The 56,048-nt window shown below is 67.1% G+C and carries 56 protein-coding genes, 2 tRNA genes and 4 pseudogenes (1 of these 62 running past the window's edge); 25 read left to right on the top strand and 37 right to left on the bottom strand.

The annotated features are described in order from the left end of the window. Positions 1-14: the start of a hypothetical protein gene (locus tag ABZW11_RS14525; protein WP_355416402.1), read on the bottom strand. Its footprint begins 427 nt before the window's first position; 14 of the gene's 441 nt are visible here — the first part of the coding sequence; the start codon lies at positions 12-14; its stop codon lies beyond the left edge, outside the window. Between the two features lie 197 nt (positions 15-211). Between ABZW11_RS14525 and ABZW11_RS14520 the strand changes: the two genes are divergently transcribed. Next, positions 212-1,165 (top strand): DUF6461 domain-containing protein, encoded by a 954-nt coding sequence (locus ABZW11_RS14520; RefSeq protein WP_355416399.1) that lies wholly within the window; start codon positions 212-214, stop codon positions 1,163-1,165. 185 nt (positions 1,166-1,350) lie between these two features. Here the strand turns inward: ABZW11_RS14520 and ABZW11_RS14515 are convergent. After that, positions 1,351-1,545, bottom strand: a pseudogene (locus ABZW11_RS14515) (RNA 2'-phosphotransferase); the annotation flags it as partial. Positions 1,546-1,621: 76 nt separating this feature from the next. Here ABZW11_RS14515 and ABZW11_RS14510 point away from each other — a divergent pair. Further along, positions 1,622-1,813 carry a hypothetical protein gene (locus ABZW11_RS14510; RefSeq protein WP_355416396.1) on the top strand — a complete coding sequence of 64 codons (192 nt, stop codon included), beginning with the start codon at positions 1,622-1,624 and terminating at the stop codon, positions 1,811-1,813. Here ABZW11_RS14510 and ABZW11_RS14505 read toward each other — a convergent pair. The 4 genes from ABZW11_RS14505 to ABZW11_RS14490 all read right to left on the bottom strand — a co-directional run bounded on the left by ABZW11_RS14505 (position 1,791) and on the right by ABZW11_RS14490 (position 3,699). Then, positions 1,791-2,159 (bottom strand): nuclear transport factor 2 family protein, encoded by a 369-nt coding sequence (locus ABZW11_RS14505; protein WP_355416393.1) that lies wholly within the window; start codon positions 2,157-2,159, stop codon positions 1,791-1,793. The two genes, ABZW11_RS14510 and ABZW11_RS14505, sit on opposite strands and share 23 nt — an antisense overlap. 58 nt (positions 2,160-2,217) lie before the next feature. After that, positions 2,218-2,547: a DoxX family protein gene (locus ABZW11_RS14500; protein WP_355416390.1), complete on the bottom strand. Its 330-nt coding sequence runs from the start codon at positions 2,545-2,547 to the stop codon at positions 2,218-2,220. 109 nt (positions 2,548-2,656) lie between these two features. Further along, positions 2,657-3,535, bottom strand: coding sequence for a sigma-70 family RNA polymerase sigma factor (locus tag ABZW11_RS14495; RefSeq protein ID WP_355416387.1), 879 nt, complete (start codon positions 3,533-3,535; stop codon positions 2,657-2,659). Between the two features lie 29 nt (positions 3,536-3,564). Next, on the bottom strand, positions 3,565-3,699 hold the full coding sequence (locus ABZW11_RS14490; RefSeq protein ID WP_355416384.1) for a DUF664 domain-containing protein: 135 nt from the start codon (positions 3,697-3,699) through the stop codon (positions 3,565-3,567). Positions 3,700-4,071: 372 nt separating this feature from the next. Here ABZW11_RS14490 and ABZW11_RS14485 point away from each other — a divergent pair, with 372 nt between their 5' ends. Beyond that, positions 4,072-4,569: a SigE family RNA polymerase sigma factor gene (locus tag ABZW11_RS14485; protein WP_355416381.1), complete on the top strand. Its 498-nt coding sequence runs from the start codon at positions 4,072-4,074 to the stop codon at positions 4,567-4,569. Positions 4,570-4,573: 4 nt separating this feature from the next. Beyond that, positions 4,574-5,563 (top strand): hypothetical protein, encoded by a 990-nt coding sequence (locus ABZW11_RS14480; RefSeq protein ID WP_355416378.1) that lies wholly within the window; start codon positions 4,574-4,576, stop codon positions 5,561-5,563. On the opposite strand, the gene ABZW11_RS14475 is transcribed toward ABZW11_RS14480, so the two are convergent. After that, positions 5,545-5,994 carry a hypothetical protein gene (locus ABZW11_RS14475; RefSeq protein ID WP_355416375.1) on the bottom strand — a complete coding sequence of 150 codons (450 nt, stop codon included), beginning with the start codon at positions 5,992-5,994 and terminating at the stop codon, positions 5,545-5,547. The two genes, ABZW11_RS14480 and ABZW11_RS14475, sit on opposite strands and share 19 nt — an antisense overlap. A 13-nt stretch (positions 5,995-6,007) precedes the next feature. Continuing rightward, positions 6,008-7,132 (bottom strand): hypothetical protein, encoded by a 1,125-nt coding sequence (locus tag ABZW11_RS14470; protein ID WP_355416372.1) that lies wholly within the window; start codon positions 7,130-7,132, stop codon positions 6,008-6,010. 139 nt (positions 7,133-7,271) lie between these two features. Between ABZW11_RS14470 and ABZW11_RS14465 the strand changes: the two genes are divergently transcribed. Further along, a complete protein-coding gene (locus ABZW11_RS14465) occupies positions 7,272-8,372 on the top strand; it encodes a histidine kinase (RefSeq protein ID WP_355416684.1) in 1,101 nt (366 codons plus the stop codon). After that, positions 8,312-8,941 carry a response regulator transcription factor gene (locus ABZW11_RS14460; RefSeq protein ID WP_355416369.1) on the top strand — a complete coding sequence of 210 codons (630 nt, stop codon included), beginning with the start codon at positions 8,312-8,314 and terminating at the stop codon, positions 8,939-8,941. Before ABZW11_RS14465 ends, ABZW11_RS14460 begins: the two co-directional genes overlap by 61 nt. Positions 8,942-9,086: 145 nt before the next feature. On the opposite strand, the gene ABZW11_RS14455 is transcribed toward ABZW11_RS14460, so the two are convergent. The 3 genes from ABZW11_RS14455 to ABZW11_RS14445 all read right to left on the bottom strand — a co-directional run bounded on the left by ABZW11_RS14455 (position 9,087) and on the right by ABZW11_RS14445 (position 10,845). Beyond that, the gene (locus ABZW11_RS14455) at positions 9,087-9,302 is read right to left on the bottom strand and encodes a transcriptional regulator (protein ID WP_355416681.1); all 216 of its coding nucleotides are present in this window, start codon (positions 9,300-9,302) and stop codon (positions 9,087-9,089) included. Between the two features lie 124 nt (positions 9,303-9,426). After that, positions 9,427-9,933: a MarR family transcriptional regulator gene (locus ABZW11_RS14450; RefSeq protein ID WP_355416366.1), complete on the bottom strand. Its 507-nt coding sequence runs from the start codon at positions 9,931-9,933 to the stop codon at positions 9,427-9,429. An 18-nt stretch (positions 9,934-9,951) separates the two neighbouring features. After that, positions 9,952-10,845, bottom strand: coding sequence for an N-acyl homoserine lactonase family protein (locus ABZW11_RS14445; protein ID WP_355416363.1), 894 nt, complete (start codon positions 10,843-10,845; stop codon positions 9,952-9,954). Between the two features lie 96 nt (positions 10,846-10,941). Between ABZW11_RS14445 and ABZW11_RS14440 the strand changes: the two are divergent. Beyond that, positions 10,942-11,490, top strand: a pseudogene (locus tag ABZW11_RS14440) (VOC family protein); the annotation flags it as partial. An 81-nt stretch (positions 11,491-11,571) separates the two neighbouring features. On the opposite strand, the pseudogene ABZW11_RS14435 reads toward ABZW11_RS14440, so the two are convergent. After that, positions 11,572-11,772 (bottom strand): annotated as a pseudogene (locus ABZW11_RS14435) (transposase); the annotation flags it as partial. Positions 11,773-11,936: 164 nt separating this feature from the next. After that, positions 11,937-12,557, bottom strand: a complete 621-nt coding sequence (locus tag ABZW11_RS14430; RefSeq protein ID WP_355416360.1) for a TetR/AcrR family transcriptional regulator — start codon at positions 12,555-12,557, stop codon at positions 11,937-11,939. A gap of 114 nt (positions 12,558-12,671) precedes the next feature. On the opposite strand from ABZW11_RS14430, the gene ABZW11_RS14425 reads away from it, so the two are divergent. Further along, complete coding sequence (locus ABZW11_RS14425) at positions 12,672-13,232, top strand: NADPH-dependent FMN reductase (protein WP_355416358.1); 561 nt, start codon at positions 12,672-12,674, stop codon at positions 13,230-13,232. Positions 13,233-13,246: 14 nt separating this feature from the next. Beyond that, positions 13,247-14,365, top strand: a complete 1,119-nt coding sequence (locus tag ABZW11_RS14420) for a serine hydrolase domain-containing protein (RefSeq protein ID WP_355416355.1) — start codon at positions 13,247-13,249, stop codon at positions 14,363-14,365. Positions 14,366-14,726: 361 nt separating this feature from the next. Here the strand turns inward: ABZW11_RS14420 and ABZW11_RS14415 are convergent, their stop codons facing one another. After that, complete coding sequence (locus tag ABZW11_RS14415) at positions 14,727-15,539, bottom strand: alpha/beta hydrolase (RefSeq protein WP_355416352.1); 813 nt, start codon at positions 15,537-15,539, stop codon at positions 14,727-14,729. Between the two features lie 437 nt (positions 15,540-15,976). Continuing rightward, complete coding sequence (locus tag ABZW11_RS14410; protein ID WP_355416349.1) at positions 15,977-17,719, bottom strand: SDR family oxidoreductase; 1,743 nt, start codon at positions 17,717-17,719, stop codon at positions 15,977-15,979. A 170-nt stretch (positions 17,720-17,889) separates the two neighbouring features. On the opposite strand from ABZW11_RS14410, the gene ABZW11_RS14405 reads away from it, so the two are divergent. Next, complete coding sequence (locus ABZW11_RS14405; RefSeq protein WP_355416346.1) at positions 17,890-18,777, top strand: LysR family transcriptional regulator; 888 nt, start codon at positions 17,890-17,892, stop codon at positions 18,775-18,777. A gap of 438 nt (positions 18,778-19,215) precedes the next feature. Here the strand turns inward: ABZW11_RS14405 and ABZW11_RS14400 are convergent. The 7 genes from ABZW11_RS14400 to galU all read right to left on the bottom strand — a co-directional run bounded on the left by ABZW11_RS14400 (position 19,216) and on the right by galU (position 23,781). After that, a tRNA-Ala gene (locus ABZW11_RS14400) sits at positions 19,216-19,289 on the bottom strand. A 49-nt stretch (positions 19,290-19,338) separates the two neighbouring features. Next, on the bottom strand, positions 19,339-19,923 hold the full coding sequence (locus ABZW11_RS14395; RefSeq protein WP_355416343.1) for a hypothetical protein: 585 nt from the start codon (positions 19,921-19,923) through the stop codon (positions 19,339-19,341). Positions 19,924-20,050: 127 nt separating this feature from the next. Next, positions 20,051-20,704 carry a GNAT family protein gene (locus ABZW11_RS14390; protein ID WP_355416678.1) on the bottom strand — a complete coding sequence of 218 codons (654 nt, stop codon included), beginning with the start codon at positions 20,702-20,704 and terminating at the stop codon, positions 20,051-20,053. 51 nt (positions 20,705-20,755) lie between these two features. After that, positions 20,756-21,235, bottom strand: a complete 480-nt coding sequence (locus tag ABZW11_RS14385; RefSeq protein ID WP_355416340.1) for a MogA/MoaB family molybdenum cofactor biosynthesis protein — start codon at positions 21,233-21,235, stop codon at positions 20,756-20,758. After that, a complete protein-coding gene (gene moaC / locus ABZW11_RS14380; RefSeq protein ID WP_355416337.1) occupies positions 21,232-21,708 on the bottom strand; it encodes a cyclic pyranopterin monophosphate synthase MoaC in 477 nt (158 codons plus the stop codon). The genes ABZW11_RS14385 and moaC overlap by 4 nt, the downstream gene beginning before the upstream one ends. Beyond that, positions 21,705-22,892: a gephyrin-like molybdotransferase Glp gene (glp, locus tag ABZW11_RS14375; RefSeq protein ID WP_355416334.1), complete on the bottom strand. Its 1,188-nt coding sequence runs from the start codon at positions 22,890-22,892 to the stop codon at positions 21,705-21,707. The genes moaC and glp overlap by 4 nt, the downstream gene beginning before the upstream one ends. Continuing rightward, the gene (gene galU / locus ABZW11_RS14370) at positions 22,879-23,781 is read right to left on the bottom strand and encodes a UTP--glucose-1-phosphate uridylyltransferase GalU (protein WP_355416331.1); all 903 of its coding nucleotides are present in this window, start codon (positions 23,779-23,781) and stop codon (positions 22,879-22,881) included. The genes glp and galU overlap by 14 nt, the downstream gene beginning before the upstream one ends. 25 nt (positions 23,782-23,806) lie before the next feature. Here galU and ABZW11_RS14365 point away from each other — a divergent pair, with 25 nt between their 5' ends. The 3 genes and pseudogenes from ABZW11_RS14365 to ABZW11_RS14355 all read left to right on the top strand — a co-directional run. Next, positions 23,807-24,376, top strand: a complete 570-nt coding sequence (locus ABZW11_RS14365; RefSeq protein ID WP_355416328.1) for a 5-formyltetrahydrofolate cyclo-ligase — start codon at positions 23,807-23,809, stop codon at positions 24,374-24,376. 24 nt (positions 24,377-24,400) lie between these two features. Then, on the top strand, positions 24,401-25,906 hold the full coding sequence (locus tag ABZW11_RS14360; protein ID WP_355416325.1) for a potassium/proton antiporter: 1,506 nt from the start codon (positions 24,401-24,403) through the stop codon (positions 25,904-25,906). A gap of 69 nt (positions 25,907-25,975) precedes the next feature. Next, positions 25,976-26,116 (top strand): annotated as a pseudogene (locus ABZW11_RS14355) (FmdB family zinc ribbon protein); the annotation flags it as partial. Between the two features lie 14 nt (positions 26,117-26,130). On the opposite strand, the gene ABZW11_RS14350 reads toward ABZW11_RS14355, so the two are convergent. Then, entirely contained in the window at positions 26,131-26,265 is a 135-nt protein-coding gene (locus tag ABZW11_RS14350) for a hypothetical protein (RefSeq protein WP_355416696.1), read from the bottom strand. A gap of 438 nt (positions 26,266-26,703) precedes the next feature. Here ABZW11_RS14350 and ABZW11_RS14345 point away from each other — a divergent pair, with 438 nt between their 5' ends. From ABZW11_RS14345 to mscL, 3 genes are read left to right on the top strand one after another with little or no spacing between them, the layout of a single operon-like run. After that, positions 26,704-27,510 carry an S-methyl-5'-thioadenosine phosphorylase gene (locus ABZW11_RS14345; protein WP_355416322.1) on the top strand — a complete coding sequence of 269 codons (807 nt, stop codon included), beginning with the start codon at positions 26,704-26,706 and terminating at the stop codon, positions 27,508-27,510. Continuing rightward, positions 27,507-28,097, top strand: coding sequence for a flagellar biosynthesis protein FlgA (locus ABZW11_RS14340; RefSeq protein WP_355416319.1), 591 nt, complete (start codon positions 27,507-27,509; stop codon positions 28,095-28,097). Before ABZW11_RS14345 ends, ABZW11_RS14340 begins: the two co-directional genes overlap by 4 nt. 23 nt (positions 28,098-28,120) lie before the next feature. Continuing rightward, positions 28,121-28,519 (top strand): large conductance mechanosensitive channel protein MscL, encoded by a 399-nt coding sequence (gene mscL, locus ABZW11_RS14335; protein WP_355416316.1) that lies wholly within the window; start codon positions 28,121-28,123, stop codon positions 28,517-28,519. 2 nt (positions 28,520-28,521) lie between these two features. On the opposite strand, the gene ABZW11_RS14330 is transcribed toward mscL, so the two are convergent. After that, entirely contained in the window at positions 28,522-29,580 is a 1,059-nt protein-coding gene (locus ABZW11_RS14330) for a D-alanyl-D-alanine carboxypeptidase family protein (protein ID WP_355416313.1), read from the bottom strand. An 897-nt stretch (positions 29,581-30,477) separates the two neighbouring features. Between ABZW11_RS14330 and ABZW11_RS14325 the strand changes: the two genes are divergently transcribed. The 5 genes from ABZW11_RS14325 (at position 30,478) to ABZW11_RS14305 (ending at position 38,425) form a co-directional block, all read left to right on the top strand. Continuing rightward, a tRNA-Arg gene (locus ABZW11_RS14325) sits at positions 30,478-30,550 on the top strand. Positions 30,551-31,085: 535 nt separating this feature from the next. After that, positions 31,086-31,379, top strand: a complete 294-nt coding sequence (locus ABZW11_RS14320) for a hypothetical protein (RefSeq protein WP_355416310.1) — start codon at positions 31,086-31,088, stop codon at positions 31,377-31,379. Continuing rightward, positions 31,376-33,427, top strand: coding sequence for a hypothetical protein (locus tag ABZW11_RS14315; RefSeq protein ID WP_355416307.1), 2,052 nt, complete (start codon positions 31,376-31,378; stop codon positions 33,425-33,427). The genes ABZW11_RS14320 and ABZW11_RS14315 overlap by 4 nt, the downstream gene beginning before the upstream one ends. A 785-nt stretch (positions 33,428-34,212) precedes the next feature. Continuing rightward, positions 34,213-37,650, top strand: coding sequence for an ADP-ribosylglycohydrolase family protein (locus ABZW11_RS14310; protein WP_355416304.1), 3,438 nt, complete (start codon positions 34,213-34,215; stop codon positions 37,648-37,650). Continuing rightward, on the top strand, positions 37,643-38,425 hold the full coding sequence (locus tag ABZW11_RS14305; protein ID WP_355416301.1) for a PfkB family carbohydrate kinase: 783 nt from the start codon (positions 37,643-37,645) through the stop codon (positions 38,423-38,425). The genes ABZW11_RS14310 and ABZW11_RS14305 overlap by 8 nt, the downstream gene beginning before the upstream one ends. A gap of 774 nt (positions 38,426-39,199) precedes the next feature. Here the strand turns inward: ABZW11_RS14305 and ABZW11_RS14300 are convergent. The 8 genes from ABZW11_RS14300 to ABZW11_RS14265 all read right to left on the bottom strand — a co-directional run bounded on the left by ABZW11_RS14300 (position 39,200) and on the right by ABZW11_RS14265 (position 45,175). After that, entirely contained in the window at positions 39,200-40,552 is a 1,353-nt protein-coding gene (locus ABZW11_RS14300; RefSeq protein WP_355416298.1) for a tyrosine-type recombinase/integrase, read from the bottom strand. Then, entirely contained in the window at positions 40,549-40,719 is a 171-nt protein-coding gene (locus tag ABZW11_RS14295) for a helix-turn-helix domain-containing protein (RefSeq protein ID WP_355416295.1), read from the bottom strand. Before ABZW11_RS14295 ends, ABZW11_RS14300 begins: the two co-directional genes overlap by 4 nt. Positions 40,720-40,736: 17 nt before the next feature. Further along, entirely contained in the window at positions 40,737-42,068 is a 1,332-nt protein-coding gene (locus ABZW11_RS14290) for a replication initiator (RefSeq protein WP_355416292.1), read from the bottom strand. Between the two features lie 235 nt (positions 42,069-42,303). Beyond that, positions 42,304-42,465, bottom strand: coding sequence for a hypothetical protein (locus ABZW11_RS14285; RefSeq protein WP_345390576.1), 162 nt, complete (start codon positions 42,463-42,465; stop codon positions 42,304-42,306). Between the two features lie 12 nt (positions 42,466-42,477). Then, the gene (locus tag ABZW11_RS14280) at positions 42,478-42,810 is read right to left on the bottom strand and encodes a hypothetical protein (protein WP_355416289.1); all 333 of its coding nucleotides are present in this window, start codon (positions 42,808-42,810) and stop codon (positions 42,478-42,480) included. 13 nt (positions 42,811-42,823) lie between these two features. After that, positions 42,824-43,471, bottom strand: a complete 648-nt coding sequence (locus ABZW11_RS14275) for a DUF2637 domain-containing protein (RefSeq protein WP_355416675.1) — start codon at positions 43,469-43,471, stop codon at positions 42,824-42,826. A gap of 5 nt (positions 43,472-43,476) precedes the next feature. Then, positions 43,477-44,847, bottom strand: a complete 1,371-nt coding sequence (locus tag ABZW11_RS14270) for an FtsK/SpoIIIE domain-containing protein (RefSeq protein ID WP_355416286.1) — start codon at positions 44,845-44,847, stop codon at positions 43,477-43,479. Continuing rightward, complete coding sequence (locus tag ABZW11_RS14265; RefSeq protein ID WP_355416284.1) at positions 44,840-45,175, bottom strand: hypothetical protein; 336 nt, start codon at positions 45,173-45,175, stop codon at positions 44,840-44,842. The genes ABZW11_RS14270 and ABZW11_RS14265 overlap by 8 nt, the downstream gene beginning before the upstream one ends. A 146-nt stretch (positions 45,176-45,321) precedes the next feature. On the opposite strand from ABZW11_RS14265, the gene ABZW11_RS14260 reads away from it, so the two are divergent. Continuing rightward, the gene (locus tag ABZW11_RS14260; protein WP_355416282.1) at positions 45,322-45,708 is read left to right on the top strand and encodes a GntR family transcriptional regulator; all 387 of its coding nucleotides are present in this window, start codon (positions 45,322-45,324) and stop codon (positions 45,706-45,708) included. Between the two features lie 349 nt (positions 45,709-46,057). On the opposite strand, the gene ABZW11_RS14255 is transcribed toward ABZW11_RS14260, so the two are convergent. Then, the gene (locus ABZW11_RS14255) at positions 46,058-46,363 is read right to left on the bottom strand and encodes a hypothetical protein (RefSeq protein ID WP_355416280.1); all 306 of its coding nucleotides are present in this window, start codon (positions 46,361-46,363) and stop codon (positions 46,058-46,060) included. 950 nt (positions 46,364-47,313) lie between these two features. On the opposite strand from ABZW11_RS14255, the gene ABZW11_RS14250 reads away from it, so the two are divergent. Next, positions 47,314-47,541, top strand: a complete 228-nt coding sequence (locus tag ABZW11_RS14250; RefSeq protein ID WP_355416278.1) for a winged helix-turn-helix domain-containing protein — start codon at positions 47,314-47,316, stop codon at positions 47,539-47,541. Positions 47,542-48,094: 553 nt separating this feature from the next. Beyond that, entirely contained in the window at positions 48,095-49,081 is a 987-nt protein-coding gene (locus ABZW11_RS14245) for a hypothetical protein (RefSeq protein ID WP_355416276.1), read from the top strand. A 38-nt stretch (positions 49,082-49,119) separates the two neighbouring features. Here the strand turns inward: ABZW11_RS14245 and ABZW11_RS14240 are convergent, their stop codons facing one another. Genes ABZW11_RS14240 through ABZW11_RS14230 form a run of 3 tightly spaced genes read right to left on the bottom strand, consistent with a single transcriptional unit; the run spans position 49,120 to position 53,872 of the window. Next, a complete protein-coding gene (locus tag ABZW11_RS14240; RefSeq protein ID WP_355416274.1) occupies positions 49,120-51,150 on the bottom strand; it encodes a hypothetical protein in 2,031 nt (676 codons plus the stop codon). Between the two features lie 22 nt (positions 51,151-51,172). Beyond that, entirely contained in the window at positions 51,173-53,038 is a 1,866-nt protein-coding gene (locus ABZW11_RS14235) for an AAA family ATPase (RefSeq protein ID WP_355416272.1), read from the bottom strand. An 18-nt stretch (positions 53,039-53,056) separates the two neighbouring features. Next, positions 53,057-53,872, bottom strand: a complete 816-nt coding sequence (locus ABZW11_RS14230) for a site-specific DNA-methyltransferase (RefSeq protein WP_355416270.1) — start codon at positions 53,870-53,872, stop codon at positions 53,057-53,059. A 227-nt stretch (positions 53,873-54,099) separates the two neighbouring features. Between ABZW11_RS14230 and ABZW11_RS14225 the strand changes: the two genes are divergently transcribed. Beyond that, positions 54,100-54,339, top strand: coding sequence for a hypothetical protein (locus ABZW11_RS14225; protein ID WP_355416268.1), 240 nt, complete (start codon positions 54,100-54,102; stop codon positions 54,337-54,339). A gap of 964 nt (positions 54,340-55,303) precedes the next feature. Here the strand turns inward: ABZW11_RS14225 and ABZW11_RS14220 are convergent. After that, on the bottom strand, positions 55,304-55,522 hold the full coding sequence (locus ABZW11_RS14220; protein WP_355416267.1) for a hypothetical protein: 219 nt from the start codon (positions 55,520-55,522) through the stop codon (positions 55,304-55,306). Positions 55,523-56,048: the final 526 nt, after the last annotated feature.

Genomic DNA, 56,048 nt, shown 5'->3' with positions numbered 1-56,048 from the left:
GATAAGCCGTCCATTTCCGCATGGTGACATGTCGCGATGTGCGACGACCATGACGGAGATCAGCTTGATGCGAAGCCGTCACCCAGCTCGTCCCGCGTCAAGGAGCCCACCCAGGCGTCGACCCGCCTCCCCTTTCCCGTCGTCGGTTCTGTCGGTCCCGTACGCCATGATCGCTCTCCTGCGACGTCCGTACACCCCCCCAAGGAGCACCATGGCCCCCATCGGCGCGTCAGACTGGTCCGGCATCACCTACGACAGCTGGACGAACCTCCACGCCATCCGCGCCCGCCTCGACGCGGGCGCCGACCCCGACGCGGGCGTGTTCCCCTTCGGCTGCCCCCTCCACGAGGCGGCCGAGCACGGCTCGCCCGAGGTGGTGGCCGAGCTGGCCCGCCGGGTCACCGACGTCGACGCGCTGCACGAGGGCCGCACGGCCTTATGGACGGCCGTCTTCCACCACCGTCCCGACAACGCCCGCGCCCTGGTCGCCGCCGGAGCCGACCCGTGGCGGCCGATGATGAACGGCTGGTCACCCGGCCGCCTCAGCCTGGCCACCCCCACCCCTGACCTGTTCGCGCCGCGCGACGGCGAGGCCGGCCTGACCGACGCCGAGCAGGCCGCGGTCGCGGCGTCGCGGCAGCTGATCGACACGGTCGAGTGCTTCGACGACGACGGCTACAGCGTCGCCTGCGTGGCCGGCGTCACCGCCGCCGAGGCGGCCAGGCGGCTCGGCGCGGTGCCGGCCGACGACGTCGACATCGAGGAGGTCATGGAGGACATGTGGTCGGAGGAGTACGACGGCCTCATCGGCATCACCGACGTGCCCGGCGGCTGCGTCGTCGTCCAGCCGTGGGGCTACCGCGCCGCCGACCCGCACGTCCTGAGGCCCCTGTCGGCCGGCACGGTCTGCTACAGCCTGTTCGCCAACCCCAAGAGCGGCAACCAGGGCATCGTCATCCGCGACGGCGAGACCGTCGGCTGGGACACCCACCCGGGCGGCGGCAGCGTCTCGCAGGACGACTCCGCCGAGGAGATCCTCAGGGCCTGCCTCTACCAGGGCGCGGCCGTGGCGTACTGCTACGCGGGAGCGGGCCTGCTGCCGTCCGACGCCCGCTCGCTGACCGAGGAGGCCGGCACGTGGGTGACGCTCCCCGACGAGGAATAGTTCAGGAGGGATATCCGAGATAGGACGGCGGCACGTGGTCCACCAGCCACACCCCGTTGGCGCTGCGCATGAAGGTGTGCCCATCGGCGTGCATCGCCCCCGACGCCACCACCAGCACCACCGAGCTCCACCGGCACCGAGTGGCCCTGGCTGGCCCTGATCCTGTCGCCTTCGATCGTATAGCGGCGCTTGTCGTTGGCCGCGACGACCTCCCGCAGTTCGTCGGGCATGATCGGGAAGCCGTGCGCGGCGGCGGCCCGCAGCAGCTCCCCGACGTCGGCCCAGCCGCTCTCGTCGAGGGTGAGCCCGAGGCGGCCGGGGTCGTGGCGCAGATGCCGGGCCAGATACTTGGAAACGCGGATCAGCCGCCGTTCGTCCATCATCGGCCATGCTGCCCGCTCCCAAGCGCCGTCCGCCAGCCGATTCCGGCGCTGCGACGCCCGAGGAGGCCGACACGTGACGGACGCTCCCCAGCCGATCCCCACCTGCTGGAACCACTGGATCGCGGTCCCGACCGGCGACCAGGCCGGGGTCATCGAGCTCCTCGGCCTGGCGCCGGTGCGACCGCTCACCTTCGCCGAGGCCCAGGAACTCATCGACGAGGACGCGCACACCCCACCGGACGTCAGCGGTGCTCGTTCTCCTTGAGCTCGACGACCCAGGCGCGGCGCTCGGCGATCTTCCCGTCCCGCATGACGAACACCTCCGCCATCGACATCCGCATCTCACCGCCCGCCGCGCGCCGCACCCATCCGGTGAGCTCCGCCATGACCACGTCACCCTGCTCGACCATCCGCACGACCTCCAGGTGCGGCGGGTTGACGAACTCGGGCGGGCCGTCGATGGCCTGGTCGTAGGCGTCCTTGCCGGTCAGGTGGAAGGCGCCGAAGACGGTCCACTCGATGTCGTCGGTCAGGCAGGACAGGATCTGCTCGTGGTCGTTCTTACGGAAACCGTCCAGGTAGGTGTTGACGGTCTCGATGTTGCGTGACATGTCTGCTCCTTTTCTCCGTGGGCAAGTCGGAGCGGCCGGAGCGTTCTCGACATCCTCCTCAGATCATGAGGGTGACGGCCACGGGGACGAGGTACAGGATCGGGAAGACGACGGTCTTGTACGACCGGGCGCGCAGCACGGTGACGACGGCGCCGAGGAAGTACACCACCAGCCCGATCCCGGCCAGCACGCCGATCACCGGCACGGCCAGACCGGCCAGCAGCCCCGCCGCTCCCGCGGCCTTGGCCGCGCCCAGCCAGGGCCACCACGAGGCGGGCACCCCGTACGTCCGCAGCGGCTCGACGACCCACGCGGCGCGGGTGAGGATCGCGTACGCCGAGAAACCCACCCACGCGGCGGCCAGAACGGTGACGATGATGGGAACCATCGGGTGCTCCTTGCTCTCGAATGACGCCGGGCCGGTAGCGCCCGTCACCGCCCTGACCCGCCGCCGGACGGCGATGTGACCGGCGGCGGGAGTGACGTACGTCACGCGATCAGCCGAGCACCGCCACGTCGAGCAGGCCGAGCCGGTCGGGTTCGGCGACGACGTCGATGGCGGTGATAATCCCGTCGTCGACGGTGAAGGTGAGCGCCACCCGCATTCGGCCCTGCGGTGCCATGACCAGGCCGACCGCGCCGTCGAGCAGCGCGATACCGGTGAACCTGGCCCGCTGCATGGCGGCCATCGCGCCCTTGGCGACGGCCTCGGCCCCCTGGACGGTGACGGGCGCGGCGGTGAGCATGACGGCCGCGTCCGCCCGCAGGGTGACCTCGGGGTGCAGCAACGTGATCAGCGCCCGGAAGTCCTGCCCGCGCGTCGCCGACAGGAACGCCTCGACGATCTCCCGCGTCCGGCCCGGCTCACGGTGCGGCGCGGGCGCCCCCTTGACCCGGCGACGCGCCCGGCTGGCCAGCTGCCGGGTCGCTTCGGGGGAGCGTTCGAGCAAGGGGGCGATCTCCTCGAACGGCACCGCGAACAGATCGTGCAGCACGAACGCCACCCGCTCGGCCGGGCTCAGCGTGTCGAGCACCACCAGCAGCGCCACCCCCACCGAGTCGGCCATCTCCACCTCGGCCTCGGGGTTTCCCACCGCCGCCGGGCCGAGCAGCGGGTCGGCCACCTGCGTGTCCAGCGGCTCCTCCTGGCGGTGGGCACGGGAGCGCAACATGTTCAGGCACACCCGGGCCACGATGGTGGTCAGCCAGCCGGCGAGGTTCTGCACCTCCGCGGTGTGGGCGCGGCCGGCCCGCAGCCACGCCTCCTGCAACGCGTCGTCGGCCTCGCTGAGCGAGCCGAGCATCCGGTACGCCACGGCGCGAAGGTGCCCCCGATGCTCGGCGAACCGCTCCGCCAGCCACTGCTGTCCGTCCATGTTTCCTCCGTCAGGCGAGGTGAGCACGCTCATCCTCGCAAGCGCCGGAGGCGAGGCCACGTCCCGGTGGTGCCGTCGATGCGCTCGCGCAGGATGTCGGCGTGACCGTCGTGGCGAGCGTACTCACTCGACCACCCGTCGCGCCCGCTCGGCGGACACCCCACCGGCCTCGGCCAGCACCTCGACGGTCGTGGGCGTGGTCAGCAGGTCCAGCCCACCCCGCCCCGGACGGTCTGGAGAGGATCAGACACCGGCTTTGTCTCTGCGGACGACGAATGCAGTAGATGCGACTTCCCGGCCCTCCACCTCGAAGACCCATCTATACCGTTGGCCTCCCTCAAGCTGAGGTGTCTGCACCTGAACCGCCAACGTAGTAGCCAGATCAACCAGGCGAGCCTCGTCTTCCATGACCGCATCACCAGCCTCGTTGAGCCCGAGATGCCCGCCGAACTCGACGACGGACGCGAGCCTGAGCAACCTTCTGTTCCTCCGGCCGCGTAAGGACGGGTGAGTGTTCGCTTGAGGAAGGACCGTACATGGCGGATGGATCGGAGTACGACGCGTTCGTCGAGGCGTCGTGGCACCGGCTGCTCCGCACCGCCTACCTGCTCGCCCGTGACTGGGGAGCGGCCGAGGACCTGGTGCAGACGGCGCTGCTGAAGGCGTGGCAGGCCTGGCCGCGGCTGGGCGACGAGCGTGAGGCGTACGTCCGCAAGATCATGGTGAATCTGCACGTCTCCTGGTGGCGGCGGCGCTGGAGAAGGGCCGAGATGACCAGCGAGTCGCCACCCGACCAGGCGCAGGCGGCCGACCACATGGGACAGGCCGACGATCGCGAGCTGGTCTGGCAGGCGCTCGGCCGTCTGCCCGCCCGGCAGCGGGCCGTCATCGTGCTGCGGTTCTTCGAGGACCTGAGCGAGGCCCAGACCGCTGCGACGCTCGGCTGCAGCGTCGGGACGGTCAAGAGCCAGGCGAGCAGGGCGCTGGCCAAGCTTCGGGTGGACAAGTCGTTCGCGTACGACAGGAGGGGGTAGCGCCATGCCCATCGACCAGCGAGAACTCCGCGACCTGCTCGACGAACGCAGCAGCCCCGCGCTCGACCGCCCGATCCCGTGGCACTCACTGCGAGCCAGGACGCGCGGCGCGCGACGGCGCCGGCTCTCGGCCGTCGCCGCCGCTGTCACTTTCGCCGTCGCGGTCGTCGCCGGCGGTACGGTCGTCAGCCTGCGCGGGCCGGATCAGCCGACCACCGCGAACGTGACCGAAAAGCTCCCAAGCCGGTACGAGGAGTCCGACGGCACCGTCTACCGCAGGCTCGCCACCGCGACCTTCGACCCAGCGCGCCAGGCATCGGTGCTCTTCGAGGTGAAGGTGAGCGGCAAACCGGTGGCCATCCTGCCCGACTGCCCGTCTCCCAAAGCAGCGCCACCGCAGGTCAGCGCACACGTGCCGGGCCTGGACAAGACCTTCACGCTGTCACCGGCGCCCTTCCTGATGAACGCGTGCGAGCGGGGCAAAGCGGTCGACCTGCAGCCCTTCCCCGCCGGAACGCGAACGGTGACATTCACCGTCAACGGCTCCCCCGGGCGCACGGCTCCGGGAGAATGGCGGTTCGGTGTGTACGAATGGACGCCGCCGTCCACGATGAAGACCGCCTCGCCTCCGGCCGAGCCGCCCGCGAAGATCGGGAAGGAGCTCAACCTGGCCGCCAAGGCCACCACCACCTGGCCCGGCAGCCGCGAGGTGACGGTCACCGTGCCGAACAAGGGCCTCGGCCTGGCCGTCGCCACCTACTGCGGGGACGGTCTCGGCGACCGGCTCAGCCGGAAGGTGTGGGTGAACGGACGCCTGATCAAGGGCGGCATCGACTGCTCCGCCTCGCCGGGCGGGGGCGGCTTCCTCTACCTGGGCGAACGGCTGCTCAGCGGGAAGACGACCACGATCAGGGTCCGGCTGGAGACGTCCATCACCGAATACCTGCGGCGCCCCGGAACCCTGACGGTGGCCGTTTACGCCGGCGACATGTGACGGGGCTTGATCGCGTTCTCAGCCTCAGGGGCTCCGCCACCGCCGCCCGGCAGACCGGCGGGACGCTGTCTGCCGTCTCGAAGCGGAACAGCCGGACGGGGCAGGACACGCAGCCCCGCGACGATCAGCGCCAGACACAGCGTCGACAACGCCGCAGACTGAACGATCGCCGTGATGGCAAGCGACTGTACGGGCCTTTCGACACCGATCAGAAAGACTGGTGACCGCTCAACGGCCATCGACGCCGCGACGATGGCGAGACCCAATCGCCAGGCCGGCGTGGTGTCGCGCACCAGGCACAGCAGGCCAGCCATCAGGAGCGCCGCCACGGTCACGCCCCGCGGATCGACCCACATGGCCAGGGCGTGTAGCGAGAAGAGTACGTCGATCCAGCCGATCACAGCCTGGTAGCCCAACCCGAGCAGGGCCACCAGCCTGACTGCGTCACCGAGGGGGCGGTAGCGGGGTGCGGCGCCGAGACCGCCGAGCCTGCTCCTGACCGCCAGCGCGGCGATGGAGACGGTCTCTCTCCAGCTCGGCCACGCGCGTGATCGCCCGTGCCTGGGCCTCACGTCGGCGACCAGCACCGACATCCACCGCGTCCGCGTCGTCCTTGCGGCGCAGATAGTAGGAGACGGTGGCGGTGGCCAGCGCGGCACCCCAGATCGGCCAGAAGCACTCCGGCAGCCAGGCGCCCCATTCGGACAGGGAGAACCGGCCTGCGATCGTCCAGCGGATGTACGTCAGTCCGGCCACGGCGATGATGATCGCGACGAACCCGGCCGGGATGACCGCCAGCAGGGGCGGTACCCGCCTGCCGCGCAGTCCGGGAATCCAACGCGGGAAGATCTCCCCCCATCGCTGAGTGAGCCCGAGGGTGAGCACGCCGCCGAACGCGCCGAAGGTCGCCAGGTAGGCACCCGCCAGCCACAGGCCGTCCTCGCCTTCGGCCAGGAACTCCGGGCTCACTCCGAGCGGGATGCCCAGCGCCCACGCCCACCGGGTGGCGCAGTACGCCAGAGGCACCACGACGGCCACGTACACGGCTGTGCGGCCCCGCTGCGGGGTGAACCAACGCGTGCGGGCCTGGCTACGGCCGTACGCCAGCGCCGCGGCGGCCAGCAGCAGTCCGCCCAGCACGCAGAGAAGCTGGTTCAGGACGGGCCATGGCCAGGCATCGGCGAAGGTGGCGCCGCCCAGGCTCCAGCCGAAGACCGGTGCCACCAGCAGCAGCGGCGTGTAGGCGACGCCCATCATCAGCCGCGAGTCGGGAACCACCAGGACCAGGCTCGCGGCGAGCGGCCACGCCAGGAACAACGGAGCACGACGATCGCTCCTGCGGGTGAGCGCCAGCGCCGTCGCCGCGGTGAGCAGGCCGAAGGCGGCGATCCACCAACCGAAGCGCGGCGTCGTCGCGGCCAGGATGGACAGCGCGCCGTCCGGGTCGGGGTCGGAGGCCCCCCAGGGGAAGCTCGGCAGGCCGAGCGCCCACGCCGAGCCGAGAGCACCGTAGGCCAGCGCCCACAGTGCCGCCGCGTAGCCGCGCCAGACAGAAGTGATGGTTCTCATGTGATCAGCGTCGCCGGGCGGCAGGCCGGCGGACCAGATGCCGTTCGGCACCCTCGGCCACTGTGAAAGCCGGCCACAGGTGCCGTTCGGCACCTGTGGCCGGTTCCACGGTGGACGTATCGTCGGTCCGGTGAGCTGGATGTGGATTGTCGTGTCGATATCGCTGCTGGTCCCCGTCGCAGTGGTGGTGGCGGCAGCGCTGTCGCGGTCGTCGCCCGAGCCGCGTCTGCCTGCGCTGACCTGCGTGGCCGCGGCCGGATCGCTGGCCGTCACGCTGGCTCACGTCATCGGCATCGTGCGGCCCGAGCCGGGCGCCGCCGTATTGGGGGTGATCGAGAGTCTGGCCCTCATGACGCTGGCCGGCCTCATCGTCCGACACGTGTCGGCACGGCGGGCAGCGGTGACCGCGCCGGTGGCGGGCCTGGCCTCGGCCACCTGGTTGCTGCGCTTCTTCACCCCCGCCTCGCCGCTGGAAGCGCTGGGCGTATGCCTGTTCTGGGGGTTGGGCGCGCTCCTGGCCGCAGCTGTCGGGGGTTACCTGCGTTCTGCCGAGGTACGGCAGTCCCGCGCCGTGGCCGACACCCGCACCGCATTACGGCTTCAGCTGGCCAGAGACCTGCACGACTTCGTCGCCCACGACATCAGCGAGATGGTGGCGCACGCCCAGGCGGGCAGGGTCGCGGGCGATCCGCTGCAGGCGCTCGAACGCGTCGAAGCCGCAGGCCAGCGCGCCATGTCGATGCTGGACCATACCCTGGACACGCTGCACCACGACCGGCCGCTCACCTCCACTGGTGACCTCAGCGGCATCCGCGAGGCAGCCGAACGTTTCTCCACCGCCGGCTCCGCGCCGGTCCACCTGAGCATGGACCCGCAGGTGGCGGTCACGGCGGAGACCGCCGTCCTGGCCTACCGGATCGTCATCGAAGGACTCACCAACATCCGGCGGCACGCTCCCCAAGCCAGCCGCGTCGACCTGTGCATCAGCGCCGGAGGAGGCCTACTGGAGATCACGATGACCAACGACGGCGTGAGACGAGCGCGAAGTGGCCGGCGCGGCGGGTACGGCCTGCCCGGCCTGACCGCACTGGTTCAGGCGCAGGGCGGTGAACTGGTCACCCAGGCCGTACCGGATGGGTGGTCGCTGACCGCGCGCCTGCCAGTGGCACAATCGCCGGAGTGTCCACCCGCATCCTCATCGCCGACGACCAGGAAGGCATTCGAAGCGCCTTCCGCATGATCCTCGACGCCCAGCCCGACATGACGGTCGTGGCCGAGGCCGCCGACGGACGCACCGCGATCCACACCGCCAGGACGATCAGACCGGACGTTGTGCTCGCCGACATCCGGATGCCCGGAGCCGACGGCATCGAGGTGGCCCGAGCCCTTGCCGACACCGACATCCACGTGGTGATCGTCACCACCTTCGGGCTCGACGAGTACGTCCACGCGGCACTGCGGCACGGCGCTTCCGGATTCATCCTCAAACGCTCCGGCCCCACCCTGCTCATCGAAGCCATCAGGGCCGCGACGAATGGCGACATGCTCATCAGCCCGCAGCTCACCATCCGGCTGCTGCGCCACCACGGCCTGCCGCACGAGACACCGAACGTCGTCCTCACCGAGCGGGAGGATGACATCGTGGCGCTGGTCTCGCACGGCAAGACGAACGCCGAGATCGCTGCGGAACTCTTCCTCTCCGCGGGCACGGTGAAGAACCACATAGCGGCCATCCAGCGTAAGACCGGCGCCAGGAACCGCGTCGCCATCGCGGCCTGGGCATGGGCGACCGGCAGGGCCGAACCCTGATCGCGCCCACCGACTCGGCGTAGAGGAGCGTCCGATCCAGGGGTCGTCCTCATCGGGCAGCGGCTCGCTGGTGAGCCTGGCCGGCGGTGTCCGCTGCTCTTCGCCCCAGGAGGCGGGTCAGGTGCAGAGCGGGCGCTCGCCGAGGTCAGGTCGAGGGGCTGGCGTCGTGCGGCGGCTGGGCCGCGATCTGGTTGAGGATCGAGATGTGGGAGGTGAAGGCCGCTGTCCCGGCGGGGGTGGCGGCGAGCCTTGTGGTGGTGCGCCGCCCGGTCTGGGCTTTGCGGACGGTGACGTAGCCGGCCTTCTCCAGTGTGGTGAGATGCTGGGACAGCGCCGAGTCACTGACCTCGTCGGACGGGATCCCGTCACTGCAGTCCGGCCGTTCCAGGAACGGCCCTGGGTGGGCTGTTCACGAGTGGGGTTGGCCTGGGTGTAAGAGGGGTTGAGAAGATCGCTTCCCAGCGCCCATGGTTGCTGGGACCGCTTTATGATCTCGTTCGTGAGCGGAAGGATCTTCCGGTCAACCGCCCGTGCGCTGCTGGTGTGGTGCGGCGGATGATGGCTTGGCCTGCGGGAAGGTCGCGGACGAAGGCGCGGAGGAAGGTGTTGATCTGGTCGAGGCCAGTGCCTTCGGCCAGGGCGTCGATTCTCTGGTAGAGCTGTTCCTCGATCTGGATGATCTGTGCGGCCAGTTGCTCGCCGCTGTCGGTGAGGCGGAGGTCGATGTGCCGGCGGTCGTGCTCGGCGGGGTTGCGGTGGATCAGGCCGGCGGCGACCAGGCGGTCGACCAGGCGGCTGGGGCTGCTGCCACTCTCGCAGACCAGAAGCTCGCCCAGGCCGGTCAGGGTCAGGGGCTGGCGTTCGTGCAGGATGCTGATGACTTCAGCTTGGGAGGTTGTGATGCCCAGCGGCCTCAGCGCTTGTCCCAGCAGGCGGTTGCCTTCGCGTTGGGCGGCCAGGACGAGGTAGCGGAATTCTTCTGCGGGACGCATGAACGTCATTCTCTCTGGTCAGAGCGAGGGGGCGACGAGGTCACGGCCGGCGGCGGCCAGGGCGAGGGCGGCGCCGGGATCGTGCGCTGCCAGGACGGTCAGGCCGGGGTTGGCCTCGCGGAGCTCGTTGACCATCCGGGTGGTGGCGGCCAGCCGGCGCTTGTGGCCGACGCCGGGTACCTGGCCCTGCTCCAGCAGGTTGGCGTCGTAGGTCAGGTCTCCGACCATGAGCAGTGGCGCGTGCCCGGGCCTGCGGACCAGCATCGACAGCGATCCGACGGTGTGGCCTGGGGTGGGCAGCAGCACCAGGCTGCCGTCTCCGAACAGGTCGTGCCCGCTGGTGAAGGGCGCCAGGGCGGGGTCGGCCAGGGGCTCGGGGTCGAGGCGGCGCCAGCGCAGTGCGGGCAGCTCGATGTGGGAGCGCAGCAGGCCGCGTAGTTCCGGTGCCGCCCGGTGCAGGCTCTGCCACTCCCGGCGGCTGACCAATATCTGGGCGTCGGTCAGCTCGCGCAGCCCGCCGATGTGGTCTTGGTGCAGGTGAGAGATGACCGCGGTGTGGACGTCGGCGACGTCGTAGCCGATGGCCGCCAGCTGGGCGGTAAGGGTCTGCTCGGCGGCGATGTCAAAGCGGGCCAGCCGGTCGTACATCACTCCGGTGATGCCGCCGGGGAAGTAGCCGGGGTCGGTCACCGAGGCGCGGTCTTGGCCAGTGTCGAACAGCACCAGGCCGTCGCGGTGCTCGATCACGTACACGTTGATCGGCAGCGGCCGGGTCCAGCGGCGCGAGGTGAACAGCCACCAGTACAGCGGCTTGCGGGTCGCGGCCACGTGTTCGGGGTGGATCGACACCGTTCCGGTGCTGACTACCGAGACGCGCTTGATGGGGTTTGCGGTGTTCCTCGTGTTCGTCATGGCCAACAGATTACACGACATATATGTCGTGTCAACTAATTTCGGGTCGACTGACACCGGCCGCACCATCACCGGGGGCGCGAGACGACGTATGGCATGCCGACCGCAAGCCGGTGGCTCAGGCACTCCAGCCACACCACCCACCAAGCCGTCCTCAAGCTCAAGGCCGGTCAGGCTTGGCAAGATCACCACCTGGTCTTCTGCACGAGCGTGGGCACTCCGCCGCACGCCTCGAACGTACGGCGGGCATTCCGCAGGATCACCGAGCGAGCGGGGCTTGGAACCGTCCGGAGTCCCCGATGTCAACATCGCTCCAAAAGTTCTCCAAGCTCGTCGACACGGCCCAGGCGGCCCCTCCACGTCTGCTGCACCGTTCCTGATCTGCAAGCAGCGATGAGGGATCTCTCCAGCGCCGCCGCGGTCACCTGGCATGACCCCCGTGACGGACACATCGGGACCTGGGACCATCGCATAGTCTTCTCCGCCGACGGTCCTGCCTTCATCGAACTCATCCAGGCCGCCCCCGGCGGCCCATGGGGCGACACCAGCAGACCTCGCTTTCACCATCTCGGGTTCTGGACGGCTGACCTGGAGGCCGGGGTTGAGCGGCTCACCACCGCCGGCTTCCCCGAATCCTTCTCCGGCTGCCCCTACGGCCGTCCGTTCGCCTACCACCGCTTTGACTGCGGCGACGATGCCGGGCAGTGTCATGGCCAGCCCTGGGTCCTGGCCGTAGTCCTCATCACCGGTCACCCAGCGGGCGGGCACCCCGGCCTCCAGCGCGGCCAGCACCATGGCGGCGGCCGGCGCGGGCTTGGTCGCGAAGCCGACCTCGTCCGGGATGCCGGCCGCCTGGCAGCGGCCGGGGCCGGCCAGCCAGGCGTGTTCGGGCAGGTAGAGGCGCCGAGGCCGAACCGGCCGGCGATCCGGGCCATCAGCTCGTTGTAGATGACCATCCAGCCGTCAGGGTCTACGCTGTGGCTCGCGGCCACCGCACGATCTTTGGTTGTTCTCACAAACTCTGAATGATCACGCGGTGGCCGTCGCCATGTGACCAGAACGCTGCAAGATCGCTAAGTGTCACTGGAGTATTAGGCGCGGTAGTAGCTCAGAAACATGTCCACGCCCGTCGTGATCAGTTCGTCGGTGAAATCCTCATCCAGGGTGTCGCCATAGGCGCTGTGCACGATGTGGGGGTAGAGCACCAGGGCGTAGAACTGCACCAGCGCCAGGTCCATGTTGGGGATGCGCAGGTCGTTGCGTTGACTCAGGGCCTCGGTGAGCGGTCCGGCGAAGCGGTCCGGCCCTCGCTCGCGCCAGGCGCGGCCCAGCTCGGGAAAGCGGCGTGACTCGGCGGTGATCAGGGCGCGCAGGGCGGAGATGTCGCGGTTGACCAGGCCGCGCACCCATCCGCGTGCCGTGCGGACCAGCACCTCGCGGATGTCGTCGCCGCCCCGCAGATCTTCGCGCATGACGCGCAAGGACTCCCCGAGCGCCTGCTCCAGGCTGTCGCGCACCACCTCGATGAACAGCTCTTCCTTGCTGCCGAAGTGGTTGTAGACGGTTACCTTGGACACGCCCGCCTCGGCGGCGATCTGGTCGATTCCGGTGTCGAACCCGCTGTCCAGAAACACCTCGCGGGCCGCGCGCAGGATGGCGGCCCGCTTGCGTGCCGCGCGCTCTCCTGACGGGATGTGCTTGGTTGCGCTCACTCTCACACCCTAACATCCACCTGAACTGAACAGTTGAGTTCATATGAACGCTCTAGTACAGTTCCGATCGCCGCCCAGACGGCGGCCCTGCCTGCACGAAAAGGATGATTGTTGATGAGCGAGATCAGGATCCTCGGCATCTCCGGAAGCCTGCGCGCCCAATCGCACAACACCGCGCTGCTGCACGCCGCCCAGAAATACGCCCCCGACGGCGTTTCGGTCGAGATCTACGACGGGTTGCGCGACATCCCGCCCTACGACCTGGACCTCGACACCCCACACCACCGCCCCCAGGCGGTGCGGGAGCTGCGCGAGCGCGTCACCGCCGCCGACGGGCTGCTGATCGCCACGCCGGAGTACAACTACTCCATCCCCGGAGTCCTGAAAAACGCCATCGACTGGGTCAGCACCGACTGGACAGGAACCGAGGGCCTGCCGCTGCTGCGCAAGCCGGTCGCCATCCTCGGGGCCTCCCCGACCAACTTCGGCTCGGTACGCGCCCAGCTCGCCCTCCGGCAGGTCTTCGTCTGGACCGACTCCGACGTGATAGCCAAGCCCGAGGTGATCGTCTTCCGCGCGCACGAACGCTTCGACGAGGGCGGCAACCTGACCGACGACACCACTATCGGCCTGCTCCAGAGCCTGCTGGACGCGCTGGCCGCCAAGGCCGCGTGAAGGGGGTGGACACCATGCAGGTGGTACGAGGCACCGTCGCCGACGGCTTCGAGAAGGTCAGGGACGAGTTCGCCGCGGCCGTCACCGCCGAACCCGGGCTGGGCGCGCAGCTGGCCGTACGCCTGGCCGGCCGGCAGGTGGTGGACCTGTGGGCGGGGCCGGGGGTGAGCGGCGAATCCCTGTTCGCGTTGTACTCATCCGGCAAGGGCGCGGCCTACCTGCTTCTCGCGCTGCTGGTCCAGGACGGCGTACTGGACCTGGACCGGGCCGTGGCCGCGTACTGGCCGGAGTTCGCCTCGGCCGGCAAGGGCGACCTCACCCTGCGCGACCTGCTCGCCCATCGTGCGGGGCTGATCGGCGTGGAGGGCGGGTTCAGCGCGGCGGAGCTGGCCGATGACCGGCTGCTCGCCGAGCGGCTGGCCGCGCAGAGGCCCTACTGGCGGCCCGGCAGCGGGTACGGCTACCACGCCTTCGTCGCCGGCGCGCTGATCGGCGAGGTGGTACGCCGGGTGACCGGCCGCTCGATCCAGGAGATGTACGCCGAGCGGGTGCGCGCCCCCTACGGGCTGGACTTCTACCTGGGGCTGCCCGAGGCCCTGGAGACTCGTTACGTGCCGGTGCAGCCGGCCCGTGGCGGTGGCCAGGGCGCCCCGGCTCCGGACAGCCTGACCGGGATCGCCTTCAACCTCAACGCCACCCCGCCCACCGACCTGGTGGACTTCGCCAACACCCGGGCTGTACGCGCGCTGGGCCCCACCTCCTCCGGAAGCGTGGGCAACGCCCGCGGCCTGGCCACGCTGTACGCCGCGGCCATCTCCGAGATCGACGGGTGGCCGCCGTTGCTGGCCCCCGCGACCCTGGCCGAGTTCACCAAGCCCCACGCGACCGGCACCGACCTGGTCACCGGTGAGCCCGACCATTTCCTCCTGGGCTTCGAGGCGCAAGGGGTGCGCTACCCCCTGCTCGGCGCCGACGCGTTCGGGCACAGTGGCGCCGTGGGAGCGCAGTCGTTCGCCGACCCGGGGAGCGGGATCGCCTACAGCTACACGCGCAACCGCTTCGCCATCGGCGGAGGGGGCGGCGCTCAGGAGAACCACCGGCTCATCGCCGCAGTGTTGCACGCGATCAGCTGAGGCCGGGCCACCGACAAAACCCGGAGGCCGGGATGCCGGTCAGACGGTCGGTGGTGGTGGTCAGAATGTAGAGCGTCGAGGTCACCCGCAGCACGGCGGCCACCGGCCTGCTGACCTTCTGTACCCGGTCGGCAGGGGCGGGCGAATCGGGCGCGCAGCCACATCCCGGCGAGGATCGCGATGAGCTGGGCCGGCAGCACCGCCACCACCTGGAGCCCCGCGTCCCCTCCCACGGGTGCGCCTGCGTACGGTGCGGCCAGGCTCCAGGCGGGCACGGCCAGCAGGCCTCCGGCGGCGAGCGTGCCTTACAGACTCACTCCCAGGGCCAGATCGCCGCGTTCGTGGTAGGTGAGCAACCCCGTTACCTGTGGATCAGGGAGGCGACATCGCGGAACAGCCGGTCGTGGGCCGCGGCCGTCTCCGAGGACACGTCCTGGATGAAGCCGTGCACCAGGCCGGGTTCTCGCCGGTGGGTCACCCGCACTCCCGCCTGTGTCAGGCGATGGGCGTAGGCGTCGCCCTCGTCGCGCAGCGCGTCGTGCTCGGCGGTGACGATCAGTGTGTCGGGCATGCCGTGCAAGTCTGGTGCCAGCAGCGGGCTGGCGAGGGCGCGGGTGGCGAGATCCGGTGCCCATTGCGCGATGGCCCAGGAGAGAAAGTCGGCATCCAGTGCGTACCCGGTGCCCTTGTCGACGACGCTGGGCCAGGAGAGGGTCAGGTCGGTGTTGGGACAGATGAGGATCTGTACGGCGGGCAGCGGATCACCCGCGGCGCGCAGCCGCAGGCAGGCCATGCTCGCCAGGTAACCGCCCGCGCTGTCGCCCGCCACCGCCGCCGGGGCCGACCAGCGCAAGATCGCGGCCACGTCCTCGATGGCCGCCGGGTAGGGGTGCTCGGGGGCACGCCGGTAGTCCACGGCCAGCACCTCGACGTCACAGGCGGCGGCGATGCGCCGGCAGGTGCGATCGTGAGTGTCGAGGTCCCCCATGACGAACGCGCCGCCATGGACGAACACCATGAGGGGACGCCTGCGTTCGTGGGGCCGGTAGTGGCGCAGCGGAAGCCCGCAGGGCCCGCGGAGGTCTCCCACGTGTGCCAGTGCGGGAGCCGGGGGACGTGCGGCGGCGCGCTGGCGGGCGCGTTCGCGGAGGTTGGACACATCTGAAGGAACCACCCTCGCCTCCTCTTGTGGTGTGGTTTCCTAGCCGAAACGTTAGATCCGGTTGCGGCGGAAGGGATGAGTGAGGTCACTCACGGCCTCGCGTGCTGGGCATGGCCGGTGTGAAGATGGAGGCCGAGCTGCGCTTCGCCGCCCTGCACCTGCTGCTGCGGCCGGTGCTCGACCGGCTCGGCCTCCGCCCTGCTGTTCACGGCACGGCGGTTACGGTGCGAAGGGGTCACCCTGCTGATCGCCGTACGCGACAACGAGGGCGCCCTCCCCGCGGCGGTCCTGCCCGAGCCGCGCCTCGCCGGACCGGCGCGCGAGGAGGTCGCGCGGCTGCTCAGCGACCGGCTTCCGGCCCACCTGTGGGCGCGGGTGGTCAAGGAGGCCGGCAGCAACCGCCGGCCTTCGGACGCCCCCGGCCCGCGCCCACCGGCGTGGGCTTGGCATCAGTCGTCGATGGCCTGGTAGACGGTGGTCCAGAAGTCGTTCATCAGGTGGGCCGGGCTGGGCACGGTGTAGCCGACCTGGCAGAGCAGGATGCCGGTGAGCCCGTTGACCGGGTCGGCGTAGGAGGAGGTGCCGCTGCCGCCGTCCCAGCCGAACTGGCCGATCGGGGCGTAGTCGCCGCGGTAGGTGCGTACCGCCATGCCCATGCCCCAGCCGCCCTGCTGGCCCTGGCCGAAGGAGATGTGCACGTTGTTCGTGGCCAGCGCGGTGCGGGCGGCGTTCTGCTCCGGGGTGAGCCGGTTGGTGGTCATCAGCTCGACCGCGGGGCGGGACAGGATCCGGCGGCCGTTGTGCACGCCGCCGTTGAGCAGCATCAGGAAGTAGGCGTGGTAGTCGTCGGCGGTGGAGACCAGGCCACCGCCGCCGCCCTGGAACGCCGGAGGCTTGCTCCAGCGGCCGCCCTCGGGCTCGTCCCACACCTGGAACTCGCCCGTGGCCGGGTCCGGGGCGTACAGGGTGGGCAGCCGGTCGATCTGGCCGGCGGACACGTGGAAACCGGTGCCGGTCATCCCGAGGGGCTCGAAGACGCGCTCGCGCAGGAACTCCTCGAAGGTCTGGCCGCTGACCCGGGAGACCAGGACGCCGACGAGGTCGCTGCTGATCTGGTACTGCCACTGCTCGCCGGGGTGGTACATCAGCGGCAGCTCGCCCAGGCGGCGCATCCACTCGTCCTGCTCGGGCACCTCGGTCGACAGGTTCGGGGTCAGGCCCTGAGCGAAGACCGCGTTCATGATGGGCTTGCCGAGCGCGGTGAAGTCCATGCCGAGGCCGAAGGTGGAGGTGAGCACGTCGCGGACGGTGATCGGGCGGCGGGCCGGGACGGTGTCGTCCAGCTCGGCGTCCGGGCTGGACAGTACCTGGCGGTTGGCCAGCTCGGGCAGCCACGGGTCGACCACGTCGTCCAGCCGCAGCCGGCACTCGTCCAGCAGAACCATCGCCGCGGCGATCGAGACCGGCTTGGAGGTGGAGGCCATCCGGAAGATGGTGTCGCGCCGCATCGGCGCGCCGCCGTCGTGCCGCATCGTGCCGAGCGTCTCGACGTGCGTCTGGCCACCACGGCTGACCAAGGCCACCAGGCCGGGGATCTTCCCGGAGTCGACGTGCCGGGCCAGCACCGCACGCAGCCGGCGCAGACCCGTCGCGGTGAATCCGTTGACACTCATGATGAATCTCCTTACCTCCAGTGTTCGATCTTGCGAAACCGTCCCGGCGTGGCGCTCACGGGCATTCATGAGCGCCGCACCAGGGCCGGGTGAGCCTGGCGTGGCTTGCTCAGCGATCTCGAAACCTGCGATCGCTGAGCCGTTCATGGCAGCCACCCTCGCCGACCGCTCCGATGCCGGGCCGGCGCCGCCCCTGACGGCCGCCGCTGACACGACTCCCGCACGGTCGGCGGCCGCTGCTGCCGGTTCAGATCCGGGGGCCGAGGTAGCAGCGCGGCTGAGCACCTCAATGGCGGCCTTGCTCATCGCGTACGGCTGCTCGGGCGTCGCGATCCTGGTCGCCGCGGCGGACAGGTTGATGATCCGGCCGCCGTCGTTGAGCAGTGGCAGGGCCCGCTGGATGATGAACAGCGGCGCCTTGGCATTGACCGCCATCAGGTGGTCGAAGGCTTCCGGGGTGATGGTCTCGATCGACTTGGCGGTGATGGCCGCGTTGTTGACCAGGATGTCCAGCCGCACCCGGCCCGGCTGCGTGGACCAACGCCGTCTCGCCCAGCAAACGCGTCATCCCGCCACTCCAGCGATGGATCTGAATCTTCCGGCGACTAGGATCAACGCGGACAACGAGGCAGAACAACGACAATCTGAGCAAGGCTGCATTAACCCCCGGGTAAACGCCAAGGAGGATCGTGGACCTTCGCGACATCGAGATCTTCCTGACCCTGGCCGAAGAGCTGCACTTCGGCCGAACCGCCGAACGGCTGCGCGTATCCCCCGCCCGCATCACCCAGGCCATCAAGAAACAGGAACGCCAGATCGGCGCCCCGCTGTTCGAACGCACCAACCGCATGGTCCGGCTCACCACGCTCGGCCGCCAGCTCCGCGACGACCTGTGGCCCGTCTACAGCGGGCTGCAGGACGGCATGCGCCGCGCCAAGCTTGCCGCCCAGGGCATCACCGCCGTGCTGCGCGTCGGCCTGCTCCCCCTCAACGCCCACGACCTGCGCCCCTACTGGGACACCTTCCGCACCCGCCACCCGCAGTGGCAGCTGCGGATCCAGCATGCCTCCTTCGTCGACCCGTTCGCCGGGCTGCGCCGCGGCGAGCTCGACATGCTGGTCTGCTGGCTGCCGGTCGACGAACCCGACCTAACGGTGGGCCCGGTCCTGCTCGCCGAGCCTCGGGTACTGGCCGTGGCCGCCGACCACGAACTCACCCGGCACACATCCGTCCGGCTGGAGGAGCTCGCCGACTTCCAGCACAGCGAGTCCCCGTCGCGGCCGGACTACTGGGCCGACGGCTTCGTCCCGCCCCACACCCGCAAGGGGCGCCCGATCCAACGCGGCCCCTTGGTGGGCAACACCGAGGAGATCCTCACCCTGACCAGCACGGGCCAGATCGTCAACCTCTTCCCCGCCCACATGATGCGCTACTGGAACCGGCCCGACATCGCCTACCTGCCCGTCAGCGACCTCGACCCCCTGCCGTATGCCCTGGTGTGGCGTACCGAGACGGAGAACGACCTCATCCGGGCCCTGGCTCGGGTCGCCGCCGACCTCGGCCCCCGTCCCGCCTGAGCCGCGTCGCCCAGACCATCCTGGTCGCCCTGCTCGTCACCGTCGCCAACGACCACCTCCTCGACCAGTGGCGCCACACCCACCAGCTTCAAGACGAGCCCGCTACACTCGCCGACACTTCGCAGACTCCAGCCGGGACCTTCGACGGCACACCACCCGCAGGCCAGAGCAGGCCACCACCCGCCCCATAAGCCACAAAACCCGCCGCCCTCTCGCAGCGCCCCGCTCACCGTCGGCTTCGCCATGCCCAACGGCCGGATCTCGCTCCCCCACCAGCGGCCTGACACCACCCGGGCCTTCCCAGACACCCGCTCCACGGCTCCCAAACCAGGACGAACCCGATTCGGAAACCCTCGAAACGACAAGATCCCGCCTGATCACGATGATCAGACGGGATCCCGTCAACTTCAGTCCAGCCGTTTCAAGAACGGCCCTGGGTGGAGATGAGGGGATTCGAACCCCTGACCCCTTCGATGCGAACGAAGTGCGCTACCGGACTGCGCTACATCCCCAAGGACTCGACTAGATTAGCAAACTCCAGAGGGTCCTCGCGCCACCGTTTCAGTCGCCCACCGCCCGCTTGGGTGGTTCGGCGTACTGGTCGAAGAGGACGTCGGCGTGCATCGGCGTGAAGTCGATGACTTCGGCCTCCGCCTCGGCGGCGGCGCGGCGCTGCTCGCGTAGCCGCCGCCGGCGCTCAGCGCGCGCATGGCGGGCGCGTTCGCGGCGTTCAGAGTCCACCTGTACGGCGATGCGCAGAAACGCCATGTACGCCAGCATGACGACGACGGACGGCGCCACCCCCCACCACGGGATCATCTCGACCGCGGCCGTCACGATGGAGGCCAGCACCAGCAGCGCGGTGAAGAAGAGCAGGCGGCGCCGGCGGGCGACGATGATGGCGCGACGCCGGAGCCGGAACTGGCGGACGTCGACCTTCTCGATCTCGACCGGCGGTGTGCCGTCGTCCTCATCGGGATCGGATGGGGCGAGGTTGTCGAGATCGGGCAGTTGGTGCTCGCCGGTGTAATACTCTTCGAGCTCGGCCAGCTCGGCGAGATTCGTCTTGTCTCTGCGCAGCCACATCGGAATCAGGACGCAGAGCCACATGACGACGATGGCGAGATAGAGGAGGACGGGGCTCACGACCACCACCTCCGGGCAGCACAAAGACGCGTTCGTGCTCGTCGCGCCTTGAATGTGCTCACGTCACGCACCGTAAGACCGCGTGTCACTAATTGACGAGCATTCGGTGCGGTGTGTCGCGAGATCGTCAAACCTCTTCGACGGAGGACCCCCCGTGAGCCGCTGACTCACGCGCGCGACGCCATTGCACGAGCAGCCCGCCGGGAACGTCCTCGACGGTCAACGCGTAGCAAATGTGGTCGCGCCAGGCTCCGTCGATGTGGAGTTGGCGCCGCCGAATGCCTTCTTCCCTGAAACCGAGCTTCTCAACCACCCTACGGCTGGCCTGATTCTCGGGGCGGATGTTCGCTTCGAGCCGATGCAATCCGGTGGTGAAAAAGCAGTGGTCAACGGCCATCGCGAGGGCGGTGGGGGTGATGCCGCGGCCGGCCACGGCTCCGTCGATCCAGTAGCCGACCTGGGCAGAACGGGCGGATCCCCACACGATGGCGCCGACGGTGAGCTGGCCCGCGAAGCGTCCGTTGTAGGTCACCACCCACGGCAGCGCCAGCCCCTGCCTGGCCTCGCGCCGCAGGGTGCCGACCATGGAGAGGTAGGGGCCGAGACCGGTCCTGAACAGGGGTGTCTCGGGGTTGCTCGGCTCCCATGGGCGCAGCCAGTCGGCATTGCGCACTCGCGTCTCGCGCCACACGCGTACGTCGCCCAACCGTAGCGGCCGGAGGCCTACCGGACCTTCGTTGAGTGTCGCCGGCCAGCCACGAAGTCGATCCACATCTCTCATCATCCCCCTATCGGGCACGATGTCGCCACGGGGTGACTGACCGAATCCCGGTCAGCGCGGATGATCACCGCCGCGGATCTGATCGACGGCGTGGCGGAGAATGGGCGCGAGTACGGCGACGCCATCGCGTACGCCACCGGAGGATCCGGGCAAATTTACGATCAAGGTTTCCCCGGCCTGCCCGGCCAATCCGCGCGAGAGGATCGAGGTTGGCACCTTCTCCCGATTAGCCTGACGAATTGCCTCCGCTATACCGGGAATTTCCCGAGAAATCACCCGCGCGGTCATCTCCGGCGTCAGATCCATGGGCGTCAACCCGGTGCCCCCGGTGGTCACGACGACGTCATAACCACCCGCCACTCCGTCACGCAGCGCAGCCTCCACCGGCTCCCCGTCGGGCACCACCACGGGCCCCTCGACCTCGCAGCCGACCTCGTCACGCAGCAACGAGGCCAGCAACGGCCCGGATTTATCCGCATAAATCCCGGCCGATGCCCGGTTCGACACCGTGATCACCAGGGCGCGCATCATGCCTCGTCCCGCGTCCACCGGCCGGTCTTGCCGCCGAGCTTCTCCTCCACCCGCACGTCGGTGATCACCGCGCCGGGATCGACCGCCTTGACCATGTCGATCAGCGCGAGCGCCGCCACGGAGACCGCGGTCAGCGCCTCCATCTCCACGCCCGTGCGGTCGGCGGTCTTCACCCGGCACGTGATGGCCACGCCCCAGTCCTCGACGTCGAGCGTCACCTTCACCCCGTGCAGCGCGATGGGATGGCAGAGCGGGATCAGGTCGGGCGTACGTTTCGCCCCCATGATCCCGGCGATCCTGGCCACGCCCAGCGCGTCGCCCTTGGGCACCTCGCCCGACCGCAGCAGCGCCACGGTCTCGGCCTTCAGCAGCACGCGTCCGCCGGCGACGGCCGTACGGGCGGAGACGTCCTTGGCCGAGACGTCGACCATGCGGGCCGCGCCGGTCTCGTCGATGTGGGTCAGCTCGCTCACAGCCTGATCACCTCCACCGAGGACCCTGCTTCGACCTCGGTCACGTCTTCCGGCACCACGATCAGCGCGTTCGCCGCGGCCAGCGCGGCGAGCTGGTGGGAGCCCTGCCCGTGGGCGGGCGCCACCGTGCCGTCCTCGGAGAGGACACCGCGCAGATAGGACCGCCGCCCGGACGGCGACCGCAGCGGCCCCGCCGTGCGCGCGGTCAGCGTGCGGGGCATGCCGCCGGGCAGACCGCGCATCTTGTCGAGAGCCGGGCGGACGAACAGCATGAACGACACGAAGGACGACACCGGGTTGCCCGGCAGGGCGAAGATCGGCACCTGGTCCTCCCCCAGCACGCCGAAGCCCTGCGGCATGCCCGGCTGCATGGCCACCTTCTCGAAGCGGACCGTGCCGAGCGGCGCCAGGGCCTCCTTGACGGGCTCGTACGCGCCCATCGACACCCCGCCGCTGGTGATGATCGCGTCGGCGCGTACGAGATGGGTGTCGAGGCGGTCGAGCAGGATGCCCGGATCGTCCCCGACCGAGCCGGCGCGGAAGCCGTCGGCTCCGGCCTGGCGTACGGCGGCGGTGAGGGTGTAGCTGTTGGATTCCCAGATCTGGCCGGGCGCGAGCGTGCCGCCCGGCTCGACCAGCTCCGCGCCCGTCGAGATGACGACCACGCGCGGACGCGGCCGGGCCAGCACCCGCCGCCGGCCCACCCCGGCGATGATGCCGAGCTGGGCCGGGCCGATCACGGTGCCGGCCTTGAGCACGACCTCCCCGGCCTGTACGTCCTCACCCGCCCGCCGCACGGCGTTGCCCGGCTCGGCGGCGCGGTCGATGCGTACGGAGACCGTGCCGCCGTCCGTCCACTCCACCGGCACCACCGCGTCGGCGCCCGCCGGCAGCGGGGCACCGGTCATGATGCGCACGCTGTGGCCCGGACCCACGGCCCGCAGCTCCAGCGACCCCGCCGCGACGTCGTCGATCACCGGCAGCGTCACCGGCGCGCCCGCGACGTCCTCGGCCCGCACCGCGTAGCCGTCCATGGCCGAGTTGTCGAAGGGCGGCAGCGGCACCGGCGAGGAGATGTCCTCGGCCAGGGTCGTGCCGAGCGCCTGCTCCAGCTCGAGCTCAAGGGGGGCCAGCGGACGTACAGTGGCCAGGATCTCGGCCAGATGCGCGTCAACCGATTTCATCGAGGAACTCCCGCAGCCACGGCACGAACTCCGGCGCCAGATCCTCCCGGTCCGCCGCGAACTTCACCACCGTCCGCAGATAGTCGAGCTTGTCGCCCGTGTCGTAGCGGCGTCCCCTGAACAGCACGCCGTGCACGGGACCGCCCTCGTCGCGGCCGCGCTGGGCCAGCGTGCGCAGCGCGTCGGTGAGCTGGATCTCGCCGCCGCGCCCGGGGGGCGTGTTCTCCAGGACCTCGAAGACCGCGGGGTCGATGACGTAACGGCCGATGATCGCCCAGTTGGACGGCGCCTCGTCGGCCGGCGGCTTCTCGACGAGGTCGGTCACGCGGACGACGTCGTCCTCGACGGTCGCCTCGATGGTCGCCACGCCGTACAGGGAGACCGACTCCTTGGGCACCTCCATCAGCGCGATCACGCTTCCGCCGAACGTGTCACGCACCTCGATCATGCGGCGCAGCAGGTTGTCGCGGTAGTCGATGAGGTCGTCGCCGAGCAGGCAGGCGAACGGGTGGTCGCCCACGTGGTGTTTGGCGCACAGCACGGCGTGGCCGAGCCCCTTGGGCTCGCCCTGGCGTACGTAGTGCAGCGTCGCCAGCGAGGCCGGCTCGCGAACCTGGGACAGCCGGTGCTCGTCGCCCTTCGCCTCCAGCGCCTCCTCCAGCTCGAACGCCCGGTCGAAGTGGTCTTCGATCGAGCGCTTGTTCTTGCCGGTGACCATGAGAACGTCGAGCAGCCCCGCGGAGGCGGCCTCCTCGACGACATACTGGATCGCGGGCTTGTCGACGATGGGCAACATCTCTTTGGGTGTCGCCTTGGTCGCCGGAAGGAACCGGGTGCCCAGACCCGCGGCGGGCACGACGGCTTTCGTCACAGGGTCGAAGTCAGCCATGAGTTAGACCCTAGTGGAGGGATCTGTGGACAAGTTGAACCTCCGTCGCGAGCTGAACGCGGCGCGTATCGCACTCTCCCCCGATCACGTGCGGGCAAACGCCATCAAGGTCCGCGAAACGCTGCTCGAACAACCGTGGGTGCAAATGGCCGGTCTGGTGGCCTGCTACTGGTCAACGGGGCAGGAGCCGGAGACGCACGGGCTGGTGTTCGCTCTCTGGAAACATGGAGCCACCGTCATCCTGCCGGTCCTGCGTGCCGACAATGATTTGGATTGGGCGGTGTACGACGGGCCCGACACGCTCGCGCCGGGCCGCTACGGGATCATGGAGCCGGTCGACACGCGGCGCGGCGTCGACGCCGTACGCACCGCCGCCCTCGTCATCGTCCCCGCCCTGGCCGTCGACCGCGTCACCGGCGTCCGCCTGGGGCGGGGCGGCGGCTCGTACGACCGCGCGCTCGCCCGCGTCGGCCCCAACGTCCCGACCGTGGCGCTGCTGCACGACGGCGAGCTGATCGACGGCGTCCCGCACGAGCCCCATGACCAGCGCGTACGCTACGCCGCCACACCCTCGGGCATCACTAGGCTGAGGTGACGGGGTGCAAGAGGAGGGGGCCAGATGACGCTTGACGTCTCGCTCCTCCTCGGCGCCGCCGTCGTCATCGCGGCCATCGCGTCCGTACGGCTGGTGCACCGCACCGGCCTGCCCAGCCTCCTGGTCTTCCTCGGTTTCGGGCTGACCCTGGAGCTCTCCGGGGTCGGCTTCCCCACCGAGAACCCGCAGGTCGCCCAGCAGATCGGCCTGTGGGCGCTGGCGGTGATCCTCGCCGAGGGCGGGCTCACCACGAACTGGCCGCATGTCCGCCGTTCCGTCCCCTTGGCCCTGGTACTGGCCACCGTGGGCGTGGCGGTGAGCATCCTCGTCGTCGCGTTCGTCATCCAGGGGCCGCTCGGCTTCGACGTACGGACCGCGCTGATCGTCGGCGCGGTCCTCGCCTCCACCGACGCCGCCGCCGTCTTCTCCGTGCTGCGCAGGCTGCCGCTGCCACCGCGCCTGGGCGGCGTCCTGGAGGCGGAGTCCGGCTTCAACGACGCTCCCACGGTCATCGCGGTCGTCCTGCTCACCGGCGCTTCGCACACGTCAGCGGGACTTGGAACGTTCCTCCTGGAGACGGCTCTTGAGCTGGTCATCGGCGCGGCGGTCGGGCTCGCCGTCGGGCCCGCAGGCGCGTACGCGCTGCGCCACGTCGCCCTGCCCGCCTCCGGCCTCTACCCCATCGCCGTGCTGGCCCTGACCTTCGTCTCGTACGGCGGCGCCGCCCTCCTCCACGGCTCCGGCTTCCTGGCCGTCTACCTCACCGGGCTCATCCTCGGCAACTCGCACCTCCCCCACCGGGCCGCGACCAGGAGCTTCGCGGAAGGGGCCGCGTGGCTGGCGCAGATCGGGCTGTTCGTCATGCTCGGCATGCTGGCCCACGTCGAGGAGCTGCCGTCGGCCGTCGTACCCGGTTTGATCACCGGCACCGTCCTCGCGCTCGTCGCCCGCCCGCTGTCCGTCGCCGTCTCCTCGCTGCTCGCCCGGGTGCTGCGGCTGGACCGGGTGACCTGGCGCGAGCAGGCGTTCCTGTCGTGGGCCGGTCTGCGGGGCGCCGTACCGATCGTCCTCGCGACCATCCCCTGGGCGGCCGGCATCGAAGGCTCCAAGGAGATCTTCAACCAGGTCTTCGTGATCGTCATCGTGTTCACCCTGCTCCAGGGGCCGACGCTGCCGTACGCGGCGCGGCTGCTCGGGGTGAGCGCCCCCGCCGAGGCGCACGATCTGTCCGTCGAGTCGGCGCCCCTTGAGGAACTGCACGCCGACCTGCTGCAGGTCAGAATCCCTCCGGAGTCGCGGCTGCACGGGGTCGAGGTCTTCGAGCTGCGGCTGCCCGCCGGCGCCGCCGTGACCCTCGTCGTACGGGACGGCCGATCGTTCGTCCCCACCGGCTCCACCCGCCTGCGTACCGACGACCAGCTCCTCATCGTCGCCACCGCCGCCTGCCGCGACCAGGTCGAACGCCGCCTGCGCGCGGTCAACCGCCGCGGCAAGCTGGCCGGCTGGTACGGAGAGCGGGGGCTGGAATAGGTGTTTGGACCTATCGGTTACCATTAGCAGTCGCATCGCTCGAGTGCCAAGGCTTGTAAGGAGGAGCGCGTGCCGACTTATCAGTACGCCTGCAACGACTGCGGTGAGCAGCTCGAGGTGGTCCAGAAGTTCACAGACGATGCGTTGACGGTCTGCCCGAGCTGCCAGGGGAACCTGCGGAAGGTGTTCTCCGCGGTCGGCATCGTGTTCAAGGGCTCGGGCTTCTACCGGACCGACAACCGCTCGTCGTCCTCGACGTCCTCTTCTTCCTCGCCCTCTTCTTCGTCTTCTTCGTCGAAGTCCGGGGAGAGCAAGTCGTCGTCGGACTCGGGGTCGTCCGGCTCGTCCTCGACCAGCACCCCCGCTCCCGCCGCCGCTTCCAGTTGATTGCCGCAGGTCAGCTGACCCGCCGTCGCCCGCTTCCCCTGCCGGCCGCAGGTCAGCTGAACCTCCGCGCCTGATCGGTGGCAGGCCCGCGACCGGCCACTCGCCCGGGCCCGGTCGCCTGCCTGAGCCCAGTCACTCCCCCGAGCCCCGGTTGCTTGCCCGAGCCCGGTCGCTCGCCCGAGCCCTGGTTGCTTGCCTGAGCCCGGTGGCTTGCTCGCGCTCTGGAGCGGGACCCGCTCGTTCGCCCTGAAGCCCCGGCACCGGTCGCGCACGTCCACCTATGGATGCACCGGTCGCCCACGCCCCGCATCTTCTTCGCACCACCCAGCAAAACCACCCCGCGGTCGCGTTATCCACAGAACCCCGTTCGGGTTCCGTAGCCGCCGGCCGCTGCGGCTACTCTCAGCGCCATGGTCACTCGCGCAGACATCGGCGTCATCGGCGGCTCCGGCTTCTACTCCCTGCTCGACGATGCGGAGGAGGTCGAGCTCGCCACCCCCTACGGCCCCCCGAGCGACGTCGTCACCATCGGACGCATCGGCTCCCGCACGGTGGCGTTCATCCCCCGCCATGGCAAAGATCACCGTTTTCCGCCCCACCGCATCCCCTACCGCGCCAACCTGTGGGCGCTGCGCTCCCTCGGCGTCCGTCAGGTGCTGGCGCCCAGCGCCGTAGGGTCGCTCAAGGCCGACTACGGCCCCGGCACCCTCGTGGTCCCCGACCAGCTCGTCGACCGCACCTCCGGCCGCGTCCAGACCTATTACGACATCGACGGCGCCGTCCACGTCTCGTTCGCCGACCCCTACTGCCCGTCGGGCCGCGCGGTCGCCGTACAGACCGCCCGTGCCGGCGGCTGGGAGACCGTCGACGGCGGCACGCTGGTCGTCATCGAGGGCCCGCGCTTCTCCACGCGCGCCGAATCGCAGTGGTACGCCGCCAACGGCTGGTCCATCGTCGGCATGACCGGCTTCCCCGAGGCGATCCTGGCCCGCGAGCTGGCCCTCTGCTACACCTCTGTCTCCCTGGTGACCGACCACGACGCCGGCGTCGAGGCGGGCCAGGGCGTCACCCACGACGAGGTGCTCGAGTTCTTCGCCCAAAACGTCACGCGCATGCGCACCCTGATCGCGCAGACCGTCGAGTCGCTGCCCGAAGAGCGCACGTGCTCCTGCGGCCAGGCGCTCGACGGCATCAAGCTCCCGTTCGAGCTGCCGTGATCGGAGCCTGGCTGTCCCGCTACGGCCGTCGCCGCCGCCTCATCGCGGCGGCGCTCGCCGCCGTCTCCGTCGTGACCGCCTACCTCGCCACCCGCCCGGCACCCGCCGCCCCCACGGTCCTGGTGGCCGTACGCGACCTGCGTCCGGGCCCGCTCAGCTCCGCCGACTTCCGCCCCGCCGCCCTCGACCCCCCGCCTGCCGGAGCCGTACGCACCCTCGGCCAGGGCCAGACCCTGGCCACCCCCATGCGCCGCGGCGAACCGCTGACCGACGTCCGCCTCCTGTCCACCTACCCCCTGCCGCCCGGCCTGGTGGCGACCCCGGTGCGCATCGCCGACCCCGCCACGGCCTCCCTCCTGGCCCCCGGCTCGACCATCACCGTCCTGGCCGCCCACGACCAGGCAGCGCCGGCCCGCGAGATCGTCACGGACACCACGGTGATCACCATTCCGAAACCGGCCCGCTCAAGCGCGTCCCAAGAAGGCGCCCTCCTCGTCCTGGCCACCACGCCGTCCCAGGCCACAGAGCTGGCGACGGCCCAGGCCCACGCCCGCCTGTCGATCACTTTGCGCACTAACTTACAGTAATCACTCGGATACGATTCCCTGTCATGACAGGTTTCCGGAAGTTCCTCATGCAGGGCAACGTCATCGACCTGGCGGTGGCGGTCATCATCGGGGCGGCGTTCAACGCGATCGTGCAGTCGTTCGTGGCCGACCTGCTCACGCCGCTGATCTCGGCGTTCGGCGGGCTGCCCGACTTCACCTCGCTCAAGGTCACCGTCGGCCAGTCCAACTTCATGTACGGCAACTTCATCAACTCGGTCGTGTCGTTCCTGATGGTCGCCGCGGTGGTCTACTTCTTGATCGTGAAGCCGTACACCCACATCAGGGAGCGCAACGCCGCCAAGATCGAGGCCACGACGCGCGACTGCCCCGAGTGCCTGTCGGAGATCCCCAAGGCCGCCTCCCGCTGCGCCTTCTGCAGCGCCGACGTGCCCGTGATCTGACGTCAGAGCAGGGTGTCGATCTTGGGGTCGTACTCCCAGTGCCACGGTTCGAACGGGCTGCTGTAGGCCCAGGAAGGATGGAACCACCCATACCGCTTGGAGTTCTTCTCCATCCACACGAACTCCGCCGACCCAGACCTCTCCACTCCTCCACAGAGGTCCACGGCCAGCCCGAGCCCGTGGTTGCTCCGCCCCGGCACCGCCGCGAACCCGGGCCGCCGGTAATAGACCGACTGCTGCTCGGCAAGGCTCCGGTACGCGTCCGTCACGCACATCGGCTTGCCGAACCGCCGCCGGTAGGCCTCGTTGAGGCTGACGAACGCGATGGTGGCGTCCGCCCGGAGGCTGTGCCCCTTCTGCTGGAGCGGGCAGAGCATGCTCTGAGGGATGAGCCCGTTCGGATAGTGGTCGGCGTTGGCCGCCTTGAGCGGGTTGCACCCCAGGGCCGCCCGCCCCACCTTGTCGATCTTGATGCCCAGCTTCACCAGGGCCGCGGTGAGCGACTTCACGATCTTGTCCGACCGCTGCCGCAACGTGTCCACCTCGGCGGCCAGCTGCGCCTCGGCCAGCAGGTTGCCGGCCCGCAGCTCCTGCGCCTCGGCGGCCAGCCGCTCGGCCTCCTGGTAGAGCGCGCTGGTCTGCTCGACGGCCCGCTGGCGTACCGAGACGATCTGGTTCGCGTCCATGAGCGCCCGCAGCGTCTTCTCATCCGCGCTGCCCGACACGAACGGAATGATCCCGCCCGCCAGCAGCGGCTGCTGGTAGAGCAGCTCAGCCATCTGCGACACGGGCTGCCGCATCACGGAGAGCCGGTTCTCGAGGCTCTGCAGGGCGGTCAGCTTGCTCTTGAGCGTCTTCTCGGAGGCCGCGATGTCGGCTCGCCGCTTCTCCAGGGCCTTGGTGGCGTCCTCCAGCTCCTTGGCGGACCGCTCGGCTTCCTTCCGCAACTCCGTCAGATTGGACGGATCGCGCTCTTGCAGCCCCTGCTGGACCTCCCGCACCCGCGCGTGGGCCTGCGCCGGCAGCTGCCCACCGGGCACGAGGAGAGAAGCCACCGCCATGACGACCGCGATCAGACCCGCTGATCGAGGGGCTGGCACGTTCGACTCCTCCGTTTGCAAACTCGTTACCCGGGTCAGGCACGCACGTTACTACAGCCCCCCGAGTGCCCGGACCGAACTCCGAAGAGCTGTTATGAGACAAATGGCCCCCTTTATACAGCCCTCCACCACAAACCTCCCGAGGATGCACGGCCACCGCCGTGGCCTCATGAGGAAGTACGCCACCCCACCCGGGGAGGTTCACACCCCCGGCACCCAACTCTCCCCGCCGATCGCCTCCTCCTCGCCGCCATCGCCGGCTTCCCGAGCCCGCTGCTCACTCTCCCAATCCCGACACAAATCCCCCAACCACGTATCCACCCACTCCCCCGCACACCCACCCGGAGCCAACTCCACCTGCTGTTCCGCAGCCTTCTCCTCCTGAGCCTCCTCAACAGACCGCTCCGGCACCCGAGGCCCTGGCACAACCGGCGCAGTGACCTCCTCCCGCACCCGAACCCGCACAACCCCCTCATACCTCCGCTCCGGCACCTCAGGAGCCGGCACCAGCCGCGGCTCCCAAACCACAGCAGCACTGACCTTCCGGGCAGGCGGCGCAACCCACGGCACCTCCGCCTCGAGCCCCTGCACCTCCCCCGCCAACAACCCACCCGCAAGAATCGCCGGCGCCAGCAACGCACCGAACAACACCACCGGCCGCCGCCGCGCCTGCGTTCTACGGACCTGAGCACCACGCCTACGAGTCACAGGCAGAAGCTATCCACCCCCGAACACCCCGATTCTGATCACTTGTCATGCCTTTACCGCAGCTCAGAGCACCCATAACCAACGACACCGAACTGATCGCCCCCTGACGTCGCACGCAGTGCCAGTCTTTCGCTAGGCTTACGAGAGTCCGCCTCCGTAGCTCAGGGGATAGAGCACCGCTCTCCTAAAGCGGGTGCCGCAGGTTCGAATCCTGCCGGGGGCACTCATCTCGACCAGGCAATTTGGCCTCTGACCTGCGGTTTCACAGCCGCAGGTCTTTTGCTTTCCAAGACCGCATAAGGCAGCTGAGAGCAGCCAGAAGCAGCCGTAGGACAGAGTTCTGGGGATATATGGGGGATGATCTTGGCGCGCTCTGCCCCCGCCTCACCTGGGCATCGCCCCTGAAACGTGGCGACCGGTCGGTGGTACCGGCGTGCGATCGGATGGCTTTGGAGCGACGCGCGACCCGGTGAGACCGCCAGGCGACGGCGCCCGGCGCAGCCATCTCGGGCCACCTGCGTGGCGGATGACCGCGACACCCAGGCCGGCGGAAGGAGCGGCCCGGTCCCGGACATCAAGCTGGGCGCATGGCCGCCTATGCAGCCGAGGCGTTCGTCTCCAGAAGTGATACGCACCGGCCGGGAAAATGTTTGAGCATATGCCATATGAGCAGTTCGGCTCGACGGCTCTACTACAGCCCTTTATCGTCACATTGATCCCATAGATAGTCGTCCTCAAGGTCCAAAGGATCCCGACTGATGGCGACCCAGGAACAGATCGCCGCCGCTCGGCGCATGATCGAACAGTTACGCGACCAGCATGCCAACGACGTGCGCAAGCTCATCGGCCTTCTGGAGAGCGGAGCGATGAAGGGCAAGGCAGCCGACAAGCTCATTAAGGACTGCCATGCATGGGAAGCCGCGTATAAGAGCGCCTTCCAGCGAGCACTCACGCTGGTCGAATCCATACCCGGGGAACCTGAACCCACGAGGCAGCCGGGCCAGTGGCCAGGCGAGCCGTTCCTGCCGCCCCCTGACGGGATTCGCCGATGAGCCCGTCCCCCAACCGGGTCGGCATCGACCCCGAACTCATGACGCAGCTGATCGCTGAAATGAAACGCATCGAGCGGTCATGGTCCGAAGTGGACGTGCAGCTCTACAACGCCTTGAGGTCGATCGGCACGAGCCTGCCCGGGCCGGGGCTACTGAGGGACATCGGCTTCCAGATCGGTCAAGAGGTGCCCAGTCTCCAGCGCAGGCTTGACCTGATCGTCTCTACGCAGAAGATCGGGCTCGACAAGGGAGTGGTCTGGGCGGACGAGACGCTGTGGGCGTCGAGCTCACCCGCAGGCGGCGCGGCAGCCGCCAAGTCCGCTGCCGAACAGCTTCGGCAAGCCAGAAAGGACGCGGACAGCGTCAAAGGCCAGAAGGTGATATCGCCGGAGACGCTGAAGCTGCTGGAAAAGCATCAGCACGATCCCTACTTCGCCGTCGCCTTGGCCAAGGAGATCCCACCCGCGGAGCTCAAGGCCATCCTCCAAGATCTGTACGACTCGGTCCGCAACCCCGTCGGCGAGCGCCGGCCAGGGCCGCCTGCCGACAAGCTGGAAGACCTGACGAGGCTGCTCAGCGTCACTCTCGGCACGGCCTCTCGGGGCGTCGGCAACATGCGACTACCCAAGGGCTACGCCGACGAGCTGATTCGCCATACCGATGGCATCGCGGGCCTGGAGGACGCCATCGTGGGCAAGCTTCTGCAGCACGGCGCCTTCGATGATGCGTTCCTGCTCGACATCACCAACAAGGTGTACGACAACGCTCGAAAGCCGACCTCGGAGAGACAGGACATCATCGCGTTCGGCCCCGGCCTGGCCACCGCCCTGGCCAACAATCCCAGAGTCGCGCAGGACTTCTTCACCGATCCCGCACGCAAGCCCTTAGCCTTCCTGGTACGTCAGACCTACTGGGGTGACAGAGGCGCGGCACTCGGCAAAGCGATCGAGGCGGCCAGCACGACTTACCGAGACCACGGCCAACCACCAGAAACCACACGGGGATACAAGTCCGCTCTCATTGCGTCCTGGGCAGTCCACTTCTGGTCAGACGAAAAGGTGCAGAAGTCCCTTCCCGACACCCGGCAAAGCTTCGCGCGGATCGTCTCCGACTACATGAGCGACGTTCACCGGGTGGCCAACAGCGACATCCTTGAGAAGCCAGGCGTTGTGACGCTGCCTGACGCTGACCCGAATCTACCCGGCCACCAAGATCACGCAGCCAGGTTCCATCGTGAAGAACTAAAAAGCTTACTGATCTGGACAGCCAAGGATCCAGGCGCCTTCAAAACCGTTGTAGAAAGCCAAGGAAAGTACAGCTTTCGCGTCCTGAACGCACGAGGGTCGGAAGTCGCAAACGGAATCAACGCCGAGTTCGCCGCCTGGCAGAAACAGAACCCCAACGCCACAGAGAAAGAGCAGAATGCATACCGCCAGAAGCTGATCAAAGACACAATGTCTGGAAACCCAGGCGACTTCTTCAACGCGAGGGTAACCACACTGAGCAAGTCACTTTACTTTCTGGTCGACTCCGCGAATATCGCGAGCATCAACGAGGCAGATCGTAAAGACCAATGGGAGAAAGCTTTCACTGATGGCATAAAACGCACCACGAAACTTGCGCTAACCCCTGCAGGAGACGGCGTGAACGCTGTCTTCGACTTCGTCGAGGCTTATGCGAGCGATAATCAGGGACCCACGAGAGGAGAAAAGGCGCGTGATGAAGCAGTGGACAAGTTGACACAGAGCCAGAACCTGTTCAAGTTCCTGACAGCTAACGTCATGCTCCGCCATAACCTGTTCGGAGAGGCGAACGCGCCCGGTAGTAGCCATCCTCATGCTTTCGAGAACTCCGCCAAGCGTTCGACGGGAGACTTCCTCACGGACGGTCGCATCAAGCCGCCCGATCAGATGGACGCAGACGAGGCGTACGCGTACGACGAGTGGCTCAAGCATTCGACGGCCTCCGGCGTCTTCAATAACACGGCCCAAGCCGTTCACGATGGCTTCAAACTGCCGTCATCTCGCTATGAAGCAGCGAAGCCATGAGGAGACCGTTCGTCACAACGCTGTTGGCAGTCGCTCTCTCTGTCGGGGCGTCATGCTCATCCTCGCCTCCACCACCTCCTGCGGATCGTCGTCCGCTGGGTAACGTGACGGCTCCTCCAGCAGAAGCAAAGTGCGGGATTCTTGCGCACCAGGCTATCGCGCGAGCTTTGGGCAGAGACGACTTCTACGCGAGTGGTTCCAGCTCAGCTGCTAACTTCTCGCACTGCGTCATCAGCAGGTCCCCTGCGCTTGAAGACAAGGCGTTACTGTCCGTCGAGCTGCACAACCCGTTCCCATCGACTATAGATGCCCTACAGAATTCGAAAGTCGCGGACAAAGGAACTGATCTCCCTGCGGATGCCGGTCCCGGTTATAGCGCCCCCATCATGGATACAGACGGAAACGTCATCGGCGCACAAGCGCGAGCCTGGAAGCAGGACGTCACCAAGGTACTCGATATCAAGATTGTCCGTGGCGGACCAGGCCGAGACTATAAGGCGGATGTGGTCGAGTTCGTCCGCCAACTGAAGCCTCTGCTTCTTTCCTGATATTCCCTATCTCCCGACTTGAGGTAGATGTCCCATCCGTAGAAGCCGTCGCCTGCTCGCCACACTGCGAGAAGCAGAACGGAAAAGGCCAAGAAGGTAGAAGCGAACCGGTCGGAGGTGTAAAACCATGCGGGACGGCAGCCCCCTGTGAAGGACCCTGGGCAACAACGCCGTCGCACCACTCGTCTACCCGGGACGGGACACATATTGCTACCCACATACACACAGGGCTGACCTATGCCGATCTTTCCAGACGGCGCAGCCCGTTCAATAGTCGCGCACGACCGCTCGCTCGACCTCTTCGCCAACCGCTTCGAGCTGACCCGCCACGTCGTCACCCTCGTCAACGACGACTCATCCCCCGAGCGGATCCTCTACCTGTACGGCCTCGGCGGCAACGGCAAGTCGCTACTCCTCCGCCACCTGGAGAAACGCGCCTGCCTATACACGGACCGCTGGCCGGACATCAGCGACATCCCCGACACCGAACTGCTCGACCGCCTCGCCGAGCACGGCCAACAGGTGCCGGTGGCCAGGATCGACTTCGGCGCCCGGCCAGCCGGCGAGAACCGGCCGCAGGAGGCGTTCTCGGCGCTGTTCATGCTCAAGCGCCAACTCGCCCAGCACCGAATCGCCACCCCGCGCTTCGACTTCGCCGCCATCACCTACCTGCACAAGCTGGGCTTCGACATCGCCCACCGCATCCCCGAGCTGTTCCCCCGCAGCGAGGTGGACATCGCGCTCGACATCGCCGACGCCGTACTGTCGCTCCCGATCCTGCGCGTCGGCCACCAGCTCCTTCAGCTGCTCAACTCGCGCATGGACGAGACCTTCACCCGCCGCCGCATGCGACGCCGCCTCTCCCGAGAGGACGCCGACCACATCCTGACCCTGGTCCCCGAGCCGGACCTCTTGGACGAGCTGCCACGGTTGTTCGCCCGAGACCTCAACGACGCCACCGCCGACCATCCCAAAATCGTCCTGCTCTTCGACACCCACGAGGCGTTCTTCGGCGAGGCCATCGGCGACGCGGACAGCCTCATCCACGCCGACAAGCTGATGCGCGACGAGTGGCTACGCTGCCTGCTCGGCCACCTCGACCTGGGCGCCGGAATCGTCGCCATCGTGGCAGGCCGCACCCGCCCACCCTGGCCGAACGCACCCGTCTACCCCATCCCCGAGCAGTACATCGATCACCGCCTGGTCGGCCACCTCACCACCGCCGACGCGACGCAGTACCTCACCCTCGCCGGCATCACCGACCCCGCCATGCGCGCGGCCCTCGTCACCTACGCCTCCACCACCCCGAACGAGGTCCACCCCTACTTCCTCGGCCTCTGCGCGGACGTGGCCCTGGCCGCCGGCCCCCGCCTCAGCCCCGGCGACTTCTCGACGCTGATCGACAAGGAACGCGACCTCGCCCGCCGGCTGCTCCAATGGACGCCCGCCGAAGCCGAGTACGGCATCATCGCCGTGAGCGCCTGCCGCTCCTTCACTGCCGACACCTTCAACCACCTCGGCCAAGCACTCGACTTCCCGTCCGACCGCAGCGCCTTCGCCAAGCTCACCGCCTACTCCTTCATCTCACCGATCCGAGGCGGCACGGCCAGCGGCACGGGCGCGTACACCATGCACTCCATCCTGCGGCGCTCCCTGCAACGCGTCCGCCCGGACGAGGTACGCAAGGCCCACGAAGTGCTGGCCAGGCACTACGGCGAACGCCAGGAGTTCACCGCCGAGCTGGAAGCGACCTACCACCTGAGCCACCTCGACTCCGGCGAAGGAGTAGCAGCCTGGGCCGCGCTCATGGACCGCAGCCTCGCCACCGGCCGCTTCGACCGCTGCCGCGCTCTGGCCACCCTCCTCAGCGACCTGCGCATCGATTCCGACGAGGACAAAGGCCGCTGCCTGTACCGGGTGGCCCGCGCCCATCTCGGCCTCGGCAACTGGGCCCAGGCCGAAGCCCTGATCAACGGTCTCCCCTTCAGTTCAGCGCACGCCGTCCTGGTACGCGCCGAGGTCGCCTTCTGCCGAGGCGACTTCGACCACGCCGAACACCTGGCCCACGCGGCCCTGGCACTCACCGGCGAGGACGCGCGCGAAGGCTTCCTGTTCCGGCTGGCCGAGATCGAGCTGTACCGAGGGCGCTTCGCGGACGGCCGCAGGAACGCCACGGAAGGCATGAGCATCTCCACCGACCAAGCACCGTGGCTCAAGCTCCTCGGCGAGATCGAATACTTCTCAGGCAACGTAGAGCGAGCGAACACGCTGATCAGCCAGGCCCTAACGGACGTCGCCGCCCGCCCCGTCCACCAGCGCGACCAGGCCCTGTACGCCGGCCTGCTCCAAGACGCGGCACTCGTCGCCGAAGCCACCGGCACCTGGCAGACCGCCCTCGACAGCCAGACCGAAGCCCTCGCCATCCGCAAGGCATCAGAGGACGCCCGCGGCATCGCCCAATCCCTGCACGGCCTCGGCAAGGCCCGATGCGGCCTCGGCCAGATGCGGGAAGCCGCACAAACACTCGCCGAAGCCGGCCGCATGGCCCGCGACCTCGGCGACGGCCTCCTCGCCGCGAAGGTCACCCACAGCGAAGCCGACGTCCGCCGAGCCGAAGGTGACGAGACGGCCGCATGGGAGCTGACCGTACAGGCGTTGCAGGAGTTCGAGCACCACGGCACCCCCTATGACGTGGCCTCCGCTTGCCTCTCCCTGGCTCGCCTCGCCCCAAAGGGCCGGAAACACGTCCAGTACGCCGACCGCGGCCGCCACGCCATCGCCTGGGGCGGCTTCGACGTCCTCACCCAGCTCTTCCCGGACCAGACGGTCCCGCCCGCGCAACGCATCCTCAACGGCCTCACCGGCTTCTGCTGCGGAGACGCCCTCGGCGTCCCGTGGGAGGGCAAACCACCTCAGGACATCCACCTCACCGACACGATCGCCGCCCGAGGAGACTGGCCGCTCGGCAGCACGTCCGACGACACCGAACAACTCATCCTGCTCGCCAGGAACCTCATCGACACCGGCGGCTCAGAGGTGGCCTTCCTTCAGGCCCTGGCCGAAGCCCTGCCGACCATGCGCGGTGCCGGCCCCACCACACGCAGAGCGGTGGAACGCTTCACGACCACCGGCGAAGCGACAGCCGAGGGCGGGGCAACCAACGGCGCCATGATGCGCGTGCTCCCCATCGGCTGGGCCATGCCCGCCACGAAAGCCGACCGCCGCCGCGACCTGGCCGTACGCATGACGAAGACCACCCACGCCGACCCGCACGCCATCGCCACCGCCTGCGCAGTGGCGGCCATGGGATCGTGGGCGCTGGAGGGCTGCCCCGCCGAGGACCTCATCGCCGTTGCCTGCGAAGAGCTGAATCATTTCGCGATCCCCATCCCCACAAGCTGGGTGCCCAGCCCAGGCGGGGTGTCGCTGGACGTCATGGACACCTTGGGGGCGATCCTCCACGTACTGCACCTTCACGACGAACCGGTAGAAGCCATGCGGTATGCGGTCAGCATCGGTGGGGACACTGACACCGTGGCTGCAATCATCGGAGGCATCCTGAACTGCCGCCAGGACACGGCGGACATCCCCTGGACACCGCAAGTCGCGCTCCCCCCAGAGCTGAACACCCTCGCCGAAGGACTGCGCGCCATGCGGCAGGCCGCGTATGGCTGACTTCTGGATCATCGGCCCCATCGCCTGGGACCTGGCCCTGTACGTCGATCACATCCCGCCCAGCGGCCATTTCGTCCAGGCCAGTGAAAGCGTCGAACGCCCCGGCGGCACCGGCGCCAACGTCGCCGTCGCGCTGAGCCAGGCCGGAGGCCGCGTCCACATGGTGGGCTACATCGGCGACGACACCCCGGGCCGGAACATGACGGCGACCCTCACGGCGGCCGGGGTCAACGTCGACCATGTCCAGGTCCTGCCAGGGCACACGTCCTCAGTCGTCCTGCTCATCGAACCCGACGGCGAACGGACGATCATCGGCATCCATCCCGACCTGTTGCACACCATCGCGATCCCGGTCGATGAGGTCGCCCCCGGAGACATCGTCTACTTCGCCGCCTGGCACGCCCCCTTCACCGCCCCAGCCCAGACGATGGCAGCCGCAGGAGCTCTGGTCACCAGCGTCCCGCCGGGCACAACACCCGCCATGCGCTACCTGATCGGATCCCGCAACGACTTCTCCACGATCCCCGAGGACGCCACCGCCGTCGTGACCGAGGGGGCCGAGGGCGTCACCGTCCACTCATCAGGCGAGCGCACCCACTACCCGGCCATTCCCACGGAGGCGGTGGACGTCACGGGAGCAGGCGACGCCTTCGCCGCCGGCTTCCTCTGGGAACTCGCCCAAGGACGGACCCTCGCGGAGGGCGTAAAGCTGGGCCTCACCTGGGCCGCAACGACCGTACAGACGAAGTCGTCCATGCCCCACACGGACCTATAGCTATCCCAGCAGAGCGTGGCACACCTGGTTGCGGATCCGGTGCTCAGGGCGGCCCGGCGGGAACAGCGCATCGCATCTATCGGCGTACGGCGAGACTTCCCGCGGCTCGCGGTGAACGTGCCGGCGTTCCTCCGCACGCTTGGGACGAGGCACCGGTGCCTTCCGTTCGACGTGGCTGCTCACGGGAGGCGGGACCGGACGTGGCACAACCGGTGCTGCACGTCGTCGGCGCTTCCTGTCGTTCTGCTCCGCCTTGTGACGCGGCTTGGGCTTTGCCGAGGGCGGCGGCGTTCGAGGCGCCAGGCTGGAAGGCGTGAAGCTTGGAGACGGCGAGGGAGAAGGGGCTATCGCCTCAGCCTCAGCCCGGGGCGTCGGCATTGCGACGACCGTCGTACGCGGCACGGAGCTGTTGGCATGCCACGAGATCGACCAGACGCCGACGCTGATGCTCCCGAGCAGCCCGGCGACGATCGCGAACCGCGGCAGCCGGAGACGCCGGCCACGAGGAGCGGGCGGGACCGGGGTCGCGTATCGTCTCCAGCCGAGCGAGTCGGACGCGGCGGCAGGCCGACGCCGGTCGCGCATCGGCAGACCGTACGGCGGGCGCCCCACGCGGCGCGGCTCTTCGGAGAGGTTCTGATCGCTGTTCATGGTCCTCCTCTCGCGGCCCGTGCATGCCAGAGTGGCGCAACGTCACGGGCTCCAGCGGGAATGACTCGGGTGTCGAAGGTCAAGGCCCCGGCCAGGCCGGGGCCAAACCTGTTGAGAACGGGATCAGCCGCCCAGAGCGTCGTTGATCCTGCCGTTCATCTGGTCCTGCTGCCCGTCCATGCACTTGGCATAGACCCGAAGAAGGACATCGACGCTATGGCCCGCACGCTTGGCGACCTCGACGGCCGGGACGCCCGCGTTGAGCCAGAGCGAGACGGCCGCGTGGCGCAGGTCGTACGGGCGGGCGGCGAGCGACGAGGCGACCTGCTCCGGCGTAAGGGCCAGCTTCCGTGCCTCCTGCCAGACGTAAGAGTGCGCGGAGCTGGAGTAGACGCCGCCGGTGCTCGTACGGAAGATGCGCCCGTCGCGAGCAGTCCCGTACTTCGCGATGTGCTCGCGCAGCAGCGCGACGAGGACGGGCGGGATCGGGATCTCGCGTGTCTCCCTGTCGGCGCGGTGCTTGAGACCGCGGGACTCGTGAGTCTCACCGGAGTTCGTCCACCGCTTGATGCCCTGCGGCCGGGCTTTCTCCAGCACGATCAGCCCCCATCCCTCCTCGGGCAGCGTGCAGTTCCGCACCCGCAGATCGGCCGCCTCCTCAGGCCGGAGCGCCGCGTAGTAGATGCAGGCGAACAGCGCCTTGAGCCTCGGTCCTCGCTTGCGACCGACCTTGGGCACGGCCTCCAGGAGCAGCCGAGCCTGAGCGGGATTGACGACCGTCCGAGGATCGACGGACGTGACCGCCTTCGGCACCGACCACTTGATGCCGTCGAGCGGGTTGGTACCGAACACCTTCTGCTCCACCGCGTGCTCCAGCAGGTGATGCAGGACAGCACGCTTACGGCGCACGGTGTTCGCCCCAGCCGGAGTACCGGCGAACGTGACCGAGATGGCATCGAGCGCCGTACGCAGCACGTCCGCCTCCCCCAGCGCCGTCAGGGGCAACGACGCCCCTTCCAGCCAGCGCAACGCCACGGCTTGCGACGGGTTCAGCACGACGCGCCTGCCCTCCGGCAGGAGAGCGTGAATGCGCAGCACCTCGCGCAGCGCCTCGGCGGCGGGGCGGCGAGGAGCGTCCTCGACCAGGGCGGGGATCAGCGTGAGGAGCGCGTACGCGTCCGTCTCGCGGGTCCTGGCCGCCGAGGAGTTCCAGCGCCGCAAGACGTACGCCTGCCCGAACTCCAGGAACGACGGCCCCTCCGGTTCAGCCTCCACCATCGACACCGGAAGCCCGGTCGCGACATCGAACTCCTCCCCCGCCTTCATCGCCTGCCGCAGGTCCGACAGGAAGGCGTTGGCCAGCCCTCTGGTGCGAAAGCTCTTGGACTTCCCCTTGCCGGCCACCCGCCAGCGCGCGATGAACGCGTTGGCACGCTGCTGCACCTGGCCGAGCTTCACGTCGTACGTGGTCTTCACTTGCCCTCCCGCCGGGCGTCGAGCCAGGTCATGAGGTCGCTCCGCCAGACGCGGAGTTCGTGATTGGGAAGCTGGACGCACACCGGCGCCCGGCCCAGCTCCCGCCAGCGGTAGAAGGTGCGGCGGGAGACTCCGCCGAGTTCGGCGCAGACTTCCGGGACAGTCATCAGCTGGTCGGATCTGGTCATCGAGGACCACCGCCAGCGCTCGGAACGGGAACGCCGGTCAGCGCCGCCGCGAGGAGCTGCTCACCCAGCGACAGCCCCTGCCCGGCGTACTGCCAGTGCGCGACGACCAGGACGGTGTCCTCGTCGAAGAGCGGCAGGCGGCCAGTGGCGATCTCCTCGGTACGCCGGTGTTCCTCGCGGGCGGCCCGCAGCGCGCCCAGGGTGGTGGAGTACCGGCGGCTCTTCGTGGAGAAGTGGCCGCGGAAGCCGAGCATGTGAGCCCAGTGGGTGAGCCGGAGATCGGCCAGCCCGGGTTCACTGCCCAGCCGCATGCAGGCGGCGATCAGGCGCCGCGCGTGATCACGTACGGGAAGGGCCTCCAGGTCGTCGAGAGGTTGGATGCGGCGGTCCAGGGTGCCGACGCATTCGGCCGCCTTGGTCGCGTACTTGGCGATGTAGGCGGCCACGGCCTGTTCGGTGAGATCGCCGTCCATGGTGATGCGTCGGACGTCGAGCTGCGTACCCCAGCGAAAGGTCCGGCTCAGTGGCTTGACCTCCGCCGTCACCACGTCCGCCGCATGCCGGACGGCCTCTTCGAGCGTGTCGGCCATCGCCCAGGTCGGCGGCGGTGAGTCGGGTCCGTCCGGACCGTCGAGGCGGATGACGGCGTGGAAGTGGACGACGCCACGACGCTGGTACTCGGCGACCTTGGCGAACGCGATGCCGACGTGCTCGCGCAACGCCTTGACGGTCAGCCCGTTGAGCCGAGCGAACCTGCGGCGCAGAGCGAGCGTGAAACGCCTCCACAGCTCAGGACTGATCGCGTTGAACAGCACCGAGCCGTCGTAGTCGTAGCAGTCCGGGCAGAGCGGCTCACCGAGGCTGGGATCGTCGGCGCGGTGCCGCTTCGTGCAGGACATCGTCCGCCCGTGCGGGCAGACCTCGGCGTCGCGGCGGGCGTGGCAGGGCAGGACCTTTCCGTTCTTCTCCCGCCGTGTGTGGACCGTTCCGAAAGATGGCGCGGTCAGGGTGACGAACAGGCATGGGTGCGTGCTGACCGTTTCCGGCACGCCCTTGCCGCCGACGAGGCCGGCCCGGATGAGCTGGTACGTGTCCGCCCGGTAGACCTCGGCGCAGGCCGGGCAGCGAGAGGCGCGGCGGGTCTTGCAGGCCACGCGCAGGACGCCGTTCGGCTCGTGCCGCGTGCTGTAGCGGTGGAGCAGCCGGCCGGTGGCCCGGTCGTAGTGCTCGACCTTGCCGCGCAGGTGGATGGGTTGACGGCAGCCGCCGGTGCGCTTGATCTGGCAGGCCCAGCGGTTGTGTTCGGGGTCGTGAAGCCGGGAGATCATCCCGGCGATGGCGTGTGGGTGGTGCAAGATGGAATCCGTCCTGTCCGGATGCGATCTGGATCGGGATGGCCCCTCACCTGGCGCGGAACTTGGCGGTTGTGTGGCCAGGTGAGGGGTTCTTCGGCTATGCGCCGTGGTTGTCGATGCCGGTGCCGTGGCAGTCACGGCAGGTCTGGTCGTCGTAGAGGCCGGTGCCGTTGCAGGTGCAGCAGCCGCCCTGCTCTGGAGTCATGTGTCACTGGTCCTTGCGCGGGCTGATGGTCAGGTAGAGCCGGTAGTGCCGCGCCCGGTGCCGGGCGGGGTAGGCGCGCGACATGGAGGTGACGGTGAAGAGCTGGCGGAGGTGGATCATGCCGAGGGCGAGTTCGGCGCGGCTGCCTTCGAGGCGGATGCGCATGGTGGTGTCTCCTTACGGGTTGTCGATCTTGATGGAGTCGCGGTAGCTGTCGATGGCGGCGTAGCGGGCGCGAGCGGCGGCGAGGATGGCGGTGAACTCGTAGCGGACCGGCCCGAACTCGATGGCCGTCTGGTAGTGGCCGTAGGGCAGCTGCTCTGGGTCGATTCCGCTGCCGAGCAGGGCGGCGATCTTGTCGACCTCGGCGCACATCTCGTCGTCCGGTCCCTTGGCGGGGAAGGCGTAGGCGATGACCGGCGAGACCGGCATGGGCAGCTTCGGGTTGGCCTTGAGGAGGCCGGCCAGGGCGATGAGACCGGCGATGAGAGCGTCTCGCTCGTACTGCATGGTGATGGGCCTTTCAGGTGGTGTGCAGGGTGTGGAGCAGGTCGGTGGCGAGCTGGTCGGACACGCCCAGGCGAGCGCGTAGTGCGTCCCGGGTGATCGGCTTGCCGTGCTTGGTGTGGTGCTCGTCGGCGACCCGGCGGGCGAAGTCGACGAGTGCCGGGGACGGTCCGGGCCGTTCGTCCTGGCCGGTGTCGAGAGCGGGACGGTCGGGCGCGGGGACGGCGGGACGAGGTTCAGACAGCTCCGTCTCAGCGGCGCCGGCTGGCGGTGCGACCCCAGCGCTCGACGCCCGGCGTTCGAGCATCGAGACGGCGACGAGGAAGGCGGCCGGTGGTGTCGCGGCGGTGATCCAGCCCCACACGGTCGGGTCGGCTTGCTGGAGGTTGGCGGCGAGGGACAGGACGATTCCTCCACTCAGGACGAGGACGGGCCACGAGATCGGGCCACGCCGAGTGCGGCCGGTCTTCTTGTCGCGCTGGCGTTCGCGGGCGGCCATGACACAGGTCAGGTCGATGCAGACGGCCACGGCCCAGGCCATCCAGCCGGACTGGCCGTGTTCGCGGGCGGTGTCGCGAATATGGGTGAAGGAGCCCGCCCCGGCGATGAGGGCCAGGACCAGGACGGGGCCGGTGTCGATGAGCCAGCGGGCCAGGCATCGCATCGGTCTCACGCCTTTCGCGGGTCCGGGATGGAGTCGAGGAAGTCGGCGAGATCGGCGTCGCTCATCCGCGCGGCGTGGCCGGAGATGAGGTCCTCCCAGGACGGGGCCAGCCCGGCGTACGCGGTGGCCGCGTGTTCTGCGGCCTGCTCGCTGACGTAGAAGGAGCGGGCGCGGTACCACTGGCCGTCCTGCGAGGCGACGATCGCGACGCCCGGTGTCTCGGCGGGGATGGCCCGTGCCGAGGCGAGGGCGGCGGGGTCGAGGTCTCCGAGGGTCATGGTGGCGGTCTCGGGATCGTTGACCCGGTGACAGATCCGGCCGGAGCACTGGGCGCGCAGCGCGGTGACGCCGGGACCGAGGTCGGAGCCGATGCGCTGGCCGGAGCAGAACAGGTAGATCCCGAAGGCCCGCCCGAGTTGGGCGACCCGCAGGAGCGCGGTGGAGGTCTTGGCGATCTCGTCCTTCTCGCTCTTGTCGGCCATCAGGTACAGCTCGGCCAGCTCGTCCACCAGGACCACGACGGGCGTCGGACGCTGCTCGTCCGGCAGTTGCCAGATGTTGCGGGCGCCGGCCTCGCGGCACACGGCCATGCGGCTGGTCATGAGGCCGACGAGGTCGTCGAGGAGGGCGACGGATTCGGTGCGGGTGGTGGCCAGCGCCGAGAGCCGCGGCTCGTACGGCGTGAGCTCCACCCCGCCCTTGAGGTCGAAGCCGACCAGGGCGACCGGTTGCGGCGCGAGGCCCTGCACCAGGACGTTCGCGAGGTTGGACTTGCCGGACTGCGTGGCACCGGCGTTGAGGTAGTGCGGGACGGTTTTGAAGTCGATCACCCACGGCCCGCCGGTCTCCAGCCTGCCCACGGTGACCTTGAGCAGTTCGGGCGAGGTGGGCACGGTATCGACCCGGACGAGCGGATCCCGCACCGTGGCCGCCAGGACGACACGCCCGGGGCGGGGCGAGGAGACGCGGACGGCGTGCACGCCCCAGGAGTGCGCGAGGCGTTCGGCGGCGTCGGCGAAGTCGCCCGGGATCTGGCCTTCGAGGGTGTGCAGGGTGACCCGCCACCCGTAGCGGGTCGGCATGGGCAGCCACATGAACGGCCTGGTGTCCACGGCGACGCGCTGGAACCTGCGCCTGACCCGTACGACGCCGGTCGAGGAGACCAGCCCCGGCACGGTGGTGAACCAGAAGCGCTGCCGCTTCTTCGTCAGCCCGCAGCCGAGAGCGACCTTGCGCCAGGTGGCCCACACGCTGAGCGCGGTGAGCGGGAAGGCGACGACCAGCCAGTACGACCGGTAGTACCAGCGGCGCCAGGCCCAGAGCCCGGCCGCCGTGGCGGCCAGGACTCCGAGCAACAGGAGGTGCGTGTCAGACACGGAGGGGCTCCCCCGTGTCGGCGGGCAGGAGCGCCTCGGCGCGGTAGGAGATGCCCCACCGCCCGGCGATCTCCCACACGTAGCCGACCAGGCCGGTCGGGTTGACCTGCTGGCCCGCTGTGATGGGAGGTTCGCCGGAGGTGCCGATACGGACGAGTTCGATCCGGCCGAACTCATCCTCGACCGACACGGTCACCTCGTACACGGTGTTGCCGTGCTTGTCGGTCTTGATCTCGCCCGTGTCCTTGTTGAGGAGCCGCGGCTTGGGCGCCTTCACGCAGGTGATCACGAGCTTGGTGGTGTCGACAGGGATAGGGATAGTGCGCATGAGAGCTGGTCTCCTTGGACGACGATGTTCTATATACAAAGATACCTAGGTATCTAGCTCTCGAAACCGAGTTGGCCGGTCGGAGTTCCAAGTTTCCCTAGAGATTGCCCAGAGACCTAGGCATCTAGAACCGCTACTGTGGAGGTATGGCAACCACCGACCGGCGCCGGCCATACCTGAGGATCGCCGAGGACATCAGGCGCGACATCGCATCAGGCCGGTACGCGGTCGGCGAGCGCCTCCCGGTGGCCCGCGAACTGGCAGACCGGTACGGCGTCGCCATGATGACCATCGGCAACGCCCTGGCCGTCCTCCGCGACGAAGGACTCATCGAGACCCGTCAGGGCGCCGGCAGCTTCGTCAGCCGTACACCCGACGACGACACCACCGCCGGCACCACCCCGGACGGGCACAGCGAAGAGTTCCGCATCATCTCCGAGCAGCTGCGCGAGATTCGCGAGCATGTGGAGAGCCTGACGATCAGGTTGGACGAGTTGGACGCTCGGACGCGTCCAGATCAAGACGAGAAGTGATCCTGCTCGCGTGACGCTGAAGCTCGATCAGGTCGGCCGCGATCTTCGCCAGTTCACGCAGCAGGACCTGTCGTTCTATCTCACTTAGACCCACGAGTTACTACCCCGTTCGTGAAGGCAGGCCACCGAAGCGACCCCGGGTTACCTGACGGGTGGAGAGCGACCTCGCCAACCAGCTGGTAAGCCACGCCGGCGAGGCTGAGCGTTGAGACGATGAGCCCCATGTCGAGAACGTGGCCGCCGATCGTCGCGGCGGGTGTGGTCCGGGAAGGCCGCTGGATGCCGGGCCCGTCGATCGGCGGCTCCCCCGTTACCGCCGAGATCTCCTCCGGCCGGGCACGAGGAAGCATCACTCGCCGCCCTTGAGACCGCCCTCTTCTACGTGGGTGAGCGTCGCGGATCGCGCCGTACGCATCTCCGCTGTCATGAGTGAGTACGCCACGCGACCTCGCCGGTCGGCGTACAGCTTCGCCACCGCCTCGGCTCTGGCCCGCAGCTGGGCGAACGACGGCGGGAGGGGTGTTACCGGCTCCGCCTTCGAGGTGAGGTTGACTGTCGTGGATGCGCTCCACCGGTCACCGCCCGGCGACGAGGCGGAACGTGCTCGTTCGGCCGTAGCCTTGTCCCGCACCGCCGGGACCAGTCGGTCCTTCATGCTCGGGTCGAGCATCCCGGACCTTCTTCTCGCAGCTCGACAACCGCGGGGACGCACGGACGTGAGAACAGCGAGGACAGGACCTTGTAGGGCCAATCGCAACTCCTTGCCGCGAACTTGTGGACTCGCCAGAGTAACGGTTCAGCTACTTTGCGCGTTCCCTGGTTTTCGCAGCTCAGAGGCCCGGCCACGGGATCAGAAGGGGAAGCCCGCCGCCCGCGAATGCACCCGAACCCTGCCATTGCCGACACTCTTCCTCGCCGACGCGTGGCGACGGATCGCGCATATCGCCGCAAAGCCCCAGCGGCTGCAGCGCTACTGTGATTCACATCACATCGTGCGAGCGAGGATCCCGTTACGCGGCCTTCGTCGTCACCTGGCTTCGCCGGTCATGAGCTGCTGCCAGAGAAGCTGCGCCTGAGGGACGCTTACCCATGGACTATCCATGACGACCGTCGCTGACCCCGTACGGTCGTAGCGCCGCACGAACCCCAGCCCGCCGGCTACGCACTGCTCGAAAACCACCGGCAGGCAATCGCAGGTGTGAGCACGAACACGGACGCTGCGCACCCGCTTCTGCTTCCGTTCCCAGCGCACTGGGAACGCATCTGGGCGAGTCGGACCAAAGTGCGCGCTGTGATACTCACCGAATGCGGCCACCAGGCCACCGCCCTTCGCGCCATGCCCATGGCCACGCTCGTCGAGACGCGCCGCCAAGAGCCACGGTTGCCGGAAGGGCGTTGGTGAGCGAGCAGCGGACGTCAGCCGCGTAGCGCGCCCTCGATAGGCCATGCAGAGAGCGCGGGAGAAGCCCCACCCGGAGGGGCTCTCGACCGTCGCTCACCAACGCCATGCCGATCAACCTAACTTAGCCTGTCCCATGCTGTCTATAGAATTCTCGACCATGCCTGTTCTATGCCGATAGGTCCACTGCTACGTAAGGTCTGCCTGTGATCGAATGGGACCCCAGGCTCTACAAGTGGGAGCAGATAGCGAACGTCGTCGCAGAGCGCATCAACGACGGCACTTACCCGCCGCTCACCTTGATCTCCGAGGTGAAGCTTCAGGAGGAGTTCGACGTCGCCCGCGTCACCGTACGGAAGGCGATGGAGGACCTCAGGGGCCGGGGGTTGATCACGACCAAGCCCGGCAAGGGCTCCATAGTCGCGCCACAGTAGATCGCCCGCACCTCTCGTGATGTCAGGTGCGCGTCTCGACCGTACGGTTCGGCGTCTCCCGCCCCACCATACGTAAGGCTATGAAGCGCTTGAGAGCCGCGGACAAGATCTACACCGTCCCCAAGCTCGGCAGCTTCGTCAACGCCCACGGCCAGGCCGGCGGCAGCACCCACGCCGACACTTGCAAGGCCTAAACAGCGGCGAAGCAGCCGAGAAACGACCACACCTGGAACCACGACCCGCCACATCGACTACCACGGCGACCGGAAGCACCGCCGGCTCTGTCGAAGAACCGCAGGTCAGTGCCATAGGACGACTGACTGCAAGATCACTCGATGAGTACTTTCTCTACGACTTCAAGGGCAGCCCGCCTGCGGCGGCCTGCCGCGCATGCGGGCGGTCACGGGCCGCGCTGCGGCTCTTCGGCCGGTCGCGGCCCGTACCGCCCACGCGCTAGCTCACGGCGAAGCGGATAGCGATACAAACGCCTATCGAATAGCGCAAGGTTGATGAAGCCGGACACTTGCTCTCCGCTCGATACTCAAGGAAACCCATGACACCTCCACGAGATCAACCAAGCGAGCTAGAACGACAGCTCATGCTAATCGGCCCCCAGCGTCAATCAGAATCGCTATTTGCAGCCCGAGCACGGTTCCATCAATCTTGGTACCGGTATTATGTGTTGGGGCTAGAACGTTACGGACGAACTTCTGGAGCGAATAACGGTTGCCCTCTTGGAAGCATCCTTGCCCCAGAGGATTCTCAGGCGGGAAAAAACTTTATCTCAGATCACAGCCAGCAGCTCTATCTTGAGAGGCGACAAAACGGATGGGGGGTAGACCCGGTCCGCTGCACAAGTTACCTGACATCAAGCCAGGCGATGACCATAAACATTCTTGGGTCGATGGCGGCGCACCAAGATTGGATGACTAGAGTATACGCCATCCTGCTCAAGAAGCCGATCAAACGCATCATAGATACACAGATTGAGTACGCGCCAAAGCAACGGATTCAGCTTCTAGGAGATCGCACAATCCTCGATGCATGGATAATTGTAGAGACTAACACCGACATTATGCCGATCTCCATGGAGGTCAAGTATATTGACCGCTTCAACAGCCGGTACATTGACCCGGCTCTACGTCCCAAGTATATTGCACTGGCCGACCGGTCAAATCTTTGGAATCCTACAAATCCGCTATTCAGAAGCCGACGCGTAAATCAACTACTTCGATGCCATGCACTTGGGGCGGCCATTGCATATGACCGCAGTCCTGGACATGGCCCCCCGCTCATGATCCTAATTCATCATCCGGACGATCAGGCAGCAAAGGATGTCCTTGACGGCTATCGTCAGCTTCTCCGCGATGAACTCCTCCTCCTCTCTATCCCTCTCGACACCTTATTCAAGGCCATGAAAGATAGCGCCGCCGAGGCAGAGCAACACCGAATTGCAGACGAGCTGCGCTTGCGCTATATCGGCTACACTGCAAGTCAGGTCTTATGGAACGAATACCGCTCCTACGTAAAACAAATCTAGGATCGAATATACGATACATCGCAGTTTAGCAAGGGGAATCACAGGCTCGGACTAGGCGGAGTTCCTAGTATAAGCACGTCAACTGCTCGGGCAAGCAGGCCTGTAGGTCCGATCACGACATTCCAGGCTGCTTGCCACGTTGCCTCACTGACCAGATCACGGTGAGCCGCTGGAATTCGGTATCGCCTATTCATATTCGCCAAGTCCTGCATGAGCTGTTGTGCAGTGGCATGTACGACATTCATCCTATTCAGTTGAGCCAGGATGGCCTGATGAAGCTCCTCATTACCGTTGTTCAACGCTTTTAGAGTCGCATGTATAACCTGCCCGAGCGTCTTGTATCCATTACCCAGCTGAGTGTTATGTGCAATAGCAGGACCAAATATATAGTCATGGAGAATATTTTCCGCGCTTGCACAGATTCCTATCACAGGGCCTGAAAAATCAGCGGCTGGATCGAGCGAGAACCCCACATGCTCCGATGTAGCGAGCATGGTCTGGATCTCGCTTGTTAGTACAGTCCAACGTCCCTTACCTATGACCGTCTCTAGCCTACGTTTTGAAGCGTCAAGCAAGCTCTTCGGCATTGCGGCAGCCAAGGCTTGCAACTCAAGGGACCGCGCCCTTACCTGTACTTCGGCTGAGGCTTCTGAGTCGTTGTCGGCGATCGGTTCTTTGCCAACAGAAGCAAGAAGAGGTGGGATATCCAGGAGGCCGAGAAGCATCGTTGCAACTGGCCCAATGGCACTGCGCGATTGGATGGGTCTAGCGGGATTTAGCGCAACCGCATGGAGGGCGCCTGACGCTCCATGCCTTTCGTAGGAATAGCTCGGAAGCTCACCTTCGGCCGCCGTAGTGTGGTAAAGAATCGCACCACGAGGTGATGACATCAAGGAATGGTTGCTCAGGTAGCCCAGCACTTTATAGAGCTCCTCCGTGGGAGGACCACCTCTTTGTCGTAGCTTAGGATCAATGATCGCCATGTGTTCTGTACCATCAGAACGCTTAGTCGCATGGGCCACGATGTCAGGAATGCCGCCCAAGGAGCGTTGATTATCTTCTCGACGGCGCCATTCGGGCTTGTGTCCTGAGGATATGCTTGATATAGAGCGCTGAAAATGGAGGGTAAGGGTACCAGCTGGACGTTCCCACTTGTAAGCGGCATCGCCGCTGCGCCAGCTCAGGTGCACTGTCGGCATATTGACACACAACTGGCGGGAGACCTCCTGAGCAAGAGTATGGAGGCACCACAATTCGAACAGTTTAGTATCAAATCGATCTCCATAGAAAGACCAATCCAAGTCGCCCGATTCTGCCGCTGGTTGTCCTTCGAGTGATCGCTCTATCCAGTTCACAAGCTCACGGTATGGTGTGGCATTCGCAATTTCACGACGCCGCAACCGAGACTTTGCTGCTGCGATGAGAGCATGCTCATCTTGGCGCCGCCTAACTTCGTCAGCTTTACGAATACAGCCTGCAAGCCACGGAAGACGGAGAAGTTCGTCTAGCGCACGCGTCCTGCGGCCGTATTCCTGTGCTTCTGGCGCAGTGGCCGGCGCAACGCTGGATTGATACGAACTATGTAGCTCCCTAAGCAGCCAAAGAGCCGCGTACGCAACAAGAACGTTCTCCGCTGTCTCCTGCGCTCGCTCAACATGGATGACAGGATAGATCGGAGCCTCTGCTACAGCTCCGAAACTCGTCGTGTAGCGATTGACATCTAGTTGACCCGTTATCGCGCCCACTGACTCAAGTGACGTCAACTGATAGCGAAAGGTGGGTCGCTCAGATATCCGGGAAAGAATGATTTCAAGGCGTGCCGCAGCGGCAAGAGCAACGCGGAGCCGCAAGCCCGCTAGGAGTTCGTGGAGCAACGATCCGCTCACCGCTTTGCCCAGCGTTGGAGATACAGTGAGTGGTTGTTCCCCGGAAGTGAAATAGAGACCCAGCAGAGGCAACGTCGCGGCAATTGCAGCCTTACGGCCTACAGCGCTTAGGGCGCCTCCTCTAGCCTCGGTTTCATCTAGAGTCTCACCATCAGTATCGAGATCAAGCCAAGCACCTGACATTGCTGCGCCTCACCTCAACTAGTCAGCTAAGGGTGTGAGGGTTGAAGAGATGGCGAAGCGCATCGTGTGCCGCAACCAGGCTGTGCTCCTCGAATAGCACACTGAATGACTCGAACTGGGCATCGTCCATAAAGCTCATCTGTGGGACCAATAGATCTGCGAGTGCAAAATCAAGAGCCTCACGTTGTTCGTCAGGATTATTTGCGACCGACTGAAGCTGAACGGTTCTGAGCACGTCCACGATTTGAGCGGTGCCCACAGGCCATCCTGCACCACTGTTTGGCTTCCGAAGATGGTCTACCACGCTTTGAAGTATTTGAAGTTCTGCGTCCAGCTTTGAGCGCAGATCCTCAGCTACGGGTAGCGTCAGAGCAGATCCATACGTCCTGTCCAGCGATGCGTAGGCGCCCGCGAATGCACTTTCTAGCTCTGAGCTAATAGGGACCTGCTCCGTCCCCGTGACCTTTGGTACGCCTATATGAATAAACTGGAATCTTCTAGTCAGCCCTTGAGAGATTCGGTTGACAAACGACGTATCAAGGTCATTCATCGCGCCGATAATGCGAAACCGGGCAGGAACCCACAGTTTACCCCGACCCGGAGTTGTCTCAAACCATAGGTCGATGGGTGTATCATGCAGATGTTCTGGATCGCACGAAGAGAGCATCGTGTAAAGCGAACCGATTGCTTTATCAATGTCTGCTCGATTGAACTCATCGATGAATAGCCAGGCTGCCTGAAGATCCCCAGTCGACGTTGAAGCAACGCTATTGAGGTCGAAGAGAGCTGGATCATCTCTATCTACTTCCGCAGCTTCGGCATTCGCCGCATCGCGCACTATCTCGGCGCACGACAGAGCTGCTTGTGCCACCTTTCCGTAGGAAGGAGACAAGCCGCCGGCTGCATTAGGGCGGAGTCCACCCACCACGTGGTAGGGCGACCAGTCACTGGTGGCGGTTGATTCAATGAGTTGAGCCCGGAATCCTCGTGCCAGTGCGCGTGCCAGAGTAGTTTTTCCCGTTCCCGGAGGACCCTGTAGTATGAGGTGGCCCAATAGAAGCGCCGTCACACACCGCCGAACGAGCCGGGCCGCGTCTGGAAGTTCAATATTCCGGCGCTCCAGGTCAGCCAATACTTCCTCGGCTATGGCCTGCGGGTTAGGATTTCTGAGGGTGTAGACGCAGACATCCCGCGTCCATTCCAGATCGTCATCTAGCACAGTTGCCGCCGTTGCCTGAGCTAGCACAGTCTCCGGCACTGAGGTCACGGGTGCCTTCACACCAAGTCTCGCTAGGATCTCTTCGTTCGTCGGGAGCGTGACTGAGAGTGGTCGCTGGAGGGAGGCTATTTCTGCGGGGATATCGCTGGTGTAGACGGCATCTAAGTCGGTGCCGTCTAGAGGGAATTCATCATCGAACCAGTCCAGAAGATCGCTAATCTCTGTCACGTCTTCTTTGCGCCCCAACCAAGCGGCAAGGCAAATCTTGGGAACCTTGGGGCGTTCAGCTCCAAGAACAATCCCTGCATCGGATTTAAGACCGAAGTGCGTTCGCTTGTTAGTCTGTGGATTCACCTTGTCCGAGAAGATCGCGCGTCCCAGAGCGTCTCGGGTGCGCTTCGCTTGAAGGGTAGACCCAGAGTAGTCTCGCCTCACCATTTGGGGAGGCTGATTCCAGACTGCCAGAAACGGCTTGCTGCCCTCGCCGACTTTGAAGGCATTAAGGATATCATTTTCTTCTCGGGAGCCGAACTTTTGTAGATCAGTAGGCGCTATGCCTGATCTACGTGCTCCACGAAGCAGTGCTGGGATGCTGATGACCGCAAGGGGATCACGATCCCTGAGCCCGTCGGCTGCTGCGGCGAGTAGGTCGATGCTCGGGTAGGGCACCCATGCGATACTAGTGGATCACGACTCCGTCGTGGGAATCCTGTCCGGTTCTGCCCTCAGAACTTCCGTGATGTGTTGGCAGAATTCCTCACTGAGTTCGATACCTACGGCGTCTCGTCCCATGTCGAGGGCTACCGACATGGTAGTTCCCCCTCCTACAAATGGATCAAGGACGGTACCGCCCTCGGGACACCCCACATCGATGCATCTCCTGACGAGTGCTCGCGGATAGGGAGCGTAGTGAGTACCCCTCGCGATGGAGTTACGCTCCGGCTCAATGAACCAGACATCCTCCTCTCGATGCTCCTTCTCGGTACCTTCGTCCACAATCAGGCCATCACGGTAGAAGTCGTACTTAACACTCTTGGTCAGCAGGAAGACCAGCTCATACTGACGCCAGGGCCTGTCCTTTGCGGTGGGCTCGGGGATGCTCGTCTTGCGAACCCAGGTGATCGCGCTCCGCAGGATCCATCCATCAGCTTGCAGCGCAAGGGCAACCCGCCATGGGATGCCGATCAGTGATTTGCGTGGCAAGCCAAGACCGGGCCCATCTACCGCTCGAAGCCTCGACATACGACGTCGTCGATGCTTGTCATCTTGGCCGTGAGGTCTACCCTTGGCGTTGTAGTACGTGTCGCCTAGATTGAGAAAGACCGTACCTCTCGGCTTCAGCGCTGGTCGTAGCGCCGCGAAGGTCCTGACTAGGTTGTCAACGTAGCCCGCTATGGTGTCTTCCATACCAAACTGGCCATCGACTTCATAGTCTCGCTGCCAGTAGTAGGGCGGAGACGTGATAACGCAGTCAATGGATTCTTTGTCCAGTTGAGGCAGCACATCAACGCAGTCACCTTGATACAGAGACCAAGTTCTACCGTGCAGCTCCCCGGCAGCGTGGAGAGCCGAAGGCCCTACATTGCTGGCTGCTTCGCTCACTTTTCGGTCTCCCAACCTAGTCGCGCTATCTTGCCCGGGCAAGTGTAAGAGATTTCCGACGGTGCTTGCTACCCAAACGCGCGATCAGTCCAGAAGACAGCTCCAAACGAGCCCGTTACGATCTCCTCATGGATGAGGCGGAGTTCATCGCCGGAGCTGCGGAGGTCGGTTGGGTTCTCGGCGTGGAGGCGAACACCGTCAACGCCTGGCGCATGCGCCAAGTCGGCTTCCCTGAACCGGTTGTTCAACTGAAGGCCGGGGCGATTTGGGACATCCGCGAAGTGATCGCATGGGCCGACCGGACGGGTCGTACTGTCGAGCATCGAGAGTACACCGCACCCACACCCGCATCGAAGACAACCCCCTAGCAGGGGGACTGTCTCGCACCAGTCGTATCTCACGCTGACGACCGTACGCGTAGGCACCGACAGTCCTGAGGTACTACCGTATGCGCCCTGATCTTGAGTAAGCGTTGCCGTAGTTCAATGCCTCAAGGCTGCCGCGCCGCTTCCGGTGCTCGGGCCTAGCGGCCCTGTGCTCCGGGTCGGCTTGCCACCGGATGACGCGAGTTGCCCGCCGTACGAACTGGGGACATACGGGGGATGATCACACAAGCAATACGGGCCGGCAACCACGTTTCCCCAGGTGAACCTGCATCTCCCTGCCCTTCAACACGCACTCTCCTAAAGCGGGTGCCGCAGGTTCGAATCCTGCCGGGGGCACTCACCTAGATCGGCATTTCAGGCGCCTGACCTGCGGTTTCACAGCCGCAGGTCTTTTGTATGGCAGGCCTCGATAGGCAACTGACAGTGCCCGTACGTAGCCGTACGTCCATGATCAGGGGACATATGAGGGATGATCTTGGCGACGTTCCCCCAGGCCAGGGCCCAAATTTCGGCCATTCCAACCTCCAGCGACCCGCTCCAACCGCCTGGGCGATGCGACCAGCGCCAGCGTTGATCATGCCAAGTACGTGCGCAGATCAGAGCGGTCGGTGGTCAATTCTGCGCTTGCCACCCACGATCATCCTCGACAGCATCGACGGTCCTGCCCGCTGACCTCTAACTGATCGTGGCCGCCCCTGGCCAGAGCGGCCAGGATCGACCATCCACTGATAGTGAAAAGGCGCCGTATGAGTCCCTCCGACGCCACGCGGCGCGCGCCCGTACAGCGGCCTACGGGCCGTGAGCGGCGGTACGAGATCACGGACCTCGCCGCCCCAACCGGCCCGATCCCGGACGTCCTCTAGGCAAGGCGAAACTCGAACCATTCGGCGACGTCCCCCGCCGCTACGAGGTTCGTCGAAGAACCGCACCGACAGGACGTTGTCCATCAAAATCCACGTTCTGTGCGTCCCCGAGTGAGCCCGGGGCCGGCGAGGGCCGCCAGTCGCGCCTCGTCCCAGGTGACGTCCGGATCGGGTTCGAGGGAGGCGACTGCGAGGGCGGCGACGGCCAGGCCGAACAGCGACCAGCCGGCGGCGGCACTCGCCGTGGTTGGGTTGGCGGGCACGCGCCGATCGAGCGGGCCGGGGTCGGACAACAGCGTCATGAGCGCCAGGCCGCGCAGGCCAGCGTCGTCGCAGGAGGGTCCCGGCCACGATCAGGCTGGGGCCGCCGATCAGCGAGATGACACTCACCCCACGGGCGGGAAACAGGGGTTGGCGGTCCACATTAGCAGCGGTGTTGGCGGCCCGGCTTCACCCAGGCTATGACGATCTTCCATCTCGGGTCACCCCCACGCGGGGATGGTCTCGCAGCCGGCAGCGTCCCCAGAGGGTCAGCTTGCGGCGTCGCCGAGAGCATTGGTAGTCAGGGGCGCGGTGCCGTGAAGGCCCGGTTCCCCATCCCCCTTTCAATTCCGTACGTGCGGTTTTCCCGCATACGGCTTACCGATGATCTTCTTGACATGGTTACGCCGCCTTCGGATAGCGGATCGTGCCACGCAGGCGATGCAGGCCATGCCCGTTGAACCACTCCTCAGTCCATTGCGCCGTCTGACCGGCCCGCAGATTGCGTCCCCGCTTCTTGATCATCAAGCGACGCAGACGCCACACCACGTAGTTGTCGATCTGGCG

The organism is Nonomuraea sp. NPDC004580, from assembly GCF_040609855.1.
Taxonomy (GTDB): Bacteria; Actinomycetota; Actinomycetes; order Streptosporangiales; family Streptosporangiaceae; genus Nonomuraea; species Nonomuraea salmonea.
The sequence above is the reverse complement of the archived record's forward strand: the minus strand, read 5'-3'. Positions and strand labels throughout refer to the sequence as shown.

Coding starts and splice junctions, on each gene's coding strand:
- ABZW11_RS14520 (WP_355416399.1), top strand. CDS start 212: ATGGCCCCCATCGGCGCGTCAGACTGGTCCGGCATCACCTACGACAGC.
- ABZW11_RS14505 (WP_355416393.1), bottom strand. CDS start 2,159: ATGTCACGCAACATCGAGACCGTCAACACCTACCTGGACGGTTTCCGT.
- ABZW11_RS14500 (WP_355416390.1), bottom strand. CDS start 2,547: ATGGTTCCCATCATCGTCACCGTTCTGGCCGCCGCGTGGGTGGGTTTC.
- ABZW11_RS14495 (WP_355416387.1), bottom strand. CDS start 3,535: ATGGACGGACAGCAGTGGCTGGCGGAGCGGTTCGCCGAGCATCGGGGG.
- ABZW11_RS14485 (WP_355416381.1), top strand. CDS start 4,072: ATGGCGGATGGATCGGAGTACGACGCGTTCGTCGAGGCGTCGTGGCAC.
- ABZW11_RS14480 (WP_355416378.1), top strand. CDS start 4,574: ATGCCCATCGACCAGCGAGAACTCCGCGACCTGCTCGACGAACGCAGC.
- ABZW11_RS14470 (WP_355416372.1), bottom strand. CDS start 7,132: ATGAGAACCATCACTTCTGTCTGGCGCGGCTACGCGGCGGCACTGTGG.
- ABZW11_RS14465 (WP_355416684.1), top strand. CDS start 7,272: ATGTGGATTGTCGTGTCGATATCGCTGCTGGTCCCCGTCGCAGTGGTG.
- ABZW11_RS14450 (WP_355416366.1), bottom strand. CDS start 9,933: ATGCGTCCCGCAGAAGAATTCCGCTACCTCGTCCTGGCCGCCCAACGC.
- ABZW11_RS14445 (WP_355416363.1), bottom strand. CDS start 10,845: ATGACGAACACGAGGAACACCGCAAACCCCATCAAGCGCGTCTCGGTA.
- ABZW11_RS14425 (WP_355416358.1), top strand. CDS start 12,672: ATGAGCGAGATCAGGATCCTCGGCATCTCCGGAAGCCTGCGCGCCCAA.
- ABZW11_RS14420 (WP_355416355.1), top strand. CDS start 13,247: ATGCAGGTGGTACGAGGCACCGTCGCCGACGGCTTCGAGAAGGTCAGG.
- ABZW11_RS14390 (WP_355416678.1), bottom strand. CDS start 20,704: ATGAGAGATGTGGATCGACTTCGTGGCTGGCCGGCGACACTCAACGAA.
- ABZW11_RS14385 (WP_355416340.1), bottom strand. CDS start 21,235: ATGATGCGCGCCCTGGTGATCACGGTGTCGAACCGGGCATCGGCCGGG.
- glp (WP_355416334.1), bottom strand. CDS start 22,892: ATGAAATCGGTTGACGCGCATCTGGCCGAGATCCTGGCCACTGTACGT.
- galU (WP_355416331.1), bottom strand. CDS start 23,781: ATGGCTGACTTCGACCCTGTGACGAAAGCCGTCGTGCCCGCCGCGGGT.
- ABZW11_RS14360 (WP_355416325.1), top strand. CDS start 24,401: ATGACGCTTGACGTCTCGCTCCTCCTCGGCGCCGCCGTCGTCATCGCG.
- ABZW11_RS14345 (WP_355416322.1), top strand. CDS start 26,704: ATGGTCACTCGCGCAGACATCGGCGTCATCGGCGGCTCCGGCTTCTAC.
- mscL (WP_355416316.1), top strand. CDS start 28,121: ATGACAGGTTTCCGGAAGTTCCTCATGCAGGGCAACGTCATCGACCTG.
- ABZW11_RS14330 (WP_355416313.1), bottom strand. CDS start 29,580: ATGGCGGTGGCTTCTCTCCTCGTGCCCGGTGGGCAGCTGCCGGCGCAG.
- ABZW11_RS14320 (WP_355416310.1), top strand. CDS start 31,086: ATGGCGACCCAGGAACAGATCGCCGCCGCTCGGCGCATGATCGAACAG.
- ABZW11_RS14315 (WP_355416307.1), top strand. CDS start 31,376: ATGAGCCCGTCCCCCAACCGGGTCGGCATCGACCCCGAACTCATGACG.
- ABZW11_RS14310 (WP_355416304.1), top strand. CDS start 34,213: ATGCCGATCTTTCCAGACGGCGCAGCCCGTTCAATAGTCGCGCACGAC.
- ABZW11_RS14305 (WP_355416301.1), top strand. CDS start 37,643: ATGGCTGACTTCTGGATCATCGGCCCCATCGCCTGGGACCTGGCCCTG.
- ABZW11_RS14295 (WP_355416295.1), bottom strand. CDS start 40,719: ATGACTGTCCCGGAAGTCTGCGCCGAACTCGGCGGAGTCTCCCGCCGC.
- ABZW11_RS14290 (WP_355416292.1), bottom strand. CDS start 42,068: ATGATCTCCCGGCTTCACGACCCCGAACACAACCGCTGGGCCTGCCAG.
- ABZW11_RS14285 (WP_345390576.1), bottom strand. CDS start 42,465: ATGCGCATCCGCCTCGAAGGCAGCCGCGCCGAACTCGCCCTCGGCATG.
- ABZW11_RS14280 (WP_355416289.1), bottom strand. CDS start 42,810: ATGCAGTACGAGCGAGACGCTCTCATCGCCGGTCTCATCGCCCTGGCC.
- ABZW11_RS14275 (WP_355416675.1), bottom strand. CDS start 43,471: ATGCGATGCCTGGCCCGCTGGCTCATCGACACCGGCCCCGTCCTGGTC.
- ABZW11_RS14265 (WP_355416284.1), bottom strand. CDS start 45,175: ATGCGCACTATCCCTATCCCTGTCGACACCACCAAGCTCGTGATCACC.
- ABZW11_RS14260 (WP_355416282.1), top strand. CDS start 45,322: ATGGCAACCACCGACCGGCGCCGGCCATACCTGAGGATCGCCGAGGAC.
- ABZW11_RS14255 (WP_355416280.1), bottom strand. CDS start 46,363: ATGAAGGACCGACTGGTCCCGGCGGTGCGGGACAAGGCTACGGCCGAA.
- ABZW11_RS14245 (WP_355416276.1), top strand. CDS start 48,095: ATGACACCTCCACGAGATCAACCAAGCGAGCTAGAACGACAGCTCATG.
- ABZW11_RS14240 (WP_355416274.1), bottom strand. CDS start 51,150: ATGTCAGGTGCTTGGCTTGATCTCGATACTGATGGTGAGACTCTAGAT.
- ABZW11_RS14225 (WP_355416268.1), top strand. CDS start 54,100: ATGGATGAGGCGGAGTTCATCGCCGGAGCTGCGGAGGTCGGTTGGGTT.
- ABZW11_RS14220 (WP_355416267.1), bottom strand. CDS start 55,522: ATGACGCTGTTGTCCGACCCCGGCCCGCTCGATCGGCGCGTGCCCGCC.